The sequence below is a fragment of the Gemmatimonas sp. genome, assembly GCF_021298855.1.
Classification (GTDB): domain Bacteria; phylum Gemmatimonadota; class Gemmatimonadetes; order Gemmatimonadales; family Gemmatimonadaceae; genus Gemmatimonas.
Window position 1 is genome coordinate 1 of the sequence record NZ_JAJTHI010000017.1, and the last position, 54,653, is coordinate 54,653.

Consider the following 54,653-nt stretch of genomic DNA (forward strand, 5'->3'; position numbering starts at 1 on the left):
CTCGCGTCGGAAGCAGATCTTCCTGCGCGATTGGGAGCAGAAGCTCGACGATTTCTTGCGCTTCAACGAGCGCGCGGTGCTCGCGGATGGGGGGAGCGTGTCGCGTGTGGAGGCCGACCAGCGCGCGGCCGCCGCGTACGACGTATTCGACGCGCGTCGCCGTGCCGAGTTGGAGGCCGCCGCGGAGCGGGACACCATGGCGGAGTTGGAGCGCACGGCGAAGGCGCTGCCGAAGCGCGAGAAGAATCGGGATGCACGGGAGGGGGAGTCATGAGCTTTCCGCGGTATCCCGAATACAAGAACAGCGGGGTGGAGTGGCTCGGGAAAGTGCCGGCGCACTGGGAGATCGCCGCCGTTAAACGGTTGTTTCACATCATTGGTGGCTCGACGCCCGCATCTGATGTCTCTCGTTTCTGGGATGGTGACGTGCTCTGGGCTACCCCGGCAGACCTAAGCGGATCAGGTCTCGAGCTCCAATCAACGCTAAGGACCATAACCGAGGCGGGTGTCGCCTCGTGCGGGACGACCGTCGCCCCCGTCGGCTCGATTATTCTCTCAACTCGTGCACCGATCGGATCATTGGCGATTGCCGCACGTCCAATGTGTACCAATCAGGGATGCAAGACACTCGTGCCTGGTTCGTTGGCAAGCTCTCGGTACTTCGCTTATGTGCTATCCGTCGCTTCGCCGGAACTTAATCTGCGCGGGCGGGGGTCTACGTTCCTCGAGCTATCCGGCGATGAACTCGGGAGGTTCGCCGTGGTATGTCCGCCCGTGCGCGAGCAGCACATTATCTCCCGCTTTCTGGACCACGAGACCGCCAAGATCGACGCGCTCGTGGCCGAGCAGGAGCGGCTGATCGCGCTGCTGAAGGAGAAGCGGCAGGCGGTGATCTCGCACGCGGTCACCAAGGGGCTAAACCCCGCCGCCTCGATGAAACACTCAGGAAGCGCGTGGCTTGGTCAGGTGCCGGCAAATTGGGGCGTAGCGCGCCTACGGTATGTCAGCCCACAGCTCACGGTTGGCATTGTTGTTGAGCCATCCAAATACTACAACGATCAGGGCGTACCCGCGCTGCGTTCTTTGAATATCCGTCCTGGGAAGATCATGCTGAACAACCTTGTCTATTTGTCAGAGGAATCAAACGAGTTGCTGGGAAAGTCGAGGCTCAATGCCGGTGACATAGTCGCCGTTCGCACTGGTCAGCCAGGTACTGCCGCAGTTATTCCGCAAGAACTTGATGGATGTAATTGCATCGACCTAATCATCATACGTCGGCCGAGTGTCGGCAGTTCGGAGTACCTGTGTAGGTACCTCGAGTCCGACTCCGCGGTTGCCCAGTTTGCGGATGGATCTGGAGGTGCGATTCAGCAGCACTTCAATGTGTCCGCAGCGCAAGACTTAGTTGTGCCGGTTCCGCCGCCGGAAGAGCAGCTCGCGATAAGCGAGTTTGTTCAGAACCAAGTGGAAGATATCGACAAACTGATCGAGGAGGTCCAGCGTGGGAAGGAGCTACTGCTCCTGAGACGCGGGGCGTTGATCACCGCCGCCGTCACCGGTCAGATCGACGTGCGGGGGCTCGCGTCCGCGGAGGCCGCGTGACAGCGCGCGCCAAGACTATCCAGATCTTACTCCCGGCCGGTGATCCCCGGGGCATCCGCATTGCTGAGATCACCACGCGCATCGTGCAGGTGATCGAGGTCCCGCGCAGTCTGCTGGCCGACTTTCTGGCCATGCCGGAGAGCACGCAGGTGGCTCTCTACTTCCTGGTGGGCGAGACGGAGGACGGCAGCGAGGACACGGTGTACGTGGGGCAGACCGGTGATCTCCGTGCCCGGCTCGCCGCGCACAACAAGGAGAAGGATTTCTGGGAACGGGCGTTGGTGCTTATCTCGCGCACGAATTCGCTGACGCAGACCCACGCGCTCTTCTTGGAGTGGTACTGCATTCAATCCATTCGCGCCGCAAAGCGATTCCGCGATGAGAACGCAACGAGTGGAAGCCGACCGTTTACGCCGGCTCCGCTCGAGGCGGACTGTCTCGAGATCTACGAGACGGGGCAGGCGCTGGTCTCGACGCTTGGGTTCCCGATGTTCGACGCGGTTGCTGGTGCGGTATCTGGTCCCGCGCGGGAGGAAGTCTTCTACTGCAAGCGGCGTGGGGCGGATGGCCGAGGCCTCTTCACCCCAGAGGGGTTCGTCGTGCTGGCCGGCTCGCGCGGGCCGCGAGAGATCACCCCGTCTATGGCCAACACGAGTGATGGTCGCATGCGTGACCCGCTGTTCGAGTCCGGTGTGCTCAAGGTCGATGGTGACGAAGTCGTATTCACACGTGACCATCTTTTCAAGACACCCAGTGGTGCGGCCTATGTCTTGATCGGGGCCAGTGCCAACGGCTGGATCGAGTGGAAGTCGAAGAGCGGGCAGACGCTGGATGCTCTCAAACGCCAGAAGGTCAGCGCGTGACCCTGCACAAGGAAATCAGCTTCGAGTCCGAGCTCAGCGCCCATCTCGCCGCCAACGGCTGGCTCTACGCCGACGGCGACGCCGCCCAGTACGACCGTGCCCGGGCGCTCTTCCCGGCCGACGTCGTCGCGTGGCTTCAGGCCACACAGCCGCAGGCGTGGGAGGCGCTGGTGAAGAACCACGGCGGCAATGCCGCCGACACGTTGCTCGACCGGCTGCGCGCGCAGATCGACCAGCGCGGCACCCTCGATGTGCTGCGCAACGGCATCGAGCTGGTGGGGCTCAAGGCAAAGCTGGTGCTCGCACAGTTCAAGCCGGCGTTCGGCCTCAATGAGGAGATCCTCGCGCGCTACGAGGCCAACCGGCTGCGCGTGGTGCGCCAGGTGCGCTACTCGCTGCACAACGAGAACGCCATCGATCTGGTGCTGTTCCTCAACGGCATCCCGGTCGCCACGGCGGAGCTCAAGACCGACTTCACGCAGCGCGTTGAAGACGCCATCGATCAGTACCGGTTCGACCGTGTGCCCAACCCCAAGGGGCAGGCGCCCGAGCCGCTGCTGAGTTTCCCCAATGGCGCGTTGGTGCACTTCGCGGTGAGCAACAGCGAGGCGTTCATGACTACGCGCCTCTCCGGGCCGGCCACCACCTTCCTGCCGTTCAACAAGGGCGACGGGGGCGGCAAGGGCAATCCGCTCAATCCGCACGGCCATCGCACCGCGTACCTGTGGGAAGAAGTGTGGGCGCGCGACAGCTGGCTCGAAATCCTCGGCCGCTATCTCGTCACGGTGCGTGACGAGAAGAAGCAGCCCGTGGGCATGATCTTTCCGCGGTATCATCAGCTCGACGTAACGCGCAAGCTGCAGGCCGCCGTGCTCACCGACGGCTCCGGCACCAAGTACCTCGTGCAGCACAGCGCGGGCTCGGGGAAGACCAACTCCATTGCGTGGACGGCGCACTTTCTGGCCGAGTTGCACGACGCCGAGCACACGAAGCTGTTTCACACCGTGGTGGTGGTGTCCGACCGCAAGGTGATCGACGGGCAGCTACAGGACGCCATCTTCGACATGCAGCGCAAGACGGGCGTGGTGGCCGTCATCAAGGGGGAAGGAAAGCCCAAGAGCGAGCAGCTCGCCGAGGCGCTACAGGGCGACAAGAAGATTGTCGTCTGTACCATCCAGACGTTTCCCTTCGCGCTGGCCGCGGTACGCGAGCTTGCCGCGACGGAGGGCAAGCGCTTCGCTGTGTTGGCCGACGAAGCGCACTCGTCGCAGACCGGTGAGGCGGCGGCCAAGCTGAAGGAGCTGTTGAGCGCCGAGGAGCTGGCGGCGCTGCAGGACGGCGGCGAGGTGAGCACGGAAGATCTGCTCGCCGCGCAGATGGCGGCCCGGGCCGACGAGAAGAACATCACCTTCGTGGCGTTCACCGCCACGCCGAAGAACAAGACGCTGGAGCTGTTCGGCACACGCCCCGATGCTTCGCGCAAGCCGGCGCCGGACAACGTGCCGCAGCCATTTCACGTGTACAGTATGCGCCAGGCCATCGAGGAGGGGTTCATCCTCGACGTGCTGCAGAACTACACGAGCTACAAGGCGGCGTTCAATCTGGCGCACGGTGGTGCCGCGTTCGACGAGAAGGAAGTCGAGCGCAGCGCGGCCATGCGCGGCATCATGGGGTGGGTGCGTCTGCACCCCTACAATGTCGCGCAGAAGGTGCAGGTGATCGTGGAGCACTTCCGCACCACGGTGTCCCCGCTGCTGGGTGGCAAGGCCAAAGCGATGGTGGTGGTGGCGAGCCGCAAGGAAGCGGTGCGCTGGCAGCTCGCGTTGCAGAAGTACATCGCCGAGAAGGGCTATGCGCTGCAGTCGCTGGTGGCCTTCTCCGGCGAGGTCGTGGACGCCGACAGTGGGCCGGACCCGTTCACCGAGGCCACACCGTCGCTCAACCCCGGCCTCAAGGGGCGCGATATTCGCGTCGCGTTCAAGGGACCCGAGTATCAGATTCTGCTGGCCGCGAACAAATTCCAGGCGGGGTTCGATCAGCCACTGCTGTGCGCCATGTACGTAGACAAGCGGCTCGACGGCATTCAGGCCGTGCAGACGCTCTCGCGTCTCAATCGCGCGTATCCGGGCAAGGACACCACGTACGTGGTGGACTTCATGAACGAGCCGGACGACGTGCTGGCCGCGTTCAAGGTATACTACGAGACGGCAACGCTCGAGACGACCACCGATCCCAACCTCGTGTACAACCTGCGCGCGAAGCTCGACGCGACGGGGTACTACGACGACTTCGAGGTGGACCGCGTGGCGGCGGTGGACCTCAATCCGTCATCGAAGCAGAGCGACCTCATTCGCGCCGTGGAGCCCGTCGCCGACAGGCTCACCAAGAAGTTCAGTCTAGCGTTGGCGGCGTGGCGCATGGCCACCGAGAACGATGATGACGCGGCGGCGGAGGCGGCCAAGCACACCATGGATGCTCTCGTGCTGTTCAAGGGCGATCTCGGTGCTTTTGGGCGGCTCTACACGTTCCTCTCGCAGGTGTTCGACTACGGCAACACCGAGATCGAGAAGCGCGCGATCTTCTATCGTCATCTGCTGCGACTGCTCGACTTCGGGCGCGAGCGGGATGGTATCGACCTGTCCAAGCTGGAGCTCACGCACTACGCCCTGCGGTACAAGGGGACGCAGAAGCCAACGCTCGTGAAGGACAGCCCCGTGCCGTTGCCCCCCATCACCGAGGCGGGTGCCGGGGCGGTGCAGGACCGCGAAAAGGCGCGGCTGGCCGAGATCATCGAGAAGGTGAACGACCTGTTTACTGGCGAGCTCACGGAGACCGACCGGCTCACGTACGTGACCGGCGTGATCAAGGGCAAGCTCCTGGAGTCCGCCGTGCTGCGGAAGCAGGCCCTGTCGAACACCAAGGAGCAGTTCGCGGCGTCACCGGATCTCCCCAAGGCCAACCAGGATGCCATCATGGCGGCGCTCGATGCGCATACCGCCATGTCTTCGCAGGCGCTCAACTCGCCGGCGATTCAGAGGGCGATGCTGGATATTCTCATGACGTATGGAAAGCTGTACGAAGACCTGCGCGCCCTATCGGCCTAGCTGCCCATGACGGACGGGTTCCAGAATCGCGGGTCGTACAGCCATTTGCGGACCTTCCGCGTGGTGATCCGCCCGGCGTGTACATGCCGGGGGTTGATGAGCACATTGCTTTCCTCAGGCACGACCACCGAAGGCACCTCGGCCAGCAATGAATGGCCGTCCGTCAGCCACTGCTGGCCCCACGCTTTGGACACCAGCCCGGCAGGGATCGCGTCCCACCCGATGACGTTCGTATCGGTCGGTCGACACCGTGTGCGAGCACGCCAGGCGTCCGCAGGCACCGTGATCTCCACCAGATACCGGTTGAACGGGAAGGCCCCCGCTGGGGCGGTGTGCGCCAACGTCTCCAGGCACGCAAGGGCGCGCGAGGTCGAGGTATAGAGGAGCGGGGTACCTTTCGTATTCCATCGACCCGGCGCGAGTTCCGCGCCAATGCCTGATCGGTCGTCGGCCGTGTAGCTCGGGGTATCGGTCCCGATTCGGTAGAGCGTGATGTCGCTGCGGGCGCTCAGACGTACGCCCCCGATTCCATGGTGGCCAGCACTCCGTCCACCAGGAGGCGCCCGTCACTCGTGTCGAGCAGCGCCAGCGGGCGCTGTCCACCCAGTGCGGGATTCGGCGACGTCAGCCAGGTGCCGAGCCATGCAAATGGATCAAACCCGGCTGCCACAGCCTCGTCGCTTGGGGTCCACCGCGCCACCCGCTCGAGCAGCTGCGCAAGTCCCACCACCCGCTCGCTGTCCGCCGCATTCAGGGGCGTCTGCAAACGGCGGTTGCGACTGACGGTTTGCGGAGCCACACCGAGTCCCTTGAGCAGCCGCTCCTTGCCAACTCCGAGGGTCGTGTCCAGGTCATCGACCACCACGGGATCAACGCCGGCCCGAACGAGATCGATGCGGGCCATCGGCTCGAGTCCCAACAGCATGCGGAGGCGCGGCGCCTTCTTGCTCAGGTGCCTGTACACCACCTCCTGCTTGCCCATCCCCGGCGAGCCACGAACGATGGTCAACGTTTTCGGCGCACTGGCACGCTTGACGGCGGCCTTGCGCGACGCGGGCGGTGTGGCCAAAAGCGCTCCGTTCAAATGAGTAGGTAAGTTCGCTCATTTGAGCGCCTCTCGTCAACCGCCGCCTTGCCGCGAAGGCCCCCCCCGCGCCCGCCCTACGCCGGCAGCGACTTGCGCGAAACGCGCTTCTTTCGGGGGGCAACGGGGACGGCCGCCGCGTCGGCGCCGATTTCGGCCATCCCTTCGGCCGCCACAACCGGCGCCACGTCGGCGGCTACGGGCACGGCCAGCGTGACCTCGCGCTCCACCGGCGAGGTCGCCGCGCCCACCACATCCCCCAAAACGCCCCCGTCCACCGTGGTGGCATCGGCAGCGTCGGCATTGGCCACCGAGGCCGCCTCCCGCCGCACCGGCGCCGCAAACGGGTCGAGCGCCCAGAGGTCGTCGGCCAGTCCCGGCGATGACGCCAACGAGAAGGCCGGGCGCGGTGACACGGGGACCGATGGGTCGTGCACACCGCTCACCACGAGCGCAGCGGCGCGCCCGGCCTGCCCGGCGCGCGCCGGCTCGCTTACCCGGAAGGTGAGCCGCGTGCGGAAGCGCTCGAGCCGCGAGAAGTCGGTGGCGTCGGCAAAATCGGAGCGGCGGAAGTAGTAGTCGGCCCCGTCGTCGCCGCGTACGAAGCCGTAGCCGTTGGCGTGCACCTTGGTCACCACGCCGCTCAGTGCCTGCGTATCAGGCGCATCCGCATACGGCGAGTCGACCCGCCCCCCCGTGTACCCGCGCGCCGCCAGCGGATACGTCTCGTCGCCAACCCCGGGCACCTCAACTTCGTCTGTGAACTCGCCCGCACCCTCAGCGCCGGGGCCGGCGGCCAATTCACCGGTCGAGCGCACGGAGCGGGCGCCGGGGGAGACGATCTGCGGCCACAGCGCGTCGAGCCACAGCGGGTCGAAGTCGCGCACCCGCATGGGGTCGTTGGGATCGCTGAGCTCGCGCGAACAGCTGCCACGCGCGCTCACGATGGCCACGCGTTTGCCCAGCCGCCGTACCGCCTGCAGCGCCGGCACGAAGTCACGATCACCGCACACCACGATGGCAATGTCGTACGCCGACACCGCCGCCATTTCGAGCAGCGCGGTGGCCAGCCCCACATCCACCGCCTTTTCCTGCGGCACGAAGCCCTCCTCGCCGGGGGTGCGCCGCACGCGATGCCCCCGGTAGTCGGTCTCGTAGCGATACACCTCGTAGCGATGGTGACGCCGCAGACTGTCAAAGAACTCACTGCGCCGCTGCACCGCGTCCTGATCGACCGTGTCGAAATTGGTGGCAATGGAGCCGAAGTAATGCGTCCGCACGACATCGAGGCCGGTGGCGCTGGCCATTTGGGCCGCAATCGCTTGCGCACACACGCGCGGCAACGCGCCGAAGTCGAGCGGCCCCCCGGTACGCCCCTGCAGACCGTGCTGGTCGGCCAGGCGGTTGGCGGTCACGGCCAGCCACGACCCATCGATGAAGATCATTGCGCGCGTCGACATCCCAACTGCTCCATTGCCAGAGTAACGAAACCATACACCGGAACGTCGGCCAACGACGCCCGCGAACTGGGCGGCAATGTACCGCTCGCCCAGTCCGTCTGCATCATCATTTCACCATCAGCCTGATCATGTCGCGGCAGGCGCGACTACTTGACCGACCACTCCGTGCGCAGCAGCACCGTGCCCCACGCGATGGTGAGATCGCCCTTCTGCATCCCCGGCGCCGTGGAGGGCACGAAGGCCATGGTGAGGCTCTCCACCGGCTGTGACACGGTCGAGGCCGTCAGCGGAATGCGCGCGTAATCCTTGGCCTTGTCGTAGGCCGCCACATTCACCTGCGCCGCGCCGGTGGTCTCCTGCTGCAGAATGAGCGTCCACCCGCTCGGCTCAGGGAGCAGCTGGGCCACGTACCGTCCGGGAGCCACGGTCTTGCCACCCATGGTGAGTTCGACGTCGGTGGTGAGCAGCGTGGCCGCGTTGGCCCCCAGCCGCCACACGCGCCCCATGGGCACCAGGCTGTCGGTGAGCAACTTGCGGCCACGCAGGTGCGGTTGCCCGTAGTCGAGACGCACGAGCGCCGCCTTGCCCGCGGCGCGCTGCGCGGCGGTATCGGCCAGCGTGAGCGACAGCTCGGCGGTTGCCCGCGTGCTGGGCGCCGCGCGACGCGATTGGGCCAGGGCCGGGGAGGCAGCGAGAACGGACAACAGCGAAACGGCGCCGAGAACACGCAGGGTGCGCATGCAGGAAATCCGGAAAGGGAGTGAGCGGTGACGCCCTGGCAGTCATGCCCTGGCGCGCACGCGAGGAATGGCGATGCGGGAAGCTACCATGCCCCGGGCTACGGGCGCAGGGCCTCGCGCTGCAGCGCCAACTTCACGGCCGCGTAGGCATCGACGAGCCCACCGGTGCGCGACAGGGAGGCAAAGGGCACCTGCTGCCCCTCGCTGCCGGGCAACGCCACCGTGAGCCCCGGGAAGGTGCGCACCGACTGCACGATGATATCGCGCACGTCGGCCGGTGTGAGCGTCGGGAAGTAGGCAAGCAGCAGGGCGGCCACTCCCGACACCACGGGCGCCGCCATGCTGGTGCCGTCCTCCCGCTTCACGCCGCCGCCCGGCACGGTGCTGAGGATGTCTTCGCCCGGCGCGAAGAGATCGACCTGCTGCTGGCCGTAGTTGCTGAAGGCCGTGGCCAGCCGCGACGTGCCCTTCCACGAACTCGCGCCCACCTCGAGCCACAGCGTGGCGCGGGTGCCGTTCGAGAGGGCAGGCGTGGGGAAGGAGGGCACCACATCGTTGTTCTCGCCGTCGTTGCCGGCGGCGTGCACCAGCAGCACCCCCTTCGACTGCGCATAGCGCACCGCACTGTCCACCGCCGCCTTGTTGGGCGAGAACGCCTTGCCGAAGCTCATGTTCACGATCTGTGCGCCGTGGTCCACCGCGTAGCGGATGGCGCGTGCCACGTCTTCGTCACGCTCGTCGCCATCGGGCACCGCACGCAGCGCCATGAGGCGCACATTGGGGGCAATCCCCATCATTGCGTTGGCCGGGTTGCGCTCTGCCCCGATGATCCCCGCCACGTGGGTCCCGTGTCCCGCGTCGGGCCCCGTGACATCGGCGGAGCCGCGCGCGTTCACCGCCCGCGGGAAGTAGCTGCTGTCGAGTCCGTGGGTGGCCTGGCTTTCGTAGGCCTTTCTGGCGTCGGCAATGGACGCCGGGCCCAGCCCATTGGCATCGAGCTGCAGCCAGGTGCGCCTGGCCTGCTCCTGCTGGGCATTGGTGGGCACGAAGGCCTGCACCGTGCTGCGCGTCAGGGGCGCCCCCACCGGCCCTTCGAGTGCCGACGTCACCTGCGCGAGCACCCGTTCGATGCTGCGAATCTGGCCGAGGGTACCGGTTACCTCGTCCACCTTGTCGCGGTACGCCGTGGCGATGGTGTCGCAGCGGGCGGCCGAAGGACGCGCAAGGCCGCGGCCCGCGCCGGTGCCGCGGCACGCCGCGTACAGGCGCGTCAGTTCGAACGTTTCGGCCCCCACGGCCTGACCGCTGGGCGTGACCATGAAATTCCATCCCCACACATCGTCCGTGTATCCGTTGGCATCGTCGTCGCGGCCGTTCCCTGCCACCTCTCTGGCGTTGCGCCACAGGCGCCCGCGCAGGTACGTGTGGGCGGTGTCGATGCCCCCATCGATGACCGCCACGAGCACCTCACGCTGCGGCTGGCGCCCCGCGAGCAGCTCACGCAGGGCGCGCTCGGAGCCCACGCCCAGCACACGATCACTGTCGTAGTCGAGGCGATGCCAGTCGGTACGCGCCGTGTCGGCAGCGGCCGGCGCCGGGGGGGCGGCCGGCACCGGTGACACGGTGATGGGCGGCTGCACCACCGGCGCCGGCACCACCAGGGGCGGCGCAGCGGGTGCTGGCACGGGCGTGGGGGTGGCGCGAGCGCACGCCTGCAGCAGTACCGCGATCAGGATGGTCGCTGGGCGCCCGGCAATGAGTCGAACAGGGATCGGCATGGGGGTGAGGAACACGTGGAAGGCGTCACCGCACGGTTCGCCGGCGTCGGTTGGCGGGGCGAGGATGGATGGAGTCTGGCACGATCGTTCTCGCGGCGGTACTGACGGCCACCATGGTCGTGTTCGCCATGCGTCCACCTTGCGGGGCGCCGACCACTCGGCGAATAGTGAAGGGAAGGCCGGAACGCTCCCGGCCGACGAGGCACGGAGGTGCCCATGCCGACCCCAGCCGATCAGCGCCTCACCCTGCGCGCGTTCGAGTCCACTCGACGCGCGTCGTGGCGTGCCCTGGGGCAGCCGTCGGTGGGAATCGGGGCGGAGGCGCTGATTCTGGCGTGCTTCGCCCTCGCCGGTTGGCTGGAGCAGCGCGCGCGGGCGGCGGACCAATCGCGCGTCGACGAGTCGGTGCGCTTTCTGGCGCCCTTTCGGCGCGCCACGCCGCCGCCGTCGCAGGAACGCCTGTCGTTCGTGGGGCTCGACGGAGCCGCGCGCTCCAACACGGGGCAGCATGCCGTGCCCAGCGATCACGGGCGCCAGCCGGTGGCCCTCGCACCGGCCGGCTCGCAGCGGCTGGAAGAGAACCAGCCGGTGCAGCCTGAAAGCGACTCACCGCGGGCCATGACGGAGATCGAGGTGGATTCCACCGCCGCCCTCGACCCCACCGCCGAAGGGCCCGTGTACCCGCCCCCGCTCATGCAGGCTGGCGTGCAGGGGGTGGTGTACGCGCAGTTCGTGGTGGACAGCACCGGCTACGCCGACACGCTCACCATGCAGGTGCTCGACAAGGCGGACCCGCTCTTCGTGCAGGCGGTGCGAAACGCGCTGCCGCGCATGCGCTACAAGGCGGCGGTGTTCGCCGGCCGGCGCGTGAACCAGCTGGTGCAGCAGGCCTTCGTGTTCCGCATTCAGCCGCCCGGCGCGGCGCGCCCTGACACGGCGTCCATCGCGTCCTCTCGCCTTGAGGCGCTCCCGGGGAGATATTCGGCCGGTTCGCCGCCGCGGGACCTGCGGCGGCCCCCGGTCTCTCTCCCCACTGGAGCGCACGCGTGGACAGTACCCCGTTCGAATTCCTGGAGCACGCTGAAGCCGAGCTGATGGCGATGGAGCACGACGCCGCCGTTACCGGCGTCGAGCGTCGCGAATTCGTCTTCCGCTCGCTGGTGGCGGCAGCGGCCAGTACCCTCGGTGTGCGGTCGCTCGGCGCGCAATCACCGCAGGCCTACCTCGATGCAACGGCCGGGCTGATCGCCCGCCCGGCGCGGCGGCAGCCACCGGCGCAGGAACCGGTGGCGCTCGGCAACGGGGAGGCACCAGCGCTGCAGTTCATGCCGTACCCCGAGGGCACCGGCGCGCTCATGGAGCGCATGGTGGCCAGGCACGGCGTGAAGGCGTTCGCCCGCAGCCCGTTCACGGTGGAGCCGTGGGTGGGCGCCGCGCCCACATCGCCCGAGGATCTCGCCTTTCTGCCGGCGCATCGCCTGTCGGCGCTCATCAAGGCACGCAAGATCACGTCGCGGCAGATCACCGACATCTATCTTGATCGGCTCGAAAAGCTGAATCCCACGCTCAACTGCGTGGTCACGCTCATGAAGGAGTCGGCGCGCGCGGAAGCCGACGCCATGGATCGCGAGCTCGCCGCCGGCAAGTCGCGCGGGCCGCTGCATGGGGTGCCGTACGGTCTCAAGGATCTCTTTGCCACGAAGAACGCCCCCACCTCGTGGGGGACCGGTGACCTCAAGGATCAGCAGTTCGACTACGATGCCGAAATCGTCGTGCGGCTGCGCAATGCCGGCGCCGTGCTGCTGGCGAAGCTCTCCACCGGGCTGTTTGCGCAGAACGACTGGTGGTACGGGGGGCGTACCAACAATCCGTGGAATCCCACCATTGGCTCGAGTGGCTCCTCCGCCGGCCCCGGGTCGGCCACGGCGGCGGGGCTGGTGGCGTTTGCCATTGGCACGGAAACCCAGGGGTCCATCGTGTCGCCCAGTATTCGCAACGGCATTTCTGCCCTGCGTCCCACGTATGGTCGCGTGAGCCGTCACGGCGGCATGGTGCTGTCGTGGTCGCAGGACCGGGTGGGCCCCATGTGCCGTACCATCGAAGACTGTGCCATGGTGTTCAACGTGCTGCACGGCATGGACCCCAAGGACGCGAGCACGGTCACCACGCCCTTCACGTTCGAGCGCAACATTGCCCTCGCCAAACTGCGCATTGGCGTGGACCCGAATGCGCCGGCGGAACTGGTGGCGAAGCTCAAGGGGCTGGGCATGATCCCCAAGCCCATTGGGGCGCGTCCCACGGTGGCGGGCATGGGTGGAGGCGGGCTCAACGCCGAATACGCGGCGGCGTTCGACAGTTACGTGCAGCGCAAGGCGAAGGAGTTCAACCTCGACCTGAACGCGCTCCCGGCGCGCCCCGCCACGGGCCCCGGTGCCAACGGGCCATTCGGCAACACGCCGCCGCAGCGTCCCCGCGGCATCGGCGAAGGGGAGCCCAACCCCATGGCGCCGGCCGATTGGAATCCCCGCTTCCTCGGGGGGCGCAGCGTACGAGCCTTCGACTTCGTGAACAATCAGCGTCGCCGCCTGCTGCTGGTGCAGAAATGGGGCGAGTTCATGAAGGAGCTCGATGGCTTCATTGGCGCGCCCAACGCCGACGTGGGGCCCAACGCGCAAACCGGTCATCCGTGCGCCGTGCTGCCGTACAAGTTCGACGTGCCGCAGTTCGGCGGCGGTGGTCCACGTGGCAACGACAGCACCCCGGCGCCGGTGTACCAGGCGCAGCCCATCTGCGGCGTGATCACCGGCAACCTGTACGCCGACGACATCATCCTCTCGGTGGCGCACCAGTTCCAGAAAGCCACCGACTTCCACGCGCGGCGGCCGTCGCTGTAAGGGGGGGGCGTACCCGGCATGGCAGAATGGACAGGAGCATCGCAAGCGCATGAAACAGCAGGCGCCGTGAACGCGTAGCGCACCTATGCCCTCTCCTTACGCTCCCCTCCCCATTACGGAAGCGCGCCGTGACCGGGTCGTCCGGGTGCTCGCGGCGGCCTTTGCCAACGACCTGCTCACGATGGAGCAGCTCGACGGGCGACTGGCGGCCGCCTATCGCGTGCACACCCCGGCCGAGTTGCAGCAGCTGCTGGCCGACCCGGCCGATCCCTCGCGGTCGCTGGACGATTGGCAGCGCTACGTGACCACCGAAGCGCTCGTACCCGAGCGCGGCGCCGCGGTAGCCGTGGCCGGTGGGTTCGGCGTGAAGGGCGGGTGGCTGGTGCCACGCCAGCTCAAGGTGTGGACGGTGGCCGGCGGCGGAGAGCTCGACCTGCGGGAGGCGCGCTTTGCGCCCGGCACCACGGAGATCGAGGTGGTGGCGTTCATGGGGGGCGTTGATCTCGTCCTGCCCGAGGGCGTGCGCCTCGAGGTGGTGGGCGCCGCCTTCCTGGGCGGCTTCGAGTACAAGGCCGGTGCCGCCGTGGAGGACCCGGACGCGCCACTGGTGCGGGTGAGCGGCGCCGCGATCATGGGCGGCGTGGACATCTCGCGCGGGCGCCGTGAATACAAAAGTGAGCGGCAGTATCTGGCCGCCCTCGCGCGCGCCACCGAGATTCAGCGGGGCGGCTGACGTTTCACGGCCGCGTTCACCCTAGCGCGCCCATCATGTCCGAACCACAGCGTCCCAGTCGTCACGCCATGCAGGGTCCCGAGCGCGCACCGCATCGGGCGTTCTACTATGCCATGGGGCTCACCGAGGAGCAGGTGGCGCGCCCCCTCGTGGGCGTGGTGTCCAGCTGGAACGAGGCCGCGCCCTGCAACATCGCGCTCAAGCGACAGGCCGAAGTGGCCAAACGTGGCGTCATCGCCGGAGGCGGGACGCCGCGCGAGTTCTGCACCATCACGGTGACCGATGGCATCGCCATGGGGCATGCCGGCATGAAGGCGTCGCTGGTGAGCCGCGATGTGATCGCCGACAGCATCGAACTCACCGTGCGCGGACACTGCTACGATGCGCTCGTCGGCATTGCCGGGTGCGACAAGACGCTCCCGGGCATGATGATGGCCATGGTGCGCCTCGATGTGCCCAGTGTGTTCCTCTATGGCGGCTCCATTCTGCCGGGGCGGTATCGGGATCGCGACGTCACCGTGCTGGACGTGTTCGAGGCCGTGGGCGCCTATGCGGCCGGCACGATGTCGCTCGAGGAGTTGACGGCACTCGAGAAGGTGGCCTGTCCGGGTGCCGGGTCGTGCGGCGGCCAGTACACGGCCAACAGCATGGCGTACGTGAGCGAGGCCATTGGACTGGCGCTCCCCGGGTCGGCCAGTCCGCCGGCAGCGTACGAGACGCGCGATCGCTATGCCGAGGCGGCTGGCGAGGCGGTCATGCGGTTGCTGCGCGACGGGCTGCGCCCGCGGCAGATCGTGACACGACGCGCGCTCGAAAACGCTGCCGCAGTGGTGGCGGCCACCGGCGGCTCCACCAACGCCACGCTGCATCTGCCCGCCATGGCCCACGAATGCGGCATCGACTTCGACCTGTTCGATGTGGCCGAGGTGTTCAAGCGCACGCCGCTCATTGCCGACCTCAAGCCGGGCGGGCGCTATCTCGCGAAGGATGTGCACGACATCGGCGGAGCAGGGGTCGTCCTCAAGGCGCTGCTCGACGGGGGCTTCCTGCACGGCGACTGCATCACGGTCACGGGCAAGACCCTGGCCGAGAACCTGGCCGATGTGGTGGTGCCCGGTGACCAGCGCGTGGTGATGCCGGTGTCGCAGGCGCTGTCTCCCACAGGGGGGCTCGTGGGGCTGCGCGGCAACCTCGCCCCTGATGGCGCCATCGTGAAGGTGGCCGGGCTCGCCCATCTCGTGCACAGCGGCCCCGCGCGCGTATTCGACAGTGAGGAGGCGTGCTTTGCCGCCGTCATGGAGCGCCAGTACGAAAAGAACGACGTGCTCGTGATTCGCTACGAAGGGCCACGCGGTGGTCCGGGGATGCGCGAGATGCTCAGCACGACCAGCGCGATCTACGGGCAGGGCATGGGCGAGCACGTGGCGCTCATCACCGACGGCCGCTTCAGTGGGGCAACCCGCGGGCTCTGTGTCGGGCACGTGGGGCCGGAAGCCGCGGTGGGTGGCCCGTTGGCCCTGCTGCGCGACGGCGACATCATCGATATCGACGCCACGGCGGGCACACTGTCCGTGCGGCTGTCGGACGACGAACTGGCCGCCCGTCGCGCCACGTGGGAGCCGCGACAGACCGACTATCAGAGCGGCGCGATCTGGCGCTACGCCCAGACCGTGGGCCCGGCGCGCTACGGGGCGGTGACGCATCCCGGAGCGCGCGCCGAGACCCATGTGTACGCGGAGGCGTGAATGGCGAAGCGGGGACGGGGGCAGGGAGACGGGCCCAGGATGGCGGTGTCCCACTTGCGCGTCTGGGCCGGTCTTGCCTAAGCTCCACCCGTCGTCCCCGTTGCGCACGGCTCATCACGGTCGTCGCTCGCGCGGCATCACGGTCACACCCATCAGCGCTTTTCCGGTCACGCCACTCTGATGTTCCCCACGGTCTCGCGACTCCTCAGCCTCATTCCGGCCATCGGTACGGTAGTACTCGTATCGGTAGTACGCGTGCTTGTCGGCACGCGGGAAGGCCGCCGGGTCGCGATAGCGTAACGCGAACACCGCCGCCTCTCCCGCATGCGGGAGGGGCTGGCCTGGTCTGAAACGGACTCGAGGGCCCCCTCCGCACACGGTCGGAGGGGGCCCTTGTCCTTTCAGCCAGGCTCCCATGATCGACGGTCTGCCCAACACCCCATGCCACGGTGCTCCCGGTGCTTCGCCCGCGCGCGAAGTCACGGGCGCGCAGATCCTGTGCGAGGCGCTCATTCGCGAGGGCGTTGCCGTGCTGTTCGGCATTCCCGGCGGCTGCATCATGCCGTTCTATCACGCCCTGTGGGAGCACCGCAGCCGGCTGCGGCACGTGCTGGTGCGCCACGAACAGGGGGGCGGGCACGCCGCCGAGGGGTACGCCCGCGCCACCGGACGCGTGGGCGTGTGCATCGGCACCAGCGGCCCCGGCGCCACCAATCTCGTCACGCCCATCGCCGACGCCTGGATGGATGGAACGCCCCTGGTGGCCATCACCGGGCAGGTGCCCAGCCACCTGCTGGGGACCGACGCGTTTCAGGAGACCGATATCACGGGCATCACCGTGCCCATCACCAAGCACAATTACCTCGTCACGCGCGCGGCCGACATTCCGCGCGTGGTGCGCGAGGCCTTTCACATTGCCCAGACCGGACGACCGGGGCCGGTGCTCATCGACATCACCAAGGACGCGCAGCAGGAACGGTGCGTGCCCGACTGGGATGTGCGCATGGACCTGCCCGGCTATCACCCCGCAAGCCGACGTGCGGATGTCGCCGCGGTGCAGGCCATCGACGCCGCCGTCGGCGCGCTGCTGAGCGCGCGGCGTCCGCTGGTGCTGGCCGGCAACGGCGTGATGCAGGCGAATGCCGGTCACGCCCTGCGTCGCTTCGCCGAGCGTACCGGCATGCCGGTGGTCACGACGCTGCACGGCCTCGGGGCCATGCCGCACGACCACCCGCTCATGCTCGGCATGCCAGGCATGCACGGCTGGGTGCATGTGAACCGGGCCATCCAGCAGTGCGACCTGCTCTTCAACATCGGCAGCCGCTTCGACGATCGTGTGACGGGGAAGGTGTCGGCATTCGCACCTCAGGCGCGGGTGATTCATGTGGACATCGATGCCGCGGAGATCGGCAAGCTGGTCACCGCCCACATCGGGATACTCGGCGATGCCCGCGATGTGCTGGAAACCCTCACCCCGCGGATGCCCGTGCACCCCGAGCGGTACGCCGCGTGGCGCGCAGAGATTGCCGCGCTCAAGGCGGAGTACGCACCGCGGCAGCACTACCGCCGGAGTGAACGCACTGCACCACTCATGCCGCAGGACGTCTTCGCCGCCTTCAACGCCGTGGCGGATACACGCCGGGACTGGCGCGTCGTGACCGATGTGGGCCAGCACCAGATGTGGGCCGCCCAACTCATCGATTGGCAACGGGCCCGATCGCACATCACCAGCGGTGGTGCCGGCACCATGGGCTTTGCCGTGCCGGCGGCGCTGGGGGCGGCCATTGCCGATCCTTCACACACGGTGTGGGTCTTCTGCGGCGACGGCGGCTTCCAGATGACCGCCTGCGAGCTGGCCACCATTCGTCAGGAAGGACTTGGCAACGTGAAGGTGGCCGTGGTGAACAACGGCTACCTGGGCATGGTGCGGCAGTGGCAGCAACTGTTCGAGGGGCGCCGCTACAGCGAAACGCCGCTCTCCGGTCCCGACTTCGCGCTGCTCGCGCGGGCGCACGGGTGGCACGCCATCACCGTGGACGAGGCGGCCGCTGCCGAATCGGCGATCCACGAGGCATGGACACACGACGGGCCGGTGCTCATCGACTTCCGCGTGGAACGGGAAGCCAACGTGTTCCCCATGGTACCCGCCGGGCGCGCCATTCACGACATGGTGCACGACGAAGCGCACCACGACCAGCAGCAGCGCGAATCACGGCTTGGCCAACACCGCCTCACGCCAGGCGCAGCGTGGGCCACCCCTCACACCACGGAGCAGGCATGACCGTGCCGGTACATACCCTCATCGCCCTCGTGCACGACCGTCCCGGCGTGCTGCACCGCATCGTGACACTGCTGCGGCGGCGCGGCTACAACATCGTGTCGCTCGCCGTGGGGCGCAGCGAAACGCCGGGGATCTCCCGGCTTACCCTCGCGGTGAGCGTGGACGATGCCACCCAGGTGGTGAAGCAGCTCGACCGTCTCGTGGAGGTGATCGGCGTGGCCGATGCCACCGACGCCCCCACCGTGGTGCGGGAGACGGCGTTGCTCAAGGTGCGCGCGGCGAATGCCGCGCGCACGCACATCGCCGACGAAACGCTGGCCGCCGGCGGCCGCGTACTGGATCTCGGGCCGGACGACGTGATCGTGGAGATCACCGATGCCCCCGAGCGCGTGGAGCAGTTCGTGAGTGCGATGCGTCGCTTCGGCATCGCGGAACTCATGCGGACCGGCCGACTGGCCATGCTGCGCGGTCCTACGCCGCGTGTGCTCGAAGCACCCAACGACTACCGCGCGCAAGCCGACGGCGCGCCCACCGAGGAGGCTGCCTGAGATGACCCCGACCAACACGTCCAACACGACCCCCATGTGCGCCGCGCCGGTGCTGTACGACGGGGACGCCGAGCCGCAGCGCCTCCAGGGCCGCCGGATCGCCATCATCGGGTACGGCAGCCAGGGGCACGCTCACGCACGCAACCTGGCCGACCGCGGCATGAACGTGCGCGTGGGCCTGCGTGAGGGCAGCACGGGCTGGGCCGCGGCCGAAGCGGCGGGGCTGCGCGTGATGTCGGTTGCCGCCGCGGCCGCGGAGGCCGACGCCATCATGATGCTGACGCCGGACACCGAACAGCAGCGCATTTTCGATCGCGAGATCGCCCCCAGCATGCGCCCCGGCAAGACCCTCTGGTTCGCGCACGGCTTCAACGTGCACTTCAACCTGATCGCCCCTCCCGACGGGGTGGACGTGGCCCTCATCGCGCCCAAGAGTCCGGGGCATCGGGTGCGCGAGGTGTTCACGCAGGGGGGTGGTGTGCCGGGACTCATTGCCGTGGCGCAGGATGCCAGCGGCACGGCGCGCGAGGACGCGCTCGCCTATGCCTGGGCCATCGGCTGCACCCGCGCCGGCGTCATCGAGACCAGCTTCGCCGAGGAGACGGAAACGGATCTGTTCGGCGAGCAGGCGGTGCTGTGCGGCGGTGTCAGCGCGCTGGTGAAGGCCGGCTTCGAAACGCTCGTGGAAGCCGGCTACCGCCCGGAGATGGCCTATTTCGAGTGCCTGCACGAACTCAAGCTCATCGTGGACCTCATGTACCAGGGCGGGCTCAACTACATGCGCTACTCGGTGAGCGATACCGCCGAATACGGCGACTACATTGCCGGCCCGCGCATCGTGACCGCCCAGACCAGGGACGCCATGCGCCAACTGCTGGCCGACATTCGCAGCGGCGCGTTCGCGAAGACGTGGGTGGCCGAGAACCACGCGGGGCGTCCGCACTTCAACGCGGCCCGCGCGGCTGACATCGACCACCCCATCGAGCAGGTGGGGGTGCGACTTCGAGCGCTCATGCCATTTCTCGACGCCCGCGTCGCACGCCCCGATACGGGCGTGGCTGGTCTGGCGGAGGTCAGTCCCGCCGATCGGGGCGCTGCAGCCAGAGCGACGTGAGGAACAGCGCGATGGCGAGGAGGCTGAGCGCCATGGACAGCCACACGTCGCGGTCCTTGGCGGCGATCGAACCCATCACGGCGCTCAGGCCAAGCGGGAAGAACGCCTTCGCGCGGTCCGCGGGGCGCGTGCGCCAGATGCCCACCGCGACCACGACACACGCAGCCATGAGCCAGACCATGATCTCGCGCCTAGCCGATCGGCTTCTTGGGCACGAACACGTTCGGCACGCCCAGCCGCGACAGCAACGCGTTGAAGTCGCTCAACTCCTTGTCCTCGAGCCCCTGCAGCGTGCGCAACTGTACATCCAGCTTGCCGCCCAGGTCGCTCGTGATCTCCCCGTGTTGCTTCGTGGGCGGGTTGGTGCCCTCCAGCACCTGCGAGTTCAGCGAGATGAACATCTGGTAGAGCTTGATCGGGTAGTTCAGCGTCGCCTGATCGGCCTTGGTATAAACCTCGTAGATCTCGGCGCGCACCGCCTCGAGCTTGCGTCGCAGCGCCGTTGACGCCGCGCGAACCTCCGCCGCGTACGCCTGCGACCCCACCTGCCGCGCCCGCTCGTCGAGCTGGCGCTGCAGGTCCTGGATGCGTGCCACCGTCTCCGTGATGCTGGTGATGCGCGCCCCCACGGCATTGGCCGCATCGAACTGCGCCTTGTACTCGGCGGCCGTGAGTGACACGCGCGGGTCGGCGACTACGGTGAACGGCTGCGACAGCGTGTCCGTGCCCACGATCAGGCGCACGGCGTACTCCCCCGGCACGGCAGTGGGGCCGTCGGTGGTGCCGTCGTCGATGATGGCGCCGGGAATGGTCCTGGGCCCGGGATAGGCGAGATCCCACGTGAAGCGGTTGGCGCCTGCGCGCGCCTGCACCACCGAGTCGGCGGGTTCGTAGGCCAGCGCCTCCGCCCGCTGCTTCACGCGCACCAGCGAAGCGGCGGAGTCGGCGGCCGGGTTGCCGGTGCTGTCCTTCCTGGGCGCACTCGCGCTGCGGAAGGTGTGCACCACCGTGCCACCCGCCTCGAGGATCTGCAGCGCGATGGGCGCGGAGGGCGCGGCCTTGAGCCAGTAGTCGATGTTCACCCCAAACCGCGGGTTGCCGCCGGCCGTGAGCGACGCGCGTCCGCTGCCGCCGCCACTGACCCAGCGAATCGCGGGCGCCGGCGCGAAGAGGTGTACCGGCTTGGCGGTGATCGTCTCCCCGAGCGTGCGCAACGGCGAGATGTCGTCGAGCGACCAGAAGGAGCGGCCGTGCGTGGCCACAATCAGATCGTTGCCATGCACGCGCAGGTCACGAATCACCACGCGCGGCAGGTTGAGCTGCAGCGGTTCCCAGCTCGTGCCGTCGTTGAGCGACACATAGACCCCCGTTTCGGTGCCGGCGAAGAGCAGTCCCTTGCGCTTCGTGTCGCTGCGGATGGCGCGCGTGAAGGCGCCCTGCGGAATCCCCGCGTCGATGCGCGTCCAGCTGGCGCCGTAGTCGGTGGTCTTGAAGAGGTAGGGGGTGAAGTCGTCCTGCTGGTAGCGATTGGCCGCGAGGTAGGCGGTCCCCGCCTCGAAGGGTGACGCCTCGATGATGGACACGCGCGCGAATGCCCCGAACGCCTTCGGGGTCACGTTCGTCCAGGTGGCCCCGTTGTCACGCGACACATGCACGAGACCGTCGTCGCTCCCCGTCCACAGGACGCCCTTCGTGACCGGCGACTCGGCGAAGGCGAAGATCGTGGCATACCACTCCGTGCCGGTCATGTCGCCGGTCACGGGGCCGCCGCTGCGTTGCATGGTGGCCGGATCGTGCCGCGTGAGGTCACCCGAGATCTTCTCCCAGCTGCTCCCCTGGTTGCGCGACCGCCACACATACTGCGACGCCGTGTACAGCACGTCCGGATCGTGCGGCGAGAAGTGAATGGGGAAGGTCCACTGGAACCGCTGCGGCACGTCGGCCACGGCATAGCCGTCGTAGTTGCCGAGCCACACCGACACGTCGCGGCGCATGTTGGTGCGCGCATCATGGCGCGAGAGCTGGCCCATGTAGCAGCCGCCAAACGTCACGTTCGGATCGCGCGGGTCGATGGCGATGTAGGCGTTCTCGCAGCCGGCCACGGGGTACCAGTCACGCTCGGTCAGGCTGCCACGGTCGCTGCGGTGGGCGATGTTGACCGTGGTGTTGTCCTGCTGTGCGCCAAGGATGCGGTACGGCTGCGACTGGTCGGTGGTGACGTGGTAGAACTGCGACGTGGGTTGGTTGTTCTGGGTGCTCCAGGTGCGGCCGCCGTCGAGCGACACCGTGGCGCCGCCGTCGTTGCCGTTGATGAGGCGCTGCGGATTCTTCGGGTCCACCCACATGATGTGCGTGTCGCCGTGCGGCACGCGCACCGTGCTGAACGTGCGACCGCCGTCGATGCTGCGGCTGACCTGCAGGTTCATCACGTACACGGTGTTCTCATTCACCGGGTCGGCGGTGATGCTCATGTAGTAGAACGGACGCACCACGAACTTCTGGTCGCCGTTCGTGCGCGTCCACGAGGCGCCCCCGTCGTCGCTGCGGAACACGCCACCCAGCGAGTCCTGCGCCTCGATGTTGGCGTACACGCGCTGCCCGTTGGCCGGGGAAACGGCCACGCCGATCTTGCCGATCAGCCCCTTGGGCATGCCGGGGTTGAAGGTGAGCTCCGTCCACGTGTCACCGCCGTCGGTGCTCTTCCACAGGCCGCTGCGCCCGGCCCCGGCATTCATCCCCCACGGCGTGCGCTGGAACTTCCACAGGCTGGCGTAGAGGATGCGCGGGTTCGTCACGTCCATGGAGAGATCGGCCGCCCCGGTGCTGTCGTCCACGAAGAGGATCTTCTTCCAGGTGGCCCCGCCGTCGGTGGTGCGAAACACGCCGCGATCGGGGTTGGGGCCGAAGGCGTGGCCCAGTGCGGTCACATAGGCCACGTCGGGGTTGGTGGGGTGCACCCGGAGGCTGGTGATCTGGTGCGTGTTGGCCAGCCCCCGCGGGACCCAGCTCTCGCCACCGTCCGTGCTGCGGTACACGCCCGTCCCGTAGGTGATGTCTTCACGCGGCTTTCCTTCGCCGCTTCCCACCCAGATCACGTTCGGGTCACTGGGCGCCACGGTAATGGCTCCCACGCTCGACAGGTCGGTCTTGCCGTCGGTGATGTTCTCCCACGTCTGGCCGGCGTTGGTGGTCTTCCATACGCCGCCATTCACCGCGCCGAAGTAAAAGACGAGAGGGCGGGTGGGGTCGCCGGTGACCGCCGTGGAGCGGCCCCCGCGGAAGGGGCCGACCAGTCGCCAGCGCAACGACTTGAAGGCCCGCGCCGTGCGGCTGCCATCGCTGTAGAGGGTGGGGTCGTAGGCGGGGCGTGTGCCGCCGGCGGCGGCACCAGGGCGGGCGGAGGACTGGGCCTCAACGCCGGCGGGGACCAGCGCGGCGGAAGCGACGATCGTCGCACAGATGGCGCGCAGGCCACCACGGAGAGAGCGGTTCGGGAGCATTGAGAGACGTTGCTCGCCGGTCACCCCGGGTGCAAGATGGTGGCGCCCCCCATTCCCTCTTGCTGGAGTCCCACATCATGCCGGTTCGGTTGACCTTCGCGGGCCGCCCTTCGCGGACCCTCCCGCCCGTGCTGCTCTCCCTGCTCTCGGCCGCCGCGCTGCAGGCGCAGGGCGGGGCGGCCAAGCGCCCCATGACCTTCCTCGACGCCCAGTACCTGCGCAGCGCCGGGGCCCCCGCCGTCTCTCCTGACGGCAAGCAGCTGCTGTACACGGTCAACACGCCCGACTGGAAGGAGGCCACCAGCCAGTCCGACATTCACGTGGTGGCCACCGACCGCGGCGTGGCGAGTTCCCGGCAGCTCACCTTCACCACCACCAAGAACGAGGGGAGCCCGCGCTGGGCCCCCACCGGTGGGTGGTTCGTATTCACCTCCAATCGCGAAGCCCCGGCGGCCAGCGGCAGCCAGCAGCAGCTGTTCATGATGCGCGCCGATGGTGGCGAGGCGCGTCGCATCACGAACGCCGCGCAGGGGGTGTCCACCTTCGCCTTCACGAAGGACGGCCAGTGGCTGGTGTATCGCAGCGGCAAGGCCACCGAGGAGCAGCTGTACGCGCTGCCCGTGGCCACGCTCGCGGCCGGTACCCCGCTCGATTCGCTGGTGCCGGCACAGCTCACGAAGCACCGTACCGGCGTGGGGGAGTGGCGTGTGGCCCCCGACTCCAAGCGGATCTACTTCCTGTCGGCCGACACCGTGGACACCGATGAGCGCCTGCGCCGCGAGAAGCGCTTCACGGTGAACATCCGCAATCAGGAGGAACCCACGGTCTCGCTGTGGGCGATCGATCTCACCAGCCCCGCCTACCCCACGTCGCGGCTCACGCGCGACACCGGCATGGCGGTGACCGGCTTTACCGTGTCCCCCGACGGCCGCTGGATCGGCTTCAACGCCGTGCCCAACAACCGGTACAAGCGCAACATCACCGAAGAGGGGATCTACGCCGATGTCTTCCTGCTGGACACGCAGGGGAACGGCATCGAACGGCTGACGACCAATGACGAGAACGGCGAAAGTCCGCTGAGCTTCTCCCCCGACTCCCGCACCATCGCCTTCTCGGGGTCGGACGACCTCATGAAGTACAACATGAAGAATCGTCGCGTGTACGTCCGCGACGTGGCGGCCAAGGGGGCGCCATTCAGGAAGATCGGCGATCTCGACGGCGACGTCTCGGCCGAGTTCTGGTCGGCGGATGGCCGCACCATCTATTTCAACGAGGGGCTCAAGGCCACCCAGCAGCTCTTTGCCATGGACGTGGCCACGGGCAAGGTGAAGCCGGTCACGGCGGTGCAGGGGGTGGTGAGCGTGGCCCAGGACGCCGACACCAAGCGCCTGCTCATCAACTATCAGGACCCGGTCACGCCGCCGGCGCTTTACACGGTCGCGTCGCTGCTGGAGCTGCCGAAGAAGGCGGCGTGGGTGCAGCTCACCGATGTGAACCCCTGGGTGCGGGAGCAGATCGCCCTTGGCGAGGAAACCGAGGTCACCTGGACCAGCACCGATGGCAAGCCGGTGGGGGGCGTGCTGGTGAAGCCGGTGGGCTACGAGCCCGGAAAGAAGTACCCGCTGCTGGTGGCCATTCATGGCGGGCCGGCGGCTGCCGACCAGCTCAGCTTCAACGGCGGCTATGGCGCCCAGGTGTACGCGGGGCAGGGGTGGGCGGTGCTCATGCCCAACTATCGGGGCAGCACCAACTACGGCGAGGCGCACAAGAACGGCATCGTGGGCAACTACTTCGACCCCGGCTACCAGGACATCATGACGGGGGTCGACCATCTCATTGGCACGGGGCTGGTGGACAGCACGAAGATGGGGGTGCTGGGATGGAGCGCCGGTGGCCACTGGAGCAACTGGATTCTGACCCACACCACGCGCTTCAAGGCGATCTCCAGCGGGGCCGGCACCTCCAACTGGATCTCCATGTACGCCCAGTCGGACGTGCAGCGAAACCGCCAGCACTATCTCGGCGACAAGCTGCCGTACGACGACTTCGATGCCTACTGGCGGCAGTCACCCATCCAGTTCATCCGCAATGCGAGGACCCCCACGATGATTCACGTGGTGGAGGGGGACCCGCGCGTCCCCAGCCCGCAGAGCGTGGAGCTGCATATGGGGCTCAAGCGGGTGGGAGTGCCTACGGAGCTGTTCATGTACCCGGGGGCGTCCCACGGCATTCCCGACGCCCGCAACCGGCTGGTGAAGTCCATGTCGGAGATGGCGTGGATGGACTACTACGTTCTGGGCAAGGGGAACAAGTTCTCCTGGCGTCAGGTGCTGGAGACGCTGGAAGACCCGAAAGCCGAAAAGAAGGTCGATGTGAAGGGGAACAACTGAGGTCTGAGACCTGAGGTGCAGCCTGAGCGGTGAGAGGCTGAGCCGGAGAACTGAGCCGGGATAGCCGTGAGGCGGAGGGATCTAGCAGCGAGAGTTGAGGATTACGCCCTCGATTCTCACCGCTAGGACCCTCCGCCTCACTGCTAACCGGACTCAACTCTCAGCCTCAGCCTCTCAACTCCCAGGGCTCAGCGCTGAGCAGTCATCCCGCCATGGGTCGGGGGAACGGGCTCGGCGTCGCCAGCGCTTCCTGCGCGGCCGCGATGACCGACGCCGGCATGGGCCCCGTGCCGGCCCGCCGGGCTGCCTCCACCACCATCGAAAGCGCCCGGGCCTGTGCCGCATAGGCCGCAATGAGGGCGCCGCCGGCGCCAGGGGTGGTCATGATGTCGTGCGCCAGATGATCGAGGTGCTGGACCAGCGCCGCGCTCGGGGCTGGCACACTCGTCGCATCGGGACGATCGGCACGCGCGCCAAGGGCGCTCCCCTTTGGGGTCCCCTTGGAGGCGGCGCTCAGCCCCGGGAACTGGGAGGGCGCGAGCGCCTCCTGAATACGGCCATTGGTTGCGGCCAGTGCGGCCAACCGGCGACGTGCCACCTGCGACGACTCGAATCCCACGCGACTTCCTCGGAGAGGGCGGCTGGCAGGGCTGCGGCGGACAGAATCGCGACAGTACCCTTGACAGACACCGAGCTGTTACATAAATGCGACAGTGATGGCGATGCACAGCGTGCGGCTGAGCCGCATGCTGCTGTTGGTGCGCTGATTGGTGCTGGTGTTCCGGTGGTGCCGGCCGCGTTCCCGATTCCGGTCGCGCGGCCGTCGTACGCCGTCCGCAGTGACCGGCTGGTCGCTACGGTGTTCGTGCTCTCTTCCCCGCAGGACCCCGTTCGAGCTCTCCCCCTACGGAGGCTGGATGCCCGTCCTCACCCCGGCCGCAGATCGTGATCTCGCCGCGCGGGCCCTGGCCGAACTGGCCCGGACCACGCTCGATGAGCATTGGGCCGTCGCCGCCATTCCCGCCGAACGCCGTGCGCTGCTGCTCGAGCGCGCCGACGCCGCGGCCTTGCGCGACGGCGACGGACTCGGCGAACCGATTGCCGACGGGCTGGCCCTGCTGGGTACCGCCTACGAACTCGCGGCGCTCAGCCAACTCGACGCGGCCCTTCAGCCCACGCCCAGTGCCGCCAGGGATCTGGCGCAGGCGGTGCTGGCGCTGGGGGCGGCTCGTGCCTTTCGGTGCGCCGCAGCCCTGCGCCCACCGCTCGACGACGGGGAATCCGCCGTGAAGTGGGCGCTCAAGCTGGGGGCGCTGGCGCTCGTGAGCCGGCAAACCGACAGCTACGTACGCTGGTGGGAAGCCCGGGCCCACATCGCCGAGACCGTGCAGCGGCTGGCGCACCGGCTCGAACAGGAGCCGTGGGAGCCGTACGCGCGCGGTACCCTGTGGATGGCCTGGCTGGGACTCATGGGCGCGCCGGTGGCGGTGCTCCCCGAGAACGCGGCGGACGAACTCCCCATGCTCTCCGCCACCCGCTCCCGCCTGGCCGCGTTCCGCGAACGTCGGGCCGACCACGACGTGCCCGGCGACGGACCGGTGCACAATGCGGCGGCGCTGCGCGCGCGCATGACGGAGTTCGCCATCCGGCATCTGGCCGACGCCACCGAGCTGCTCACGGTAGCGGTGCTGAGACGGACGCTTCCCGATGTAAGTGCCGAATTCAAGCTGCATCTGAGTGCAGCCCGTTCGGCGATGGCGGGCGATCATGGGCAGGACGTCCTGCTGGCGTGGTTGCAGGCTGCCGGCGTTACGCTGGCAGGCGGCGTGACCGCGCAGCTCGAACTCCCAGGATTCTAGTCCGCGCCGTGCCGCCCTTGGCGGCACGCCAGACCCGATATACGCGACGACCGGTGCTGCCCACCGGGAACGCCACGCGCCCCCCACCCAAGGGGATGATGTCGGCCATGAGGGCGCCAAGGGCGCGCCGGGCCTCGAGAGAGGCCGCCGTAGCAGCCTCCACGTCCGTCTCCTGTTCGGCGTCGATGCGATACCAGGCGACGCCGTGGTCGCCCTCCGATCGCACTACGTAGCGGTCATCATCCGTCCAGAACGCACTGATTCGGTCCGCACGCTCTTGCGTGTGGATTGGCAGGCTTGTGATGGGCGCAAGCTCCATCGGACCGATTGGCGCGTCAATGGCGACGACGTGCATAGCTCTATTCCGTGAGGGGGCAGGAACGTGACCATCGATTTCCCGAAGTGAATCGCGTCGTCGATGGGCGGGGATGTTATGACGATCCAGGCGCCCACGCAATACGCCGCTTGCACCCTAACTTATTGACATTGTTGTAGATAGGTGTGGGAAAGCGTGTGGAAAACCACGTAAGTCGCTGTTTGGGCCACACCTGGGCGGCGTTCTGGTGTGGATAAACGGCTTCGTGATGCCTCGCCGTTTTTGGGCCGCGGGGGGCAGTTTGTCCACACATGAGCGGCTCACAAAACTGCTCTTTTCTTGTTTGCCAACACAAACTTTCCGTCACGGGGCTTGTGCCACTCCTGGCCCGTGGCGTAACGATCGAGTTCGCTCAACGGACACGTTCGGACCGCCGGGAATAGACTCAGGCCGCCTTTGTCACAGCACGTGCAGGGATCGCGCGGCAGTACCCGCGCTGCTGGCGGACGGCAGGGCTAGCCCCCATAGTGGCGATACTCACCCGTTCTGCCATTGGAGCCCTCATCGTGTCCATCGAACCGCGCATTGGATTGCTCGTCGGCCGGGAATGGTCCTTCCCGCCCGCCTTTCTCGACGCCGTCAACCGTCGCCAGAGCGGCGTCTCGGCCGACTACATCAAGCTCGACGCGACGCGCATGGGGCAGCCCGTGCCGTACACGCTCATCATTGACCGCATCAGCCACGAAGTGGGCTTCTACCGCACCTTCCTCAAGCATGCCACGCGCATGGGGGTAACGGTGGTGAACAACCCGTTCATGTGGTCGGCCGACGACAAGTTCTACGATGCCACGCTGGCCATCCAGCACGGGGTCGCCCACCCGAAGACGATGGTCCTGCCCAACAAGGACTACATCCCCGGGATCTCCCATACCGAATCGCTGCGCAACCTCTCGTATCCCCTCGACTGGCGCGGGGTGGCCGAGCACATCGGCTTTCCCTGTGTGCTCAAGGATGCGCACGGCGGCGGGTGGCGTGACGTGTACGTGTGCCATTCCATGGAAGAGCTGCTGCAGCACTACAACAGCAGCGGGCTGCTGACCATGGTGGTCCAGGAGTTCGTGAAGTGGGACGCCTACGTCCGCTGCATGGTGCTGGGGCGGGAGCACGTCCTGCCCATGCCCTACGATCCGGGGCAGCGCCGGTACATCCCCGACCCCGGGTACCTGGGAAAGGAGCTGGAGGACCGGTGCGTGCGCGACGCCCTCACCCTGTGCCGGGCGCTGGGCTATGACATGAACACGGTCGAGTTCGCCGTGAAGGACGGCATTCCTTACGCGATCGACTTCATGAATCCGGCGCCGGACATGGACATCAACTCCCTGACCCCCAGCTACTTCGACTGGGTGGTGGATCATATGGCCGACCTGGCGATCCGTCTGGCCACGGCGCCGCGACCCGTTCTCGCCACCGCGGAAGGGGCTGGCCCCATCATCGGCGCTCCGCCCGCGCCTGCGCCTGCGCCCGCGCCTGCGACCGCCGCCTCCGCGGTGTCCACCGCCCCGGCATCGCGAATCACAGAATAGCAATGTCCACGGCAACTGTCGCGCGCTACCACGATACGCTCGCTGCCGGCACGCTCGCGGCCGACTCCGCAGCGGTGTTGACACAGCAGCTTCGTGATCAGGGGCTGTTCTTCGGCGAGCGGCCGCTCTGTGGCGTGCTGCGGCCGCGTTTCCTGTCGCTCGCCGAGTATCAGCTGCTGGGGCGGGCCTGCGCTCTGGTGGGGTCGGCCTTCGAGAAGGTGCGCGTGGCGGCCATGGCGGACGCGGCATTGCGGGCGCACTTCGGCCTGACCAGCTGGGAGGAACAGGTGATTCATGCCGATCCGGGCTTCCGGACGGCCAGCCCCACCTCGCGGTTGGACGCGTTTTTCGTGTCCGGGGCTGGGCCAACCGGCCTCAAGTTCACCGAGTACAACGCCGAGACGCCGGCGGGGGCCGCCTACAACGATGCGCTCTCGCGCGCCTTTCTGGCGTTGCCCGGTATGCAGGCGTTCACCCGTGAGCACATCGTGCTTCCTATTCCCGCCGCCGCCGGGGTGGTGGATGCGCTGCTGCAGGCGTGGGCAGAATGGCGGGGCACCCGGGAGCTCCCGCAGGTGTGCATTCTGGATTGGCGCGACGTGCCCACCTACAGTGAATTCGTGCTCTTCGAGCGGGAGTTCCAGGCGCGCGGGATCCCGGTCTTCATTGGCGATCCGCGTGACGCCGAGTATCGGAATGGGCAGCTCACGGTTGCCGGCCGGCCGGTCACGTTCATCTACAAGCGCGTCCTCATTGACGAGCTCGTTACCCGATGTGGCCTGGATTCGCCCGTCGTTCAGGCGGTGAGAGAGCGTGCGGTGTGCATGGTCAACTCCTTCCGTTGCAAGCTCTTGCACAAGAAAGCCTCACTCGCCGTGTTAAGTGATGAGCGGCAGGCTCGGCTTTTCACCGCCGACGAGCAGGCTGCGGTGCAGGCCCATGTTCCGTGGACCCGTGTGGTGGAGGCGCGGCACACGCAGTATCGCGACAGTGCGGGGGGGGAGCAGACGGTCGATCTGCTCCCGTTCATCGCGGCACGGCGGGAGTCCATGGTCCTCAAGCCCAACGATGAGTACGGCGGCAAGGGGATCGTACTGGGGTGGACAGTGGATGATGCCACCTGGCAGCGGGCCATCGAGACAGCCCTTGCCGAGCCGTATATCGTGCAGGAGCGGGTGGACGTGCCCAGCGAACTCTGGCCGGCGATGGTGGACGGGGCGCTGCACATTGGCGAGCGCATGCTCGACACGGCGCCGTTCCTCGCCAACGGCACCACGGTGAACGGGTGTCTGACCCGCATTGCCACGGATCCGCTCCTCAACGTCACGGCGGGGGGAGGTTCGAACGTCCCCACATTCCTGGTCGAGTCGCGCTGATGTCCGCTGATATTCCCTCGTACCGCCCCACGATCGGGCTGACCACGCAGACGCTGCATTCCATAGATGGCATTCCGCCGGCGCTCCCCTCCAGCTGGGTCATGAATCAGCGGTACTTCCACGCCGCCACGGCGGCCGGCGCCGTGCCGTGGATGATCCCGCTGCTCGATGACGATCTCCCCACGCTGCGTGCCATCTACGAGCGCCTCGACGGGGTGCTCATCCCCGGCGGCGTGGACATCAACCCCGCCGAGTACGGCGAGTCGGTGCGCCCGGAGTGTGGAAATCTCGATCCGGCACGTGACCTCGTGGAACTGCAGCTGGTGCGCTGGGCCATCGCCGAGGGCAAGCCGGTCCTCGGGCTCTGCCGCGGCCTGCAGATCATCAACGTCTCGCAGGGCGGGACCATGTGGCAGGATCTGGCCTCACAAAACTCTGCCTTCCACAAGCACGATTTCTTCCCTACCGCGGGTTTCGAGCGCGACCATATCGCGCACGAGGTGACCGTGGTGGAGGGGAGCCGGTTGTCGCAGATGCTCGACTGTGTCCGCTGCCCGGTAAACAGCATGCACCATCAGGGCATCAAGACGCTCGGCCGCGACCTGCTGGTATCCGCCACCGCCGACGATGGACTCATTGAGGCCATCGAAGGGCGGAACGATGGCTTCTGTATCGGGGTGCAATGGCACCCGGAGGTGTTCGAAATGACCGATCCGCAAACGCGGCAGCTGTTCGGCGCCTTCATCGACGCAGCGGCCACCTGGTCGGCTGCCAACCAGCCGATGTCCCATGCGCCCCGCGTGGGCGTGGGGGCGCCATGAAGGGACCTACCCTCACGGTCGGCATCGAGGAAGAGTACCAGATCATCGATCCGGTCACGCGCGACCTGTCGCCCGGTTTCGATTCGCTGGTGCAGAGTGCCTTTGCCACCGAAGCCGACGTCAAGGCCGAGCTGCACCAGTGCCAGGTGGAGATCGGCACCAAGCCGTGCGAATCCATTGCCGAACTGCGCCAGGAGCTGGTGAAGTTGCGCGGCCTGGTCATCCGCGCCGCCGGCGAGCAGGGACTGACCATCGCCTCGGCCGGCACGCACCCGTTCTCCAACTGGATGAACATGGAAATGACGCCGAAGGAGCGATACCTCGGCGTGAAGGCGGAGTTGCAGGATCTCGCGCACCGGCTGCTGATCTTCGGCACGCATGTGCACGTGGGGATCGAGGATCAGGAGTTCCGCATCGACTGCCTCAACGCGGCCCGGTACATCCTGCCGCACATCCTCTGCCTGTCCACCTCCTCGCCGTTCTGGTTCGGACGCAACACCGGGCTGCATTCCTACCGCAGCATCATCTTCAAGAACTTCCCGCGTACCGGCGTGCCGCGCATTCTCAATGGATGGAGCGACTACGCCGACCTCGTGGATACGCTCACGAAGACGCGTTCCATTCCCAACGGCTCGAAGATCTGGTGGGATGTGCGCCCCCACCATCTCTATCCCACGCTCGAGTTCCGCGTGTGCGACGTGAACACGCGCGTGGACGAGGCGGTGTGCATCGCCGCCATGCTGCAGGCCGTGGTCGCCAAGATGTGGAAGCTGCGCCGGGACAACATGACATTCCGCGTGTATGCCTCCGACCTCATCGAGGAAAACAAGTGGCGCGCCGTGCGGTATGGGCTGGGAGGCAAACTCATCGACTTCGGCAAGAAGACGGAGCTCGAGGCGCCGGTGCTCATTCGCGAGCTCATCGAATGGTTTCTGGATGACGTGCTCGACGAGCTCGGCACCCGCAAGGAGGTCGAGTATGCCTTCCGCATCATGGAGGAGGGGTCGAGCGCACAGCGGCAGTTGGCCACGTACGCGCGTACCGGGGACCTTCGCGCTGTGGTGGACCAGCTCATCCGCGAGACCGCCGAAGGCGTGTGCGAGCCAACGCTCGGTCCGCCGCTCGACACCTTCGAGCGGCCGGTGAAGGCCGTCTCGGCGGCGCGGCTCACGCCCGGGAGCAATCCGTCGGCACGGGGACAGTCGATTCCCTGACGGGATGAACCGCTCGCTATTGCACCGGAGTGCCGTTAGCGTCTCAGGATAGGCACCAACGCCACTCAAGGTGGCGGTCCCGTGCGCAGCTGCGGCACGATCCGCCGTCCAATCGCCCAACGGTACAAGATATGGTGGAACCGGTTGTTCCCCGCGCCACCGGCCGTGACGGGCAAGTGTCCGCTGCAAGCTTGCGGTTGCGCGCGCTGTCCACCCTGAGTGGATCGCTCACTGATGCGTTGACGCCGGAGATCGCTGCCAACCTCATCGAGCGGCAGGCGCTCACGGCGTTGGGGGCAACCGGCGCCGTCGTGGTCACGTTGGGCCACTTTCCCCCGCTCCCCGGACAGCCGCCAGCACGTCCCGGCCCAGCCGCTCGTCTGCACGTGGTACACTCCGTCGGGGTGGACACCGAGGTGAGTGACATGCTGGAGTGGCGAACGCTCGATTCCCCGTTGCCCTTCGCTCAGGTTGCCCGTACCGGCGAGCCCCTGTTCTTCGATGTCGACGAAGCGGAACGGCAGTTCCCGGAATGGGGGGCAAGTTTGCGTCGCGCCGGAGGCCAGGCTGCCGCCGTGGTGCCGGTGTGGGCGAATGGTGAACTGCGTGGGGTCCTGGGGCTGACGTGGCCCCATGTGCCCGTCTTCGACGAGGATGAACGGGCCTTCGTGACCACCCTCGGCATCATGTGTGCGCAAGCCATCATGCGCGCGCATCTCAAGGTGGCCGAGCGGGAGGCGCGGGAACGCGCCGAGAAAGCCAACCGCGACAAGGCCGAATTCGTGGCGAACGTAAGTCATGAACTCCGGTCACCCATCAGCGCCGTGATGAACTACGCGGAGGTGATCGCCCGCGGTGCCCAGGACGGAAGCACCGACGCCTCACAGCATCGGCTGAACCGCATGCACTCGTCGGGCCGGCATCTCATGTCGCTCATCGACGATCTGCTGGCGCAGGCACGTATCGATTCAGGCGTGGACCAGGTCCGACTGGAACGGGTGAACCTTGGCGAAGTGCTGAAGGAAGCCATTGCCATGACGCGTCCGCTCGCGGAGCAGGCGGGAATGGATGTGGTGTTCACGCCCGCGCCGGGCGCGGTGGTCCTGCAGACCGACCCCGGCAAGGTGACGCGGATTGTCGTGAACCTCATCACGAATGCCATCAAGTACGCCCACCGCGGCGTCGTGCATGTTGCGCTGGAGCGGCCTGACGCCCCGTCGCTGGCCCACGTGCGGGTAACCGTCCAGGACGAAGGGGACGGGCTGGCCCCCGCGGATCGGGAGCATTGCTTCGAGCCGTTCTGGCGCAAGAGCGCGCTGGTTGGGGAGAGGCCTCAGCCCGGGTCGGGGCTTGGGCTCAGCATTTCCCGGCAGCTGGCCCGACTCCTGGGCGGAGATCTCATCGTCGAGGATACTGGCCCCCTTCCGAGTACCACCTTCATTCTCACGCTTCCGTTTATCCCGCCAGCACCGCGTTCCGGCGCGTAAGCGGCCGTCGCCGCCGTCGCCGCTGCCGCGATCAGGGATCGGTGGCCAGCCCGCGCAGGTAGCTGCCGACCATCTCCGCCATACCCGGGCGGGTATAGACATCCGGTCGTCGATCGGTCATGACCTGCACGATCACTGCGGCCACTTCGTCGGCGCTTTGCGAATTGGGGAGCGTGTGCGAGTCGGGGCCGCCGTGCAGGGCGTTGCTGCCGAAGGCGGTGCGCACCACGCCCGGGCTCACCAGCGAAAACTGAATCTCCGGGTGCGTCTCCTGCACTTCGGCGCGCATGTTGGTGGTGAGCGCGTTGAGGAAGTGCTTCGAGGCGCTGTAGGCCGAACGGAAGGTGGCCGTGGGCACCCGCCCCAGCATGGACGACACGTTGATGACGTGGCCGCGTCCCACGAGACGGAAGTGCGGGAGCACCGCCTGCATGCCGTAGAGCGCGCTCTTCACGTTGACCCGCATCATGTCGTCGATGTCGGCATCGGTGAGTGCCGATGGCGCGCGCGTGATGCCACGCCCGACGTTGTTCACCCAGACGTCGAGGCGGCTGAAGCGGGCAAGGGTGGTGTCGACGATGTCGTCGACCTGCTGCCGTACGGTCACGTCGGCCGCGACGGTGACCACGTCCGGGGAGCCCAGCGTGCCGGCGAGGGCGCGGAGCGGCTCGGCGCGTCGGGCCACCAGCACGAGGTGGTGGGTGGGTGCCAGACGGGATGCCAGCGCCGCGCCAATGCCGGAGCTGGCGCCGGTGATGACGACCACGGGCCGGGCAGGAGGAGTGGGGGACATGCGCTCAATGTTAGGGGGGAGGGGAATACCCGAGGTTGCCCCTCGGACAATTACGAATGCCCCCCGCATGACCGCGTTGCTAGGATCGGTCATGCTGCTTTCCCGAACGATTCCGACGCCGCCGACTCTTGCCGGGACGGCGCAATCCCGCCGCCGACGGGCGCGCCATACCGTTGCCACGCTGGCGGCCTTGGCCACACTTACCGCCTGCGAAGGCGAAGCCGACCTCACCGGCCCGGGCAGTCTTGGTCGCGAGCCGGCCCTCAACGAAGTGGTCACGACCGCGCCGCTCAACGCCAGCAGCAACGACACGCTGGTGTACTTCAGCTTTGCCACCGGTGGGCTGGTGCCGCGCAGCACCGATTGGGACCTGGCGCTCCGCCGGTTCGAGGTACGGCTGGCCTCTCCCGCCACCGGTGCCAGCAAGACGGTGCTGGGCTTCACGCTGGCCAACAATCAGAACGCCACCGCGCCGCAGGTGCTGGCATTCACTCCGGCCAACACGCTCGCGGCGTTTGACGCGCTGCGTGACGCGCAGGTGCCAGCCGACAGCCTGTTCGTGACCGATCGCCTGGCCGACAATCCGCAGGGGCATATCGTGCTGGGTGGTGTTCCCGTGGCCAACGCGGGCCAGTTCTGGAAGATCCGCCTGGCCAACGGGCAGTTCGCGGTGTTCCGCAACGCCGCCATCGGGTTCAACCGCACGCGCGCCACCGACTCGGTGGTGTTCGAGTCGCGGCTGCAGACGGGGACGGCGCTTGGGGCCGTGCAGCGACTGGTCGTCGTGCCCGGAACGACCACACGGGCGATCAGCCTCTCCACCAACAGTGTCGTCACGCCCAACGGCTGCAACTGGGATTTCCAGTTCAACCCGGACCCGACGCGCCTGGCCATCACCGTGAACACGGCGTGCAACGTGGGCACCAACCCGGGTGGCGCGTCGCCAACCTTTGCGGCCGTGACGGTGGCCAACGACGCGCCGCAGTACGTGCCCTTCCTGTCGCAGCTGCTGGGCCCCATCCCCAACTCGATCCTCGATCCTCGCGCTCCGTTCCGCTACGACCTCACGGGGCAGCAGCGTCTGCACCCGGCATTCAATACGTACTTCGCCAAGGTCGGCACGCGGGTCTGGAAGTTCCAGCTCATCGACTACTACAGCGCCACGGGAGCCGCCGGATTCCCGACCATCCGCTACGCGCGCATCCGTTGAGTTTCGCTCGGTGAGTCGGTTTGGCGGGGGGCAGGTGCTGCGGGCGGTCGCCGTCGCGGCGGTGGGACTGGGGCTGGCCGCGCTGCCGGCTGCGGCCCAGGTCCGCGGCGTGGTCGTCTCGCGCGCCGACGGTGCCCCGGTTGCGTCGGCGGAGGTGCGTCAGCTGCGTGGGAACGTACGGCTGCGCAGCGACGGCGAAGGGCGATTCACCGTGCCCTCGCGCGCGGGCGACACGCTGCTCGTGCGGATGCTCGGCTACCGTGAGCAGCGCCTGGTGGTCACCCCGGAGCGCCTGGTGGGTGAATGGCGTATCGCGCTCGAGCCGCTGGCCACGGTCCTGCCGGTCTTCACCACCACCATGGGCCAGCGGGTCATCCGTGCCAGCGAATCACCACGCAGCGTCACGGTGGTCGATCGCCGGGAAATCGATGCGGTGGCGGCCGTGTCGGCCAACCAACTGCTGCGGCAACTGCCCGGCATGCAGGAACTGCCGGCGCCCCCCAGCAAGACGAGCATCTCCATTCGCGGCTTCGACGATTCGCGCGTGCTCGTGCTGGTGGATGGTGAGCCGGTGGCGGGCTCGCTCGTGGAAAGCCGCGACATCGGGCGGCTCAGCACCATTGCCGCCGAGCGGATCGAAGTCACGAAGGGCCCCAGCAGCGTGGAGTTTGGCAGCGACGCACTGGGCGGCGTGATCAACATCGTGCAGGCCGCCCCCACGCGCACGCTCACGGTGGACGGCGTGGCGCGACAGGGAGAACTCGGGCGCGAGGAGGCCTCGCTCGGCATCAGCAACACGTCGGGGCGGGTCGGCTATCGCGTGAACGGTGGCTGGCGACAGAGCGATCGGGTGACCGGCTACAATGCGGCCGGCTCCACGTTCAACCGCATCTTCGACGTGCGCAGCGATGTGCGTGTGGCACTCGGCTCGCAGTGGACCGCGCGGCTCGACGTGCAGGGCTCCCAGGAACGCCAGCGGTTTCCGCTCGATGCCAGCTTCAACGGCTTCATCGACAATCGCGGCGCGCAGGGATTCGCCGAGGCCCAGGGCCCGGCGCTGGGCGGCCACCTGCGCGTGCGGTCGTTCCAGCAGCGCTTCCGCTACCAGTACCGTCAGGCCCGCGGGCTGCTGCCCATTCGCGGCTCTGCCGATTCGGTGGAGCAGCAGGAGCGGCAGCAGCGGTACCTGGTGGCGTATACCACGGTGGTCGGGCGTCATGCCCTCGACCTCGGGGTGCAGCATTCGCGGCGCACGCTGGTGGCTCCCGACAAGGTCGATGGTGACAGCGCGCGGGAAAACATCAGCGAAGTGTTCGTGCGCGATTCATGGACGATGGGCAACGTGCTGCTCACCGCCGGCGCGCGGTACACCGCGAGCACCTTGTGGGGGAGCACGGCCAATCCGTCGGTGGGGCTGGCGTGGCAGGCCACCCCGGCCCTGCGCTTTCGCAGCAATGTGGCGCGCGGCTTCCGGGCGCCCGGCTTCAAGGAGATTCGCTACACGTTCTTCAACCCGGCAGGGGGGTACGAGATCGTGGGCAATCCCGATCTGCGTCCCGAAAGCTCGGTGAGCGGCAGTGCCGGCGGGACGTGGGCGCCGTCGCGGCGCTGGTCGCTGGATGTGGAAGCCTACCGCAACGACGTGAAGGATCTCGTCGATTGGAGCTATCGTGGTGACAACGCCGCCGGCTTCCAGACCTACGCCAACGTGAACGTGGCCCGCGCGCGCACCCAGGGTATCGAGACCAACGCGCGGGTGAATCTGCTGGGGGCCGAGTTCAGCGTGGGGTACGACTACCTGCGGGCGCGCAACCTGTCCAGCGGGCTCCCCCTCAATCGTCGGGCCAGCCATACGGCGCGCTTCCGTGCGTCGCGCGAGTTCGGGGTGCTGCAGGGGCTCGCCGGCGATGTCTCGGTGCGCTACACCGGCGGGGCGCCGCTCGTGGGGATCCCCGCCGGCGCCCCCATCACCGGGCCGTTCTCCACGGCGCCCGGGGTCATCGGCCGCCAGGGCGCCCTGCTTTCGGTGGATGCCCAGTGGCGGTTGCGCATCACTCCCACCGCCACCTTGTCCGTGGGCGGCAACAATCTGCTGAACCAACGGCCGGCGCTGTGGACGCCGGCGTTCGACCGGCAGCTCTTTGCCGGTCTGCATATTCACTGGGCCGCGCTCAACTGATTCGCCGCCGCGCGTGGCGCTGCCGTGCGCCGCAGCCTGCGTGTCGCCGGGCGGTTACAACGGCGCCAGCAGGGCGTGATCGCTGTCGGTGCGCAGGGTGAGCACCGCACGCGCCAACGGTTCGGGGAACTCGTGTGGACGCACCTCCTCCGGTGCCTCGTTCGGCACGTCGGCGTTGAACAGCCGGACGACCAGCGAGGGGCCCTCGCCTTCGACCGTGCCGCGAAAGGACGCGGTGGCACCGGTACGCCGGTGCGTGGTGCGCACCTGCCACTCCGGTTCCCCAGCAGTCACCTGCACGTCGAACGTTCCCACACGTGATGGGGCACCGGACACGGTGGCGCTGGCCGCGGCCATGGCCCCGGCGGCCACGCACAGCGTGGGATCGCGGTGCGGGAGCGCCTCCCGCACGAACACATCGCCGGCACTCGGCGCGTCGGGACGGCCGTTGGTGGCGGGGGCCAGCCACTGCACGAACTCCGGGGTGAGTCGCGCCGCGGCGCCACTCAGCTCGAGGCAGCGCGCGGCATAGCGCAGGACCTGACGCACCTCGATGCGATCCACCTCGTCGAAGAACCAGGCACACGAGGTGAACAGTCGCAGCGCCGCACGCTGCAGTTCCAGCAGTTCACGACCGCGCCGCACCTCCGCCGCGGTCGCCCCGGCGCGCATGACCTGTTTGGCGAAGGTCTCCAGCAGGGGGCCGTCGGCGGCCACCACAGTGCCGTACCGGTCGCGCACGCTCCACGGATCGTCGACGAACAGCGTCGCGCCCTCGTGCTCGAATACGGCATGCATCTGGGCGGCCAACTGCTCGAGCGCGGCGCGCAGGGGCCCGCGCCACTGCTGCAGCGGCGGCTTGCCGCCGTCCAGACGACAGCCGCAGTTGCTGCGCCAGCGCTCCACGCCATGCGCGCAGCTCCACGCCGACGGGGAGACGAGCTGCACGTCGTGTATCGGCGCGTGGTTGGCCACCAGGGTGGCGGCGTTGGTGAGCCGGGTGCCCGACTGTCGCGAAATGAGCGCCAGCGCTTCCAGCAGCACCGAGTCGCCCGACTTGTGATGATGCCCGAACGTCTCGCCGTCGGTGGCGAGCGTCGTGCCGCGCGGCGCCTCCAGCGTCTGACCGCGATAGGGCATGAAGCGTTCCGCGAGCGCATACGCATTGCGCAGCAGGCCGCCAAACGCCACGTCACCGGCCAATGAGCCGTCGTACGGCACAATGGTGAGTGCACGCCCGGACGCGCCGCGTCCGGTGGTGGCGCGCCAACGGACCGGCATGCCCTCCCCCTGATGCCCGTGCAGCTGATACGGCGCCAGAATCGTGAAGGCGATGCCTTCGGCGGCCACCGCTTCCAGCGTGGCCTCATCGGCCGCACACTCCGGCAGCCACATCCCCTCCGGCTCACGGCCGAAGCGCCGCCGGAAGTCGCGAATACCCCAGCGGATTTCCGTCAGCCGGTCCCGTGGCGAGGCGAGGGGCAGGATGACATGGTGATACGGTGCCGCCATGGCATTGCCGTGGCCCCAGCGTTGCACGCTCGCGGCATCGCCGGCGATCATGGCCTGCATGGTGTCGGGGGCCTCGCTGTCGAGCCATTCGCACAGCGTGGCCCCCGCATCGAACGAGCACCACGCATAGAGATTCACCACGCGGGCCAGCCCGGAACGGGCGTCGGCATCGCGGGCCACGGCGCGCGGATCACGACGAAACGCCTCGGCACGCCCGAGTCGCGCGTAGCACTCGCGATTGATGCGGCTGTTCCAGTCGTGGTCGGGAGCGGCCGACGGTTCGCCCGGCACCAGTTCCAGCCACGGATCTTCACGCGGCGGCTGGTAGAGGTGCTGGTGCACGATGAGGTGGTGCGCGGCCTCGCTCATGCGCGGTGACGCGCGAGGTCGGTGGCGCGACGATAGACCTCGGCGTAGCGCTCGGCCGAGCGTTGCCAGCTGAAGTCGCGGCGCATGGCCGCCTGCATGCGCGGACGCCACGCGGCCGGATCGTGGAAGCGCGCGAGCGCCCGCGAGATGGCCCGATCGAAGGCCGCGGGTTCGAACGCGTCGAAGAGGAACCCGGTGGCATCATCCTCGACGGTGTCGGCAATGCCCCCGACACGTCGGCCAATGGGCAGTGCCCCGTAGCGCTGGGCCCGCAACTGCGTGAGGCCGCACGGTTCGTACTGCGACGGCATGAGGAACATGTCGGCACCCGCCATGAGTCGGTGCTCGAGCCGGTCGGTGAAGTCGAGTTGCACCCCCACGTGGCGCGGACGGGCGCGCGCGAGGGCAGTGAGCGCCTGTTCGTATCGCGGTTCGCCGGCTCCGAGGAACACGAACTGGGCATCCAGCGTCCACACGAGGTGCGAGTTGAGCATCAGGTCGAGTCCCTTCTGCTTCACCATGCGTCCCGTGAAGCCGAAGAGCGGCGTGCGCTTGCGCTGCGGCAGCCCGAAACTGCGCTGCAGCGCCGCCTTGCAGCGCGCCTTGTCCGTCGGATCGACATCGCTGTACGGCGCCGTGATCTGGTCATCGGCTGCCGGATTCCATACGGCCTGATCGATCCCGTTCACGATGCCGGTGAAGCGGTTGCCCAGCCACAGGAAGACCTCGTGCAGGCCGAAGCCACCGTCGGCCGTGCGCAGTTCCGTGGCGTGGTTGGGGCTGACCGTCACCACCATGTCCGCGTGCGTGAGCCCCGCCTTGAGGAAGTTCACCTGGCCGTACCATTCGGCGTGGCGGAAGGTGAACAGCTCCGGAGGAATGCCGCAGTCGTTGAGCGCAGTCGGGGGGAAGTGCCCCTGATAGCCGCCGTTGTGCACGGTGAGCACCGTGGGCGTGCCGGCAAATCGCTCCCGCAACTCCGCATAGTGGCGCAGGTAGAGCAGGGCGAGCGAGGCGTGCCAGTCGTGCGCGTGCACGAGCACGGGTCCCGCAACGAGCCGGGGAATGGCGTCGAGCACCGCGCGCGAGTAGAGCGCGAAGCGGCGGGCATTGTCGGCGTAGTCGCGTCCGCCTTCGCCGTACAATCCGCTCCGCGAGAAGGCGGACGGAATGTCGACGAACACCACCTTGGGCCCCTTGGGCGCGTGGACCTCGCGGAAGAAGCGCACCTCCTCGCGGCGGAAGCCGAGGTCGACGGCAAGGGGGCGGCCAAGCGGCGCGAGATCGGGCGCGAAATCGCGCACGGTGCGGTAGAGCGGCAGGAAGACCACGACATTCGCGCCGCCCTGCACCTGGACATTGGCCAGTCCCATGACCGCCTCGGCCAGGCCGCCGGAGCGGGCGAAGGGGCTGTACTCCGCCGTGAGGTGCACGATGGTGGGCGCTCCCGATTCCGGAGCGCGCACCAGTGGCGAGCCCCAACTGGGCGTGGGCTTCATGGGGGAGGTCATCGATCTATTCTAGCAGAATCCCGCGCCGATTCCCGGAACTGGTGGTGAATCGACGCGGGAACGCACATCAGGCCACGGTCTCGGTCGTCACGACGCCGGGTCAGGCGAGTGGCGGATCGTCGGGGAGGGAATCCCCAAGGATGGCGGGGGCGTAGTAGGCGCGCGCGTACTGCTCCACCATGCGCCGCGCCGTGAACTGCTGGCCGCCCACACGAATGGCGTGCTTCATCATCGTGAGCCAACGCCGGGGCAGCTCGTTCTTGTCGCGATCGTAAAAGCGCGGGACCACGTCCTGTTCGAGCAGTTCGTAGAGACGATTGGCCGTGTTCATGCCGCTGTCGTCGTCCACGTCGGGCTCGATGGCCCAGCCGTTGTTCCCCTCGAAGCCCTCCTCCCACCAGCCGTCCACGGTGGAGAGCTGCGGCACGCCGTTGAGCGCGGCCTTCATGCCGCTGGTTCCCGACGCCTCGAGCGGCACCCGCGGCAGGTTCATCCACAGGTCCACGCCCTGCACCAGCAGGTGGGCCAGGTGCATGCCGTAATCCTCCACGAACGCCACACGCCCCTCGAACTGCGGGTCACGCGTGAACTGGTACACGTTCTGCAGCACCTGCTTGCCCGGAGTGTCGGCCGGGTGCGCCTTGCCGGCGAAGACGATCTGCACCGGCCGCTGCGTATTGGTCACGAGGCGCCGCAGCCGCTCGACGTCACGGAAGATGAGGTTGGCGCGCTTGTACGTGGCGAAGCGCCGCGCAAAGCCGATGGTGAGCGTGTTGGGGTCGAGCAGCGTGCCGGCGCCCACGAGCTGCGTGGTTTCCATCTGCCGCGCTGCAAAGGCTCGCCGCGCCTCTTCCCGCACCATGCGCATCAGCGTGTTCTTGAGGCGCGAGTGCGTATACCAGAGCGTTTCGTCGTCGAGCGTGAGCACCTGCTCCCACAGCGCCGGATCGTTGCTGTGTCCCCACGCCGGCCCGAGATGCTCATCGAGCATCTTCATGATCGGGGTCGCCATCCACGTGGCCAGGTGCACACCGTTGGTCACGTGCCCCACGGGAATCGACTCCGTGTCGCGGTTGGGCCAAAGCGAGCGGCTCATCTCGCGCGTCACGATCCCGTGACGGCGCGACACCGCGTTGACCCGCCGCGACAGCCGCACGCTCGCCGCCGTCATGTGGTACACGCCCGATCCGGATTCCGGGTGGAAGCCGATGCGCAGGAACGTCTCGGCGTCGATCCCCATCTCGGTCCAATACTCGTTGGCGCACTGCCGCACTTCGTCCACCGAGAAGTGGTCGTGCCCCGCCGGCACCGGGGTGTGCGTGGTGAACACGCTCGCATTGCGCACCTGCTTGACCGCCTCCCGGTACGCCGTGCCACCCGCACACAGCTCACGCACGCGCTCGACCATCATGAAGGCTGCATGGCCTTCGTTGGCGTGCCACGCCGCCGGGTCGATGCCCAGGGCACGGAGCGCGCGCACGCCGCCCACCCCCAGCAGCCATTCCTGACGGAGGCGCATGGCCGGTCCTCCGGAATACAGCTTGGAGAGCAGGGGCCGGTCCTCGGGATGATTCACCTCGAGGTCTGAATCGAGCAGGTACACCGGCACGCGTCCCACCTGCATCTTCCACACGCGAATGTGAATGTCGCGTCCGAACGTGTTGACGGTGACCAGGTGGCGCGCGCCGTCGCGGCCGGGGAGCGGTACCAGCGGCACCCCGTCGAACTCGATGCGCGCGTCGCTGTCCTCCTGCCAGCCATCCACCCGGATGCGCTGGTCGAAGTACCCGTTGCGGTAGAGAATGCCCACGGCCACGAGCGGGACGCCAAGATCCGACGCCGTCTTGAGGTGGTCGCCGGCCAGCACCCCCAACCCACCGGAATAGATGGGGACCGAATTGTGGATACCGAATTCGGCACAGAAGTACGCCACCGGCCTGCCCCGGAGTTCGGGGAACGTTCGGGCGTACCACGTGTGCTCGTCCGAACGCTCGGCCGCCAGCCACTGCATGGCGCGGTCGTAGCGGGCGCAGAACACCGGGTCGGTCGCGAGCTCGTCCAATCGGCCGGGCTGGACCAGCTGCAGCAGCCGGATCGGATTGTGGCGGGTCCGGTTCCACAGCGACTCGTCGATGGACTTGAACAGCGAGCGGGCGTCGCGGTTCCAGCTCCAGGCGAGGTTCTGAGCGAGCTGGGCCAGGCCGGCAAGGCGACCGGGGAGGGTGCCCGGTGTCTGCACGAAGGGAATCTGGGGCGCGTCGACGAGGAGTGTCATGAGCGGTAGTCTTTGTTTCTGAAAACGGGGCCTGTGCAGTTTAGCACCCCTGCACCGGAATAGTATGCCCTGTACGCAGGGTGTGGACAGGCACACCGGGCGCGGCTAGTGTCGGAACGAACCCGTGACACAGGGCATCCCGTCTTCTCCGAGCCCATGCCAGCACGCCCCGCGCCTCCCTCCCGTTCGTCTCGTGTCGCCTCCTCCGGCCGGAGAAAGGCTGTCGATGTCTTCAAGTTCGGCGGGGCGTCGCTGGCCGATGCCGCTGCGGTCCGGCACGCCATCGACCTTATTCTGACGCCGCGCCCCTCCCCCGTGGTCACCGTCGTGTCGGCGCTGGCGGGGGTAACGGACGCCCTGCTGGCCATGGCCGAGTCTGCCCGTACCGGCGACTTCCGGGCAGCCGATGCTGCGGTGGACCGTCTCGAGGCCCGGCATGTCGCCGTGGCGGAGGGCATCATTCCCACCCGGCGCGCCCGCGCCGCGCTGGTGAAGGAGCTGGAGGAGGCGTTCGCCGAGCTGCGGACCCTCGCGCACGGCGTCGCCAGCCTGCGCGAGCTTACCCCGCGCACCCGGGACTTTCTCGTGGCGCGGGGGGAGCAGCTGTCCGCACGGCTGGTGGTGGCCGGGATGCAGGCCCGACGCGCCAAGGCCCAGTATGTCGAGGCGGCGGAGCTCATCGTCACCGACGGCGTCTTCGGCAACGCCTTCCCCGATCTGGCCGCAACCGACCGGCGGGTGCGCGACCGCCTGGCCCCGCTGCTGCGCCGGCGCGTCATGCCCGTGGTGCCGGGCTTCGTGGGGGCGAGTCCCGACGGCGCCCTCGTCACGCTGGGGCGCGGGGGCAGCGACCTCACGGCCACCGTCCTCGGGCGGGCCCTCAAGGCACAGCGCATCACGCTCTGGAAGGATGTGCCCGGGCTGATGACTACCGACCCGCGCCTCGTACCGAGTGCCCGTATCGTGCCGCAGCTCAACGTGCGTGAGGCGGCCGAGCTGGCCTACTACGGCGCCAAGGTGCTGCACCCGCGCGCCCTCATTCCGCTGGCGCGCATTCAGGTGCCGGTGTTCGTGCGCCCGTTTGCCGAGCCGGACGCCCCCGGCACCGAAATCAGCACGCGGCACACGTTGCAGCGCTATCCGGTGAAGGCGCTCAGCATCGTGCGCGGCCAGGCCCTCGTAACCGTCACCGGCAACGGCATGCTCGGCGTGCCGGGTATTGCGGCGCGCACCTTCGCGGCGCTCCAGCAGGCGGGCATCAGCGTGACCCTCATTACGCAGGCCAGCTCCGAGCACAGCATCTCGTTGTGCGTGCCGGCAGAACGTGGGGCGCAGGCCCGCACCGCACTGGAGGACGCCTTCGCGCTCGAAGTGGCGCGTCGCGAACTCGAGGGCGTGGAGGTGCAGGGCGGAATGGCCACGCTGGCCGTCGTCGGCCTTGGCATGGCGGGCTCACCGGGCATTGCCTCGCGCATGTTCTCGTCGCTCTCCGGTGCCCGTGTGAACATCGTGGCCATTGCCCAGGGGTCGAGTGAGCTCAACATCTCCGTCGTCATCACCGAAAAGGACGCCGAACAGGCGGCGCGCGCGGTGCACGACGAGTTCCAGCTCGACAAGATTGGCGGCGGCGGCGTACGCCATGACGATCGCCTCGATGTGGTGCTGCTGGGAGTCGGACAGATCGGTCGCGAGCTGCTGCGCATCCTGCCGCGCACGCGCCGTCGCGTGAAGCCCACCATTGTGGGACTCATCGATCGCAGCGGGTACCTCTTCAACGCCGATGGCCTCTCGGCCAGGCAGCTGCTCAACGCGGTGACGCTGAAGGAACAGGGGGCATCGCTCATGGCCATCCCCGGCGCCACCAAGGCCACCGCCCCCGAGGCGGTGTCGCAGATTGCGCGGCACGCGCTGTCGCGTCCCGTGCTGGTGGACCTGACCGCCGATCAGACGTTACCGGCCATCCGGAAGGCCATCACGGCCGAATGGGACGTGGTGCTGGCCAACAAGAAGCCGCTCTCCGCATCCCGCGTGGAGGTGGAGGCGCTGCGGGCGCTGGCCACCCAGCACGGTGCCCGCATCCTGCACGAAACCACCGTGGGCGCCGGGCTGCCCGTCATGGACAGCTACGCCAAGCTCGTGGAGACCGGCGACAAGGTGCTGCGCATCGAAGGGTGCACCAGCGGCACCCTTGGCTTCCTGCTCACGGAGATTGGCAAGGGGCGCCCCTTCAGCGAGGCGCTGCGCGACGCCATGGCCCGCGGCTACACCGAACCCGATCCGCGCGACGACCTGAGCGGCATGGACGTGGCGCGCAAGGCGCTCATTCTCGCGAGGCTCATCGGTTTTGCCGGTGATCTGTCCGATGTCACCGTGGAGAGCCTCGTGCCCGAGGCCTTCCGCGCCATGCCGGTGGCCCGCTTCAAGGCCACGCTGGCTGATCAGGACGCGGCGTGGGCCGCGCGGCAGGCCGCGGCCACGCGGCAGGGGCGTGTGCTCCGCTACGTGCTGCGGGCAACACGCACCAGGGTGCAGGTGGGGTTGCAGGCGGTCCCCCCGTCACATCCGCTGGCCGGACTGCGCGGCACCGACAATCAGATCGTGTTCACCACGATGCGTTATCGCGAGCATCCCCTCGTGATCACCGGCCCCGGGGCAGGTCCTGCGGTGACCGCCGCCGGGGTGCTCAACGACATCCTCCAGCTTACCCCGGCCTGACGATGGCGGCGAACGACTCGATCTTTCTGGGCGCGCACGAAGCGCCCGGGCAGCACAGCGTGCAGCGCTGCGACGCGTGCGGGGCCGACTGGCACGAACTCGACGCCAGTCCCGCCTGTCCGCACTGCGGCGGCCTGCTTGCCATCATTCATCGGGCGCCGCTGGACAGCATGGGCGCGCCCGCCGCACCGGCGGCCTTGCAGCATGCCTTCGCGCAGCACTGCTGTGCGCGCCCGTCGGGACACCCCTCCGGGGTCTGGCGCTTCGAGCAGGTGGTCATGCCCGCGGCCGGTGCGGCCATCACCAGCCATCCCGAAGGCAATACGCCGCTGCTCTCCCGGGCGCGCGTGAGCGCCTGGGCCGGATGTGATGGCCTGCTGCTCAAGCACGAGGGGTACAATCCCACCGGCTCGTTCAAGGATCGCGGCATGACCGTGGGCACCACGCAGGCCGTGCGCACGGGGGCCACGGCCGTGGCGTGTGCCAGTACGGGCAACACGAGCGCCTCGCTGGCGAGCTACGCGGCCCAGGCCGGGATTCCCGGGTTGGTGTTCGTACCGGCCGGCAAGGTGGCTCTCGGCAAGATGGCGCAGACGCTCGCCTACGGCGCCACTACCCTGCTGGTGCGCGGGGACTTCGACGACTGCCTGCGTCTCGTGCAGGATGCGTCGCGCGAGTTGGGCATCTACCTCCTGAACTCCATCAATCCGTGGCGGGTGGAGGGGCAGAAGACCATCGTGCTGGAGTTGCTGCAGCAGATGGACTGGCACGTCCCCGACTTCCTTGTGCTCCCCGCCGGCAACCTTGGCAACACGGCGGCCTTCGGCAAGGCGCTGCGCGAAGCGCATGCGCTGGGACTCATCCACCGGATGCCGCGTCTGGTAAGCGTGCAGGCCGCCGGCGCGGCGCCCTTTGCCACGGCGTTTCGCGACAGCTTCCGGGAGCGCCTCCGCGTGCAGGCCGAGACCATCGCCACCGCCATTCGCATTGGCGATCCGGCCAGCTGGGATCGGGCCGTGCGGGCCATTCGCGATACCGATGGCCTCGTGCTCAGCGTGACCGACGAGGAGATCATCGACGCCAAGGTGCAGGTGGATGCGGCCGGCGTCGGGTGTGAACCGGCCAGTGCCGCCAGTGTGGCCGGCGTCCGACAGCTGGTCCGCAGCGGGGTGATCCGCTCGGGCGATCGCGTGGTGGCGGTGCTCACCGGACACGTCCTCAAGGATCCCGGCATGCTCGTGGAGCTGCATCAGCAGCGCGACGATTTCGCCCACGCCAACCGGCCCGTGGAGATCGAAGTCTCGGTGCGGGCCGTGGCCGATGTCCTCGCCCGTCGCACCCGGGAGGGGGCATGAACGCGGCCAGTCCGCGCCGCACGCTCGTGACCGGTGCCTCGCGGCCACTGGGCGTCGAGTTCGTGCGCCAGAGTCTCATTCGCGGCGATCGCGTATATGCCTGCTGCCGCAATCCCGCGCGCGTCCCCATTCTGGCCGACCTGCGTGCGGAGTTTGGCGGGCTGGAACTGCTGCCACTCGATCCGGCCGACGCGTCGAGCGTGGCCGATGTGGTGCCGGTGCTGGAGGGACTGACCGATTCGCTGGACCTCGTGGTCATCGGCCCGGCGGAACCCGGGCCGCACGAGACGCTCGCCAGCACCGAGCGCGATGAGCATCTGCAGACGCTCACCGGCAGCGGACTCACCGAGCATCTGCGCCGTCATGCCGTGGCGCCGCTGCTGCTGGTGCGCACGCTGCTGCCCTGGCTGGCGCGCGGCGACCGCGCGCGCGTGCTCGCCGTGAGCACCTGGCTGGGCTCCCTCGAGGGCAAGTCGCAAGGGGCCGACTACGCCACGTGCACCAGCGCGGCGGCGTTGCACATGTACATGCGCACACTCGCCCACGACCTGGCCGAGGAGCGCATCGCCGTGCTGATCGGCAACCCGGGCAACTACGCCACGACTCCCGATGGTCCGGCCTTCAAGGTGCCCATCAACGATGCCGCGCTCGGGCTGCTCATGCAGGTCGATCGCCTCCCGCTCGATCGGACGGGGGCGTTTCTCGACTGGACCGGGGCGGAACGGCGCTGGTAGCCCTCGCCGTGTCCCAATCGCGTGACGCCGTGCGGTGGCAGTGCCCATGAGCCGGCGCGGCAATCGCACACGCTGTCTGGCGTTGGCCTCGCTCGTGCTCGCGGGCGCCTGCGCACGCGCCGCTGCGCCGCCCTCCGGCGCCGCCTCACCGCAATCACTCCCGGCCAGCCCTGTCGCCGTGCGCACGGTGCCCGCTCCCGCTCCCTCGGCGGGGGCCGCGGGGGGCGGGGAACTGGCGGTGGTGCCGGTAAAGGTCACGTACGTGTTGCGGGCGCTCGTGCCATCGCTCGACTCGCTCTTTCCGGCGCGCGACTCACTCACCGCCGCGCGCTGCGCCAACGCCGGCGGGTTGGTGTGTCATCAGTACGTGTACCGGCGGGAGCCCCTGCGCGTCCGTGGCAATGGCAACCGGCTGCTCATCGACACCGATCTGGCGTTTCGCGCGCGCCTCGGCGTGATGGGCGGGGCGCGCGTGGCCAGCTGCGGGTACGCGCCGGAAGCGATGCGCCGCGCCACCCTGTCCATGAGTACGGCACTCTACTGGCGACGTGACTGGCGCATTGGCGCGCAGGACAGCCGGCTCGCGGCCACGCTGCAGGATCCGTGTCTGGTCACGGCGTTCGGTGTGGACGCGTCGAACACGCTGCAGGGAATCGTCGATCGACAGCTGAGTGTCTTTGCCGCTCAGGCTGACAGTACCATTCCGCTCGTGGCCGATTTCCGGCCGCTGGCAGACTCGCTCTGGCGCAGCTTTCTCGAGCCCACCGCGCTCGACACGGCATCCAGTCTCTGGCTGCAACTCGAGCCCGAAGCGGTGCGGGTCACCCCGTTCATGGGGGCGGACCTGAACATCACCACCACGTTGGTCCTGTACGCACGTCCGCGCGTGGTGGCCGGTGGCAAGCCCATGGTGCGCGCGCGTCCGCTCCCGCCTCTGGCACTCGGCACGGCGCCGGCGGAGTTCTCTGTTCCGGTGACCGTGGAATTGCCCTTCGCGGAGCTGGCGCGCCGGGCCACGGTCTTGCTCACCGAGGATACCCGCAACGAGAGTGTGCGGGTGGACAGTGTGTTCGTGCGCGGTCAGGGCGATACCGTGCTCGTGGACCTCGCGGTGTCGGGCGCGTTGCGCGGCCGTCTCGGACTCGTCTCGCGACCTCGATGGGATGCCGCCACGCGCGAGCTGCGTCTCGATGATCTGGACTGGACGCTGCAGAGCCGTGGAGCACTGTCGCGCGTGAAGGCCACCCTGGCCGCGCCGCTTGTGGCCTTTGCCGTACGGCGCGCCACCGGCGGTGGCCGGGTGCCCCTGGGGGCGCAGCTCGATTCGGCGCGTACGGAGTTGCTCACCAAACTGAATGGTACGCTCGCCCCGGGTGTGGTCATGGGCAGCAGTGTGCGCGACGTGCAGATCATGACCGTGAGTACCACGCCCACCGGCATTGTGGTGCGGGCGCGACTCACGGGGCAAAGTGGGGTATGGATTCAATGACCCCGCGCCCTCACCATCCCACCCCCGTTGCCGTGTCGTTCCGCGCGTCCTGTTCCTTCCTGCTGGCAGCCGCCCTCGCTGCCGCGCCACTCGCCCCGGCGCCACTCGCCGGGCAGCCCTTCCCGCCGCCCAGCGATTCCGTCACGTCTGCCATCATGCACCGCCTGTCCGTTCTGGCGGCCGACAGTATGGAGGGGCGCCGCACCGGTACGCCCGGCAGCGCCAGGGCGCGCGCGTACCTCGTGCAGCAGCTCACCGCCATCGGGGTGCGTCCCGTTGGGGCAAGCTTCGAACACCCCTTCCGCTTTCGCGCCCGTGGCGCCGCCGCGGCCGACAGCATGGCCGGCGTGAACCTCGTGGCCCGCATTCCCGGACGCTCCGGCTCGGGGCGCGCCCTGGTACTCAGCGCGCACTACGATCACCTCGGCGTGCGCAACGGGGAGATCTTCAACGGGGCCGACGACGACGCGAGTGGCTGTGTGGCGCTGCTCACGGTGGCGGAACGGCTCATGCGCACGCCCCCGCAGCATGACGTCGTGCTGGTGTTCTTCGATGCCGAGGAAATGGGGCTGCAGGGCGCCCGCGCCTTCGTGAGCGCACCGCCCATTCCGCTGGAGAGCATCGCGGCGAACATCAACCTCGACATGGTGGCGCGTCAGGATGCCGGTGCGCTCTGGGTCGCCGGTACCTCGCATTATCCGTTTCTCAAGCCGCTGGCCGAGGCGGCGGCGGCGGCCTCCAAGGTCACCGTACGTTTCGGGCACGACACCAGGGATCTCAAGCCGGGCGATGACTGGACGGGGTCGTCGGACCACGGCGCCTTCCACGCCAAGGGGATCCCCTTTCTGTATCTGGGGGTCGAGGATCACCCCGATTATCACAAGCCGGGCGACGATGTCGACAAGGTGGATCCGGCCTTCTATCGCCGCAGCGTGGAGTTTGCCGCCGCGCTCGTGCGCCAGCTCGACGGGGCGTTGGGAACGATCAGGCGCTGACGGGGGAGAGGGGCCTGCTGTGTGCCTCCCCAACTCTGCGCCTCCCCACCTCCGCGCCTCCCCACCTCCGCGCCTCCGGTTACCCCGCAACGACGAAGGGCCGCCCGTTCGAAAACGGGACGGCCCTTCATGATTTCCCTGCCGGCTCGAGGAGACCCTGAACCGGAAGAACCCGTGTTACCGGGCGCCGATCAGGAGATCCGCTGCCCAGGACGAGCCGGCAAAGGGACAGGAACTAGACAAATGATCACCTCCTCGAGTAAGTGTGGAACATCGGGCGTGAACTACCACCGATTTGCTGCGCCGCCCCTGCGAATCGGCACACCGGCTGGCTGCCGGGGACGAAATTTCGGGTCGGTTACGCGGCCGCTCCTCCGCGATGCCGAACATCCTACGACGGATCACACGGAAGGGCAATAGTGAAGCGGCCCCGATGTCACATTCCTGCCCTTTGTGATCTGTCGCACAAATGCTGATGGGCTGGGGAGTTGACCGGGGAACCTCAACCGTGTCGGGGAGGCATGGCGCTACGGCGGAGCAGGCGCCGCGTACCGGGCAGGGGTGTCGTCACGACGGCAAACGGGCGAAGATAGGAGGCCTCCCACTGTTCGGCTTCCTTCCCTACAGCCATGCCTACCGGACGCCAACTCCGCCCCTGGCGCAGCGCCGTCGCCCTCGCGCTCGCCCCTCAACTGCTCCTCCTCCCGGCCGCGCTGACGGCCCAGACCACTCCGCGCGGCGGCGCCGCGGCGACCACCACGCCCCTGCCCAAGGGGCCGCGCGCCATGATGCTCGGCGACTGGTACCGCGTGGTGAACGTCGGTGCGCCCGCCGTGTCCCCCGACGGTAAACGGATCGCCATGACGGTCACCAAGGCCGTCGAGAACGAGAACCGCCGTCACAGCGAAGTGTGGGTGGTGAACACCGCCGGCGGGGAGCCGCAGCGCTGGACCTCGCCCGGCACCGAAAGCAGCAACCCGCGCTGGAGCCCGGACGGCACGTACCTGTTCTTCACGTCGTCGCGCAGCGGCGGCACCGGCAACACGTGGGCCATCCGGCTCGACCAGCCCAGCGGGGAGGCCATTCAGGTGCCCAGCTACCCCACCAGCGGTACCATGCCGGCCAACGGCGCGTTCGCCGTGTTCGCCGAGGCGGCCACGCCGGCGCCGCAGGTGCCTGCCGGCGACCCATTCGCGCAGCAGCAGCCCATGGCGCGCCCGCCGTTCGATGCCATCACGCGCCCCGCCGTGCCGACGCGCTTCGACGGCCGCCACGTGGTGGACATGGCCTACAAGAACAACGCCACCGGCTTCGTGCCTGGCCGCCGTGTGGCGCGCACGTGGCGTCCGCAGCAGCTCTTCAAGCAGACCGTGGGCGACACCGCAAAGAAGCAGATCACGAATGTGGCGTATTCACACCGAAGCCCGGTGGTGAGCCCCGACGGCAAGTGGGTGGCGTTCGTGGCCGATGCGCGCCTGCGGCCGGACAGCGTGGTGGAGCTCGAGCGTGACTCGCTGGCCAGGCTGCCCTACGACAAGGTGCGTGACGAGGCCGAACGCAACGATGCCGACATCTACCTGCTGAGCGTGGACGGGGGGGCGCCGCGCAAGGTGGCCGACTGGATGGGGGCGGAGTCGGACCTGACGTGGTCTCCCGACGGCAAGCAGTTGGCCTTCATTGGCCGCCCCGGCCGCACGAAGAGTGCGCGCATCTTCGTCGTCGATGTGAACGGTGGCTCGCCGCGCAACCTGCTGGGCGACTGGCAGTTCGAGCCGAGTGGCATGGACTGGCTGCGCACGGGCATCCAGTTCACCGCCGACATCGGCGGGCGCTCGGCGGTCCTGCGCGCCGACCTCACCGGCAAGGGCGCGCCGAAGGAACTCGTGGGCGGTCGCCGGCAGATCCGCGGCACGAGCTACGATGCCGCCGGCAAGGTGCTCGCGTTCGTGGCAACGAGCATGACGAAGCCCACGGAGCTGTTCGTCGCCAATGCCGACGGCACGGGCGAGCGCAAGCTCACCGGCTTCAATGACGCCGTGAACGCCGACGTGGTGTGGAGCGACGCCGAGCGCTTCACCTACAAGAGCGTGGGCAACGTGGAGATCGAAGGCTGGCTCATGAAGCCCTACGGATACGAGGCAGGGAAGAAGTATCCCATGGTGATCTACATCCACGGCGGCCCGCACTCCGCCTACGGCGAAGGGTGGTTCGACGAGTTCCAGAACCTCGCCGCGCAGGGGATGTTCGTGCTGTTCACCAACCCGCGTGGTTCGAGCGGCTACGGCGCCGACTTCACGTACAGCACGCGCGGCCGTTGGGGCATGGAAGACTACGAGGACCTCATGAAGGCCGTGGACATCGTGGCCGCCCGGCCCGACGTGGACGCCACGAAGCTCGGCGCCACCGGGGGGTCGTACGGTGGGTTCATGACCACCTGGATGGCCACCAAGACCAATCGGTTCGCGGCCATCCAGACCGACCGCACGATCACTGACTGGACGTACTGGTACGGCTCCAGCGACGCGCAGGGGCTCACCGAGTTCGAATTCTACGGCAAGCCATGGGACAACCAGGCGCTGTACGACACGCTCTCGCCCATCCGCTACGTGCAGAAGGTGAAGACGCCCATGCTCATCGTGCAGAGCGAGGAGGACCACCGCACGCCCATGGGGAGCGCGGAGATGTGGTTCATGTCGCTCAAGAAGCAGGGCGTGCCAGTGGAACTGGTGCGGTATCCTCGCTCCAATCACGACCTGAGCCGCACGGGTGAACCGTGGCTGCTGGTGGACCGGCTGGGGCGACTCCGGCAGTGGTTCGGCTACTGGCTCCAGGGGCAGAAGCCGGGTACGTCGGCCAACTGATTCACCCGCAGACGGCAGACGGCAGGAACGACAGTCCGCAGACGGCAGGGATGTGGTCGAACAAAACGGGCGCCACTGCTTCGCAGGGCGCCCGATTTCCTTTGCGGTTGGGAGATCGGCGGCGGCGCGCAGCGCACGCCGCCGAGTGGTTCTTCCGCTTCCC

38 protein-coding genes are annotated in these 54,653 nt (G+C 68.0%); 26 read left to right on the forward strand and 12 right to left on the reverse strand.

Going from position 1 to position 54,653, the window contains the following annotated elements:
* From rhuM to LW840_RS06895, 4 genes are all read left to right on the forward strand, one after another.
* A partial coding sequence (rhuM, locus tag LW840_RS06880; RefSeq protein ID WP_291276687.1) for a RhuM family protein occupies positions 1–274 on the forward strand: 274 nt, incomplete at its 5' end.
* The gene (locus tag LW840_RS06885) at positions 271–1,602 is read left to right on the forward strand and encodes a restriction endonuclease subunit S (RefSeq protein ID WP_291276688.1); all 1,332 of its coding nucleotides are present in this window, start codon (positions 271–273) and stop codon (positions 1,600–1,602) included. The genes rhuM and LW840_RS06885, both read left to right, overlap by 4 nt.
* Entirely contained in the window at positions 1,599–2,465 is an 867-nt protein-coding gene (locus tag LW840_RS06890; protein WP_291270222.1) for a GIY-YIG nuclease family protein, read from the forward strand. The genes LW840_RS06885 and LW840_RS06890 overlap by 4 nt, the downstream gene beginning before the upstream one ends.
* Positions 2,462–5,569: a type I restriction endonuclease gene (locus LW840_RS06895; protein ID WP_291276689.1), complete on the forward strand. Its 3,108-nt coding sequence runs from the start codon at positions 2,462–2,464 to the stop codon at positions 5,567–5,569. The genes LW840_RS06890 and LW840_RS06895 overlap by 4 nt, the downstream gene beginning before the upstream one ends.
* Here the strand turns inward: LW840_RS06895 and LW840_RS06900 are convergent.
* The 5 genes from LW840_RS06900 to LW840_RS06920 form a co-directional block, all read right to left on the reverse strand.
* Entirely contained in the window at positions 5,566–6,096 is a 531-nt protein-coding gene (locus LW840_RS06900; RefSeq protein WP_343213739.1) for an RES family NAD+ phosphorylase, read from the reverse strand. The genes LW840_RS06895 and LW840_RS06900 overlap by 4 nt on opposite strands.
* On the reverse strand, positions 6,078–6,578 hold the full coding sequence (locus tag LW840_RS06905) for an antitoxin Xre/MbcA/ParS toxin-binding domain-containing protein (RefSeq protein ID WP_291276690.1): 501 nt from the start codon (positions 6,576–6,578) through the stop codon (positions 6,078–6,080). The genes LW840_RS06900 and LW840_RS06905 overlap by 19 nt, the downstream gene beginning before the upstream one ends.
* Positions 6,579–6,730: 152 nt before the next feature.
* The gene (locus tag LW840_RS06910) at positions 6,731–8,113 is read right to left on the reverse strand and encodes an NYN domain-containing protein (RefSeq protein ID WP_291268505.1); all 1,383 of its coding nucleotides are present in this window, start codon (positions 8,111–8,113) and stop codon (positions 6,731–6,733) included.
* A 146-nt stretch (positions 8,114–8,259) separates the two neighbouring features.
* Positions 8,260–8,853, reverse strand: coding sequence for a DUF2911 domain-containing protein (locus LW840_RS06915; protein ID WP_291268506.1), 594 nt, complete (start codon positions 8,851–8,853; stop codon positions 8,260–8,262).
* 98 nt (positions 8,854–8,951) lie between these two features.
* The gene (locus LW840_RS06920; protein ID WP_291273192.1) at positions 8,952–10,631 is read right to left on the reverse strand and encodes a S8 family serine peptidase; all 1,680 of its coding nucleotides are present in this window, start codon (positions 10,629–10,631) and stop codon (positions 8,952–8,954) included.
* 216 nt (positions 10,632–10,847) lie between these two features.
* On the opposite strand from LW840_RS06920, the gene LW840_RS06925 reads away from it, so the two are divergent.
* The 7 genes from LW840_RS06925 to ilvC all read left to right on the forward strand — a co-directional run bounded on the left by LW840_RS06925 (position 10,848) and on the right by ilvC (position 19,946).
* On the forward strand, positions 10,848–11,726 hold the full coding sequence (locus LW840_RS06925; protein ID WP_291270204.1) for an energy transducer TonB: 879 nt from the start codon (positions 10,848–10,850) through the stop codon (positions 11,724–11,726).
* Positions 11,678–13,525, forward strand: a complete 1,848-nt coding sequence (locus LW840_RS06930) for an amidase (protein WP_291276691.1) — start codon at positions 11,678–11,680, stop codon at positions 13,523–13,525. Before LW840_RS06925 ends, LW840_RS06930 begins: the two co-directional genes overlap by 49 nt.
* A gap of 85 nt (positions 13,526–13,610) precedes the next feature.
* Complete coding sequence (locus tag LW840_RS06935; RefSeq protein WP_291276692.1) at positions 13,611–14,258, forward strand: DUF1707 domain-containing protein; 648 nt, start codon at positions 13,611–13,613, stop codon at positions 14,256–14,258.
* A gap of 35 nt (positions 14,259–14,293) precedes the next feature.
* A complete protein-coding gene (gene ilvD, locus LW840_RS06940) occupies positions 14,294–16,003 on the forward strand; it encodes a dihydroxy-acid dehydratase (RefSeq protein ID WP_291276693.1) in 1,710 nt (569 codons plus the stop codon).
* Between the two features lie 415 nt (positions 16,004–16,418).
* Entirely contained in the window at positions 16,419–18,284 is a 1,866-nt protein-coding gene (gene ilvB / locus LW840_RS06945; protein WP_291276694.1) for a biosynthetic-type acetolactate synthase large subunit, read from the forward strand.
* Positions 18,281–18,832, forward strand: a complete 552-nt coding sequence (ilvN, locus tag LW840_RS06950) for an acetolactate synthase small subunit (protein ID WP_291263680.1) — start codon at positions 18,281–18,283, stop codon at positions 18,830–18,832. The genes ilvB and ilvN overlap by 4 nt, the downstream gene beginning before the upstream one ends.
* 34 nt (positions 18,833–18,866) lie before the next feature.
* The gene (gene ilvC, locus LW840_RS06955) at positions 18,867–19,946 is read left to right on the forward strand and encodes a ketol-acid reductoisomerase (RefSeq protein WP_343213668.1); all 1,080 of its coding nucleotides are present in this window, start codon (positions 18,867–18,869) and stop codon (positions 19,944–19,946) included.
* On the opposite strand, the gene LW840_RS06960 is transcribed toward ilvC, so the two are convergent.
* Together LW840_RS06960 and LW840_RS06965 are read right to left on the reverse strand one after the other, a co-directional pair.
* The gene (locus tag LW840_RS06960) at positions 19,906–20,115 is read right to left on the reverse strand and encodes a hypothetical protein (protein ID WP_291270200.1); all 210 of its coding nucleotides are present in this window, start codon (positions 20,113–20,115) and stop codon (positions 19,906–19,908) included. The two genes, ilvC and LW840_RS06960, sit on opposite strands and share 41 nt — an antisense overlap.
* Before the next feature lie 22 nt (positions 20,116–20,137).
* Complete coding sequence (locus tag LW840_RS06965; RefSeq protein WP_291276695.1) at positions 20,138–23,446, reverse strand: exo-alpha-sialidase; 3,309 nt, start codon at positions 23,444–23,446, stop codon at positions 20,138–20,140.
* A 128-nt stretch (positions 23,447–23,574) separates the two neighbouring features.
* Between LW840_RS06965 and LW840_RS06970 the strand changes: the two genes are divergently transcribed.
* Entirely contained in the window at positions 23,575–25,836 is a 2,262-nt protein-coding gene (locus LW840_RS06970; protein WP_291273195.1) for a S9 family peptidase, read from the forward strand.
* A 202-nt stretch (positions 25,837–26,038) separates the two neighbouring features.
* On the opposite strand, the gene LW840_RS06975 is transcribed toward LW840_RS06970, so the two are convergent.
* Positions 26,039–26,455 carry a hypothetical protein gene (locus LW840_RS06975; protein WP_291263685.1) on the reverse strand — a complete coding sequence of 139 codons (417 nt, stop codon included), beginning with the start codon at positions 26,453–26,455 and terminating at the stop codon, positions 26,039–26,041.
* Between the two features lie 298 nt (positions 26,456–26,753).
* Here LW840_RS06975 and LW840_RS06980 point away from each other — a divergent pair, with 298 nt between their 5' ends.
* The 6 genes from LW840_RS06980 (at position 26,754) to LW840_RS07005 (ending at position 34,492) form a co-directional block, all read left to right on the forward strand.
* Complete coding sequence (locus LW840_RS06980) at positions 26,754–27,695, forward strand: hypothetical protein (RefSeq protein ID WP_291263686.1); 942 nt, start codon at positions 26,754–26,756, stop codon at positions 27,693–27,695.
* 843 nt (positions 27,696–28,538) lie between these two features.
* On the forward strand, positions 28,539–29,594 hold the full coding sequence (locus LW840_RS06985; RefSeq protein ID WP_291276696.1) for a hypothetical protein: 1,056 nt from the start codon (positions 28,539–28,541) through the stop codon (positions 29,592–29,594).
* Positions 29,595–29,596: 2 nt separating this feature from the next.
* Positions 29,597–30,970, forward strand: coding sequence for a hypothetical protein (locus tag LW840_RS06990; protein WP_291267948.1), 1,374 nt, complete (start codon positions 29,597–29,599; stop codon positions 30,968–30,970).
* A complete protein-coding gene (locus LW840_RS06995) occupies positions 30,970–31,791 on the forward strand; it encodes a gamma-glutamyl-gamma-aminobutyrate hydrolase family protein (RefSeq protein WP_291261410.1) in 822 nt (273 codons plus the stop codon). Before LW840_RS06990 ends, LW840_RS06995 begins: the two co-directional genes overlap by 1 nt.
* Positions 31,788–33,005: a carboxylate-amine ligase gene (locus LW840_RS07000; RefSeq protein WP_291267949.1), complete on the forward strand. Its 1,218-nt coding sequence runs from the start codon at positions 31,788–31,790 to the stop codon at positions 33,003–33,005. Before LW840_RS06995 ends, LW840_RS07000 begins: the two co-directional genes overlap by 4 nt.
* A 176-nt stretch (positions 33,006–33,181) precedes the next feature.
* Positions 33,182–34,492, forward strand: a complete 1,311-nt coding sequence (locus tag LW840_RS07005; protein ID WP_291276697.1) for a GAF domain-containing sensor histidine kinase — start codon at positions 33,182–33,184, stop codon at positions 34,490–34,492.
* 31 nt (positions 34,493–34,523) lie between these two features.
* Here LW840_RS07005 and LW840_RS07010 read toward each other — a convergent pair whose 3' ends face one another.
* The gene (locus tag LW840_RS07010) at positions 34,524–35,285 is read right to left on the reverse strand and encodes an SDR family oxidoreductase (protein WP_291267951.1); all 762 of its coding nucleotides are present in this window, start codon (positions 35,283–35,285) and stop codon (positions 34,524–34,526) included.
* 91 nt (positions 35,286–35,376) lie between these two features.
* Between LW840_RS07010 and LW840_RS07015 the strand changes: the two genes are divergently transcribed.
* Complete coding sequence (locus LW840_RS07015) at positions 35,377–36,495, forward strand: HmuY family protein (protein WP_291267952.1); 1,119 nt, start codon at positions 35,377–35,379, stop codon at positions 36,493–36,495.
* Positions 36,496–36,505: 10 nt separating this feature from the next.
* Positions 36,506–38,674, forward strand: coding sequence for a TonB-dependent receptor (locus LW840_RS07020; RefSeq protein WP_291276698.1), 2,169 nt, complete (start codon positions 36,506–36,508; stop codon positions 38,672–38,674).
* A gap of 54 nt (positions 38,675–38,728) precedes the next feature.
* Here LW840_RS07020 and LW840_RS07025 read toward each other — a convergent pair whose 3' ends face one another.
* From LW840_RS07025 to glgP, 3 genes are all read right to left on the reverse strand, one after another.
* On the reverse strand, positions 38,729–40,555 hold the full coding sequence (locus LW840_RS07025) for a DUF3536 domain-containing protein (protein ID WP_291276699.1): 1,827 nt from the start codon (positions 40,553–40,555) through the stop codon (positions 38,729–38,731).
* Complete coding sequence (locus LW840_RS07030) at positions 40,552–42,066, reverse strand: glycogen/starch synthase (RefSeq protein WP_291267955.1); 1,515 nt, start codon at positions 42,064–42,066, stop codon at positions 40,552–40,554. The genes LW840_RS07025 and LW840_RS07030 overlap by 4 nt, the downstream gene beginning before the upstream one ends.
* A 100-nt stretch (positions 42,067–42,166) precedes the next feature.
* Positions 42,167–44,341: an alpha-glucan family phosphorylase gene (gene glgP, locus LW840_RS07035; protein WP_291267956.1), complete on the reverse strand. Its 2,175-nt coding sequence runs from the start codon at positions 44,339–44,341 to the stop codon at positions 42,167–42,169.
* Positions 44,342–44,497: 156 nt separating this feature from the next.
* On the opposite strand from glgP, the gene thrA reads away from it, so the two are divergent.
* The 6 genes from thrA to LW840_RS07065 all read left to right on the forward strand — a co-directional run bounded on the left by thrA (position 44,498) and on the right by LW840_RS07065 (position 54,490).
* Entirely contained in the window at positions 44,498–47,056 is a 2,559-nt protein-coding gene (gene thrA, locus LW840_RS07040; RefSeq protein WP_291276700.1) for a bifunctional aspartate kinase/homoserine dehydrogenase I, read from the forward strand.
* A 2-nt stretch (positions 47,057–47,058) separates the two neighbouring features.
* Entirely contained in the window at positions 47,059–48,411 is a 1,353-nt protein-coding gene (gene thrC, locus LW840_RS07045; RefSeq protein WP_291276701.1) for a threonine synthase, read from the forward strand.
* Positions 48,408–49,145, forward strand: a complete 738-nt coding sequence (locus LW840_RS07050) for an SDR family NAD(P)-dependent oxidoreductase (RefSeq protein ID WP_291276702.1) — start codon at positions 48,408–48,410, stop codon at positions 49,143–49,145. The genes thrC and LW840_RS07050 overlap by 4 nt, the downstream gene beginning before the upstream one ends.
* A 46-nt stretch (positions 49,146–49,191) precedes the next feature.
* Entirely contained in the window at positions 49,192–50,634 is a 1,443-nt protein-coding gene (locus LW840_RS07055; RefSeq protein WP_291276703.1) for a DUF4403 family protein, read from the forward strand.
* Complete coding sequence (locus LW840_RS07060; RefSeq protein WP_291276704.1) at positions 50,631–51,629, forward strand: M20/M25/M40 family metallo-hydrolase; 999 nt, start codon at positions 50,631–50,633, stop codon at positions 51,627–51,629. The genes LW840_RS07055 and LW840_RS07060 overlap by 4 nt, the downstream gene beginning before the upstream one ends.
* Positions 51,630–52,258: 629 nt before the next feature.
* Positions 52,259–54,490, forward strand: coding sequence for a S9 family peptidase (locus tag LW840_RS07065; RefSeq protein ID WP_291276705.1), 2,232 nt, complete (start codon positions 52,259–52,261; stop codon positions 54,488–54,490).
* Positions 54,491–54,653 lie beyond the last annotated feature (163 nt).

Excerpts from the sequence above, each read along its gene's own strand:
- ilvN (WP_291263680.1), top strand. The coding sequence starts at position 18,281 with ATGACCGTGCCGGTACATACCCTCATCGCCCTCGTGCACGACCGTCCC.
- ilvC (WP_343213668.1), top strand. The coding sequence starts at position 18,867 with ATGTGCGCCGCGCCGGTGCTGTACGACGGGGACGCCGAGCCGCAGCGC.
- LW840_RS07025 (WP_291276699.1), bottom strand. The coding sequence starts at position 40,555 with ATGAGCGAGGCCGCGCACCACCTCATCGTGCACCAGCACCTCTACCAG.
- thrA (WP_291276700.1), top strand. The coding sequence starts at position 44,498 with ATGCCAGCACGCCCCGCGCCTCCCTCCCGTTCGTCTCGTGTCGCCTCC.
- LW840_RS06935 (WP_291276692.1), top strand. The coding sequence starts at position 13,611 with ATGCCCTCTCCTTACGCTCCCCTCCCCATTACGGAAGCGCGCCGTGAC.
- thrC (WP_291276701.1), top strand. The coding sequence starts at position 47,059 with ATGGCGGCGAACGACTCGATCTTTCTGGGCGCGCACGAAGCGCCCGGG.
- ilvD (WP_291276693.1), top strand. The coding sequence starts at position 14,294 with ATGTCCGAACCACAGCGTCCCAGTCGTCACGCCATGCAGGGTCCCGAG.
- LW840_RS06915 (WP_291268506.1), bottom strand. The coding sequence starts at position 8,853 with ATGCGCACCCTGCGTGTTCTCGGCGCCGTTTCGCTGTTGTCCGTTCTC.
- LW840_RS06980 (WP_291263686.1), top strand. The coding sequence starts at position 26,754 with ATGCCCGTCCTCACCCCGGCCGCAGATCGTGATCTCGCCGCGCGGGCC.
- LW840_RS07050 (WP_291276702.1), top strand. The coding sequence starts at position 48,408 with ATGAACGCGGCCAGTCCGCGCCGCACGCTCGTGACCGGTGCCTCGCGG.
- LW840_RS07065 (WP_291276705.1), top strand. The coding sequence starts at position 52,259 with ATGCCTACCGGACGCCAACTCCGCCCCTGGCGCAGCGCCGTCGCCCTC.
- LW840_RS06885 (WP_291276688.1), top strand. The coding sequence starts at position 271 with ATGAGCTTTCCGCGGTATCCCGAATACAAGAACAGCGGGGTGGAGTGG.
- LW840_RS07060 (WP_291276704.1), top strand. The coding sequence starts at position 50,631 with ATGACCCCGCGCCCTCACCATCCCACCCCCGTTGCCGTGTCGTTCCGC.
- glgP (WP_291267956.1), bottom strand. The coding sequence starts at position 44,341 with ATGACACTCCTCGTCGACGCGCCCCAGATTCCCTTCGTGCAGACACCG.
- LW840_RS07030 (WP_291267955.1), bottom strand. The coding sequence starts at position 42,066 with ATGACCTCCCCCATGAAGCCCACGCCCAGTTGGGGCTCGCCACTGGTG.
- LW840_RS06965 (WP_291276695.1), bottom strand. The coding sequence starts at position 23,446 with ATGCTCCCGAACCGCTCTCTCCGTGGTGGCCTGCGCGCCATCTGTGCG.
- LW840_RS07015 (WP_291267952.1), top strand. The coding sequence starts at position 35,377 with ATGCTGCTTTCCCGAACGATTCCGACGCCGCCGACTCTTGCCGGGACG.
- LW840_RS07010 (WP_291267951.1), bottom strand. The coding sequence starts at position 35,285 with ATGTCCCCCACTCCTCCTGCCCGGCCCGTGGTCGTCATCACCGGCGCC.
- LW840_RS07000 (WP_291267949.1), top strand. The coding sequence starts at position 31,788 with ATGAAGGGACCTACCCTCACGGTCGGCATCGAGGAAGAGTACCAGATC.
- LW840_RS06910 (WP_291268505.1), bottom strand. The coding sequence starts at position 8,113 with ATGTCGACGCGCGCAATGATCTTCATCGATGGGTCGTGGCTGGCCGTG.
- LW840_RS06990 (WP_291267948.1), top strand. The coding sequence starts at position 29,597 with ATGTCCACGGCAACTGTCGCGCGCTACCACGATACGCTCGCTGCCGGC.
- ilvB (WP_291276694.1), top strand. The coding sequence starts at position 16,419 with ATGATCGACGGTCTGCCCAACACCCCATGCCACGGTGCTCCCGGTGCT.
- LW840_RS07055 (WP_291276703.1), top strand. The coding sequence starts at position 49,192 with ATGAGCCGGCGCGGCAATCGCACACGCTGTCTGGCGTTGGCCTCGCTC.
- LW840_RS06925 (WP_291270204.1), top strand. The coding sequence starts at position 10,848 with ATGCCGACCCCAGCCGATCAGCGCCTCACCCTGCGCGCGTTCGAGTCC.
- LW840_RS06920 (WP_291273192.1), bottom strand. The coding sequence starts at position 10,631 with ATGCCGATCCCTGTTCGACTCATTGCCGGGCGCCCAGCGACCATCCTG.
- LW840_RS06995 (WP_291261410.1), top strand. The coding sequence starts at position 30,970 with ATGTCCGCTGATATTCCCTCGTACCGCCCCACGATCGGGCTGACCACG.
- LW840_RS06960 (WP_291270200.1), bottom strand. The coding sequence starts at position 20,115 with ATGGCTGCGTGTGTCGTGGTCGCGGTGGGCATCTGGCGCACGCGCCCC.